Source organism: Mycolicibacterium sp. ND9-15 (assembly GCF_035918395.1).
In the GTDB taxonomy this organism is placed as follows: domain Bacteria; phylum Actinomycetota; class Actinomycetes; order Mycobacteriales; family Mycobacteriaceae; genus Mycobacterium.
Genome location: NZ_CP142362.1, coordinates 3801272 through 3857364, shown reverse-complemented (window position 1 = coordinate 3857364; position 56093 = coordinate 3801272). Strand labels below are relative to the sequence as shown.

Below are 56093 nucleotides of genomic sequence, written 5' to 3'. Positions count from 1 at the left end.
TCGTCAACGTCTCCAGCCTGTTCGGCATCTTCTCCGTGCCCGGCCAGGCGGCGTACAACTCGGCGAAGTTCGCGGTCCGCGGGTTCACCGAGGCGTTGCGTCAGGAGATGGAGGCCGCCGGACATCCGGTCAAGGTCACCACCATCCACCCCGGCGGGATCAAGACGGCGATCATGCGCAATTCGACGGCCGCCGAAGGCGTCGACCGGGAAGGCCTGACGAAAACCTTCGACACGAGGCTGACGCGGACCACCCCCGAGCAGGCGGCGAAGATCATCCTCGACGGCGTCCGCAAAAACCGGCCCAGGGTGCTCGTCGGCGCCGATGCCAAGATCCTCGACCTGATCGTGCGGCTCACCGGTTCGGGGTATCAGCGACTGTTCTCCACCGTGGTGAAGCGGCTGGTGCCCAACGCACACTGACGGACGCTCGGGCCCGCGTGCGCGTGCGCAAACCGTCGAAAAATCGCGGCGTGTCGTATTCAGACGCGCACACTCGCGGAGAGATCTCGCGGAGAGGTTTAGGAGTCGCCCAAGGGGTGCTCGGCGAGGAACACGTCGGCCACGTGTCCCGGGTCGGCACCGTCGGCCACCCGGGCGAACATCTCCGCCAACGCGGCGGTGTCCAGCACACCGGCCACCTCGTTGAGCGCAAGCACCTGCGACTCGTTGAGTTCGTTGCGGCGGTACAGCGGCACCAGGTTCTCCGCGCGGATCAGCGACGTGCGATCCGACAGCATCAGCAGCTCGGGCGGGATTCCCGGCGCCGCGGTGGTCGTCCACGCCGCGCGGAACCGGCCCAAGCGCACCGCCTCGAATACCGCCGCGCTGTCGCGGAATTCGGCCACCTTGGGCTTACATGCCCCGATCGTCGTTGGCCTGCGCGCATCGACGACCGCGGCGACGGTGAGTTGGTCGCAGTTGCGCACGGCCGCGGTGACATCGCGGCCGTCCCACCTCTGCGCCGTCGCGTCGGAGACGGCGAGCGCGGGCTTGTCCTCGGCCGACGTCGTGTAGTCACCCGCGGCGACGCCCTCGGGCAACGCAGACACCATCTCCCGATAGACCTGCGCCGGAGCGCGCGCGGCAGACTCGGGATTGAACCTGTACAGGAACCGCCCGGTCAGGCCGGGGACGACGCGCATCGCGGCCGAATCCAGTTCGGTAAGCGGATCTTCGGTGGTCTCGACATGGGCGGCGTTGCCGTAGGAGCGCAATGCCGCTGCGTACAGATGGGCGATCAACGTCGACTCGGGACTCGCCGTGGTGCCGACCGCGATCGACGGCGTCTCACTGTGCCCGCCGCATGCGGCGGTGCCCGCCACGATCACCGCGACGAGCGCCAGCGCCAGCCGCCGGCTCACTAGCGACCCTAGCCGCCGGACGCGCTGGCGACCGCCTGCGCCACCGCGGGCGACACCCGGGGATCCAACACGCTCGGCACGATGCGGTCGGCCGCCAGGTCGTCTTCGACCACCGAGAAGATCGCCTCGGCGGCGGCCACTTTCATCCGCTCGGTGATGCGGCGCGCGCCGGCGTCCAGCGCACCCCGGAACACGCCGGGGAAGGCGAGCACGTTGTTGATCTGGTTCGGGAAGTCGCTGCGCCCGGTGGCGACGACGGCCGCGTACCTGCCCGCCTCGTCCGGATCAATCTCCGGATCCGGATTCGACAATGCGAACACGATCGAGTCCGGCGCCATCGAGGCGATCAGGTCGGCCGGCACGACACCCGCCGACAGCCCGAGAAACACGTCGGCGCCCTCGAGCGCCTCGGCGATCCCACCCGTCAGCCCACGCGGGTTGCTGAGCTCGGCCATCTCGGTCTTGTAGGCGTTGAGGCTCTCGCGACCCTTGTGCACGATGCCGTGCGAATCGAGCAGTGTGATGTCGTTGACACCGGCGGCCATCAGGATTTTCGCGCACGCGACACCGGCCGCACCGGCGCCGGAGACCACCACCCGCAGCGAAGCCATCTCGCGCTTTACGACCTTGGCCGCCCCCATCAGCGCCGCCAGCACGACGATCGCGGTGCCGTGCTGGTCGTCGTGCATGACCGGGCAGTCCAGCGCCTCGATCAGGCGACGCTCGATCTCGAAGCACCGCGGTGCCGAGATGTCCTCGAGATTGACCGCCCCGAACGTCGGGCGCAGCCTGACCAAGGTCTCGACGATCTCGTCGGTGTCCTTGGTGTCGAGCACGATCGGGATCGAGTCGAGGTCGGCGAACGCCTTGAACAGCGCACTCTTGCCCTCCATCACCGGCAGCGACGCCGCGGGGCCGATGTCCCCGAGCCCGAGCACCGAGGTGCCGTCACTGACCACCGCCACCATCCGGCTCGCCCATGTGTAACGGGCGGCCAGCGTGTGGTCCGCGGCGATGGCCCGGCTGACCTGGGCCACGCCCGGCGTGTAAGCGATCGACAGTGCCCGTTCGGTGTCGAGTGCTGCGTTCAGTGCCACCGAGAGCTTGCCGCCCAGGTGGGCAGCGAAGATCTCCTCATCGCTGAGATCGATACGGGATCCGCTCAATGGAATGTCTCTCACCGCTTGCGACACGGCGACCAGGTTAACGACCGAACTGGTAGGTAACCTAATCGGCCGCCCGCTTCAGATCAGGCCCAAGTCCGTGACCGCTGTGCGTTCGTCGGCGAGTTCGGCCGTCGACTTGTCGATGCGGCTGCGGGAGAAGTCGTCGATCTCCAGCCCCTGCACGATCGACCAGTTGCCGTCCTTCGTCGTCACCGGGAACGACGAGATCAAACCCTCGGGCACGCCGTAGGACCCGTCGGAAACCACCGCCATCGACACCCAGTCGTCGGATGGGGAACCCAGCAGCCAGTCCCGGGCGGCGTCGACGGTCGCCGACGCGGCCGAAGCCGCCGACGAGGCGCCGCGGGCGTCGATGATCGCCGCGCCGCGCTTGGCCACGGTCGGGATGAAGTCGTTCGCGATCCAGTTCTGGTCGTTGACCACCTCGGCGGCGTTGCGGCCGCCGACCTCGGCGTGGAAGATGTCGGGATACTGCGTGGCCGAGTGGTTGCCCCAGATCGTCATCTTCTTGATGTCGGTGACCTTGGCGCCGGTCCTGCGGGCCAGTTGGCTGATCGCCCTGTTGTGGTCCAGGCGGGTCAGCGCCGAGAACCGCTCGCGGGGGATGTCCGGAGCGTTGGTCATCGCGATGAGCGCGTTGGTGTTGGCCGGGTTACCGGTCACCCCGATGCGCACATCGTCGGCGGCGACGTCGTTGAGCGCCTTGCCCTGGGCGGTGAAGATCGCGCCGTTGGCTTCGAGCAGGTCGCTGCGCTCCATGCCGGGGCCGCGGGGGCGGGCGCCGACGAGCAGCGCCAGGTTCACGCCGTTGAAGATCTTGTTCGCGTCGGCGCCGATCTCGACACCGGCGAGCAGCGGGAACGCGCAGTCGTCGAGCTCCATCACGACACCCTCGAGCGCTTTGAGCGCCGGCTCGATCTCGAGCAACCTCAGCTCGATCGGCCGGTCCGGCCCGAGCAGCGAACCGCTCGCGAGGCGGAAGAGCAGGCTATAGCCGATCTGGCCGGCGGCACCGGTGACGGCGACCTTGAGGGGAGTTGTGCTCACGTCAGATGCTCCTTGGACGGATGTGCGTTGCCCGCACCGCGGGCGGTTTGGGTTCGGGGCCAAACTAGCAGGCAGCCGATGCGCCCAACCGCGTAGCATCGACGCCGGCCCACTACCTGGGCCCCGACCGTCCGGGGGGAGCGACCCGATGCCGTCATTTCGCCCGACCGGCCACGCTCCCGCAACGCCGCATGCCCGGGCCGGCGGCCACGCACCGGTGACCAACGTCACCGTCGACTGCGGCATCTACTGCGAGGGAACTCGGATGCCGGGCACGTACTCCACCGCCGCGGCGCTGAGCGAGGTGCGCCAACTGGAGCGCAACGGTAAGAAGGCGTTCGTCTGGATCGGGCTGCACGAACCCGACGACGCACAGATGCAATCGGTGGCCGACGTGTTCGGCCTGCACGAACTGGCCGTCGAGGACGCCGTACACGCCCATCAGCGGCCCAAGCTGGACCGCTACGACGACACCTTGTTCCTGGTGCTCAAGACCGTCAACTACGTCGAACACGAGTCGGTGGCCAATGCGCGCGACATCGTGGAGACCGGCGAAATCATGATCTTCGCCGGGGCAGATTTCGTGGTGACCGTGCGCCATGGCGACCACAGCGGATTGGCGAGCGTGCGGAAGCGACTGGACGCCTCACCGGGGCTGGCCGAACTCGGCCCCTATGGCGTCATGCACGCGATCGCCGACCACGTCGTCGACGGCTACCTCGAGGTCACTGAACTCGTCGAAGCCGACGTCGATGCGATGCAGGAAGAGATCTTCTCGCCGAACAGTCAGACCAACGTCGAGTACATCTATCTACTCAAGCGTGAGGTGGTCGAGTTACGCCGAGCGGTCAGCCCGCTCACCACGGCGCTGCAGCGGATGGTGTCTGATCACGATGACCTCGTCTCGGTCGAAGTGCGCCGCTACATGGGCGACGTGTTCGACCACAACGCCAAGGCGTCGGATCGCATCGCCAGCTTCGACGAGATGTTGACGTCGCTGGTGCAGGCTGCGCTCGGCAAGGTGGCGATGCAACAGAACACCGACATGCGCAAGATCTCGGCGTGGGTGGCCATCGCGGCGGTGCCGACGGCGATCGCGGGCGTCTACGGCATGAACTTCGACCACATGCCGGAGTTGGACTGGTCGTGGGGTTACCCCGCGGTGCTGCTGCTGATGGCGTTGGTGTGCACGCTGCTGTATCGCACGTTCCGCCACAACAATTGGCTCTGATCCGCGAAACGGTATTCCAGCAGGCCCTCACTCGAAGTTCTTCTGCTGGAATACCGTTTCGCGGCCGCTTGCGCGGGCTCTAGCTCGGTTTCGCGGCCCGGCGGGAAGGGTCGAGCACGTCGACGCCGTCCTGCAGCCAGGCCTCGCGCATCGCATCGGCACCCTTGAGCCGGACCCACGCCGCTTCGGTGGCGGTGATCGGCGTCGCCGAGAGGATAGCCACCGGCTGCAGCGGCGGCGGGAGTGTGACGTCGTCGATAAGGCTGCGGCTCAACAGGAAAGCGCCGAACGGCGCACCTTCCCACAGAGGTGTCTCCAGGTCGATCAGCGCGTCAGGTTCGAGGATCAACCCTTCGACTGCCGGCGCAGCCGCGACTATCGCGATAGATCGGGACAGTCCGCGCGGCGCCGGGCCGCGCAGCGCGACTGTCACCTCCGCACGACCGTGCATCACATCGGTCACCATCTCGGCGGGGTCGAGCATCGGGTGTCGCGAACAGCCAAGCGACACATAGTGGTAAACGCCGTCGTTGTTGATGTCGGGGCCGAACCGAAGCACGTCGATCGTCTCGGTACCGAGAAACGTGACGCTGGCGGCGTCCGGTTCGGCGGTGATGCCGATTCCGGCGAAATGCTCCTCCAAGTGCGCGCGGACCTGCGCCAGGACGTCGATCACTCGGCCGGAGTGGGCACGTCGTCGGGCAGGGTCAGGTTCCTGCCCGACTCGGGGTCGAAGACGACCAGCTTCGAGGTGTCGAACGCCAGCTGGATCGTGTCGCCCCGCCTGGCCGTCGACTCGGCCGAAATCCGTGCCACGAATTCGTTTTCACCTATACCGGACTCGGCCGCCAACTCGGCGAGCTGCGCCGAACGGGCCCCGGCACCTTCGGTCTTGAAGTGCAGGTACTTGTCCGCGCCCAGTGACTCCACCATGTCGACCTTTACGTCGAAGGTCAGCGCACGAATCCGCGCGTATCCGTCGAGCACGGCGGCATCCTCGAAATGTTCGGGCCGGATGCCGGCTATCACGTTGGTCGGCGCGTTGCGCCGCGCCAGCAGGTCGTGCGTCTCCTGGGTGAGCGTGACCTCGCCGAACGGCAGCCGCACACCGATGTCGGTGATGGTCGCGGGGAAGAAATTCATCGCGGGCGAGCCGATGAAGCCGGCGACGAACAAATTTGCGGGGCGGTTGTAGAGATCTTCGGGCGTGCCGATCTGCTGGGCCACCCCGGCGAGCAGCACCACGACGCGGTCGCCCAGCGTCATCGCCTCGGTCTGGTCGTGGGTGACGTAGACGGTGGTTGTCCCCAACCGGTCTTGCAGTCGCGCGATCTCCGAGCGCATCTGCACGCGCAACTTGGCGTCGAGGTTCGACAGCGGTTCGTCCATCAAGAAGGCCCTGGGGTCCCGCACGATCGCCCGCCCCATCGCGACGCGCTGGCGTTGACCGCCGGAGAGCTGGGCCGGTTTGCGGTCCAGAAGTTCGCTCAGGTCAAGGGTTTTCGCGGCCTCGTCGACCTTGCGCGCGATTTCGTCCTTCTTGATCTTGGCGAGTGTGAGCGGAAACGCGATGTTCTGTCGAACGGTCATATGCGGATACAGCGCGTAGGACTGGAACACCATCGCGATGTCGCGATCCTTGGGCGCCTTCTCGTTGACCCGCTCGCCACCGATGCGCAGTTCGCCCGACGTGATGTCCTCCAGGCCCGCGATCATGTTGAGCGTCGTCGACTTTCCGCACCCGGACGGGCCGACGAGGATGATGAACTCGCCGTCGGCGATCGTCATCGACAGCTCGTGGACGGCCTCCCTGACTCCGCCCGCGCCGTTGGGGTAACTCTTGGTCACCCGGTCCAACACGATTTCGGCCATGAACTACCCCTTCACCGCGCCCGATGTCAGTCCGGCGACGATCCGCCGCTGGAAGATGAGAACAAAGACGACGATCGGGATGGTGATGACCATCGCACCCGCCGCGATCGATCCGGTCGGCTCCTCGAACTGCGAACTCCCGGTGAAGTTTGCGATGGCCACCGGAGCGGTGATCGCGCGTTCGGTCGCGGTCAGCGACAGCGCCAGCAGCAGGTCGTTCCACGCGAAGATGAACACCAGGATCGCGGCGGTGACGATTCCCGGCGCAGCCAACGGGGCGATCACCTTGCGAAAAGCCTGCGCGGGGGTGGCGCCGTCCATCTTGGCCGCCTTCTCCAGGTCCCATGGGATCTCCCGGAAGAACGCCGAGAGCGTGTAAATGGCCAGCGGGAGCGCGAACGTGATGTACGGGATGATCAGCCCGGGCCACGTATCGAAAAGCCCGATCGTCCGCTCGATGTTGAAAATCGGTGTGACGAGCGAAATGTGCGGAAACATCGCGATCAGCAATGCGACGCCGATCAAAAGCCGCTTGCCCGGGAAGTCCAGACGCGCGACCGCGTATGCGGCCATGCCTCCGAGCACCACCGCGATGACGGTGGTGATGAGGCCGATACCTATCGAGTTGATCAACGCCGAGGTGAAGACCCCGTTGCTGCCGCCCACGAATATCGCCTTGTAGTTGGCGAAGGTGATTTCCGCGGGAATCAGCTTGCCGTCCTTGACACTTGACGTCGGCTTCAGCGACAGGGACAGGATCCACAGCACCGGAAAAAGCGCATAGATGACGACCAGGACGTTGACGACCGTCCAACCGGTCGCACGTGCCGCACCCACCCGCTCAGCCATCAGCGATGCTCCTCCGCGGCCCCGGGCGCCGCCGCACCGAACACCTTGATGTAGATCAAGGCGATGATCGCCACGCACAGGAAGATCAGCACGCTGATCGCCGAGCCCAGACCCACGTTGAACGCTTTGAACAAGTTGTCGTAACCCAGGATTGACACCGAACCGGTGTTGTTCGCACCGCCGGTGAGTATGTAGATGTTGTCGAAGATCCGGAACGCGTCGAGCGTACGGAACAGCAGTGCCACCAGGATTGCCGGCTTGATCAGCGGCAGGATGACCTTGACGAGCCGCTTCCACGCGCCGGCGCCGTCGACCTGTGCGGCGTTGAGCAGATCCTGCGGCACCAGCGCCAACCCCGCCAGCAGCAGCAGCGCCATGAACGGCGTGGTCTTCCACACCTCGGCGAGCACGACGATCGCCAGCGACGGGATCTGTTCGGTCAACGGGGCGCTGCCCTCTGGCAACAGGTTCGCCAGATAGCCGGTGCCCGGTGTCCAGGCGTAGTACCAGCTGTACGACGCGGCGACGGTGACGATTCCGTACGGGATCAGGATCGCCGTTCGCACGACGCCCTTGCCGAAGATGGTGCGGTGCATGACCAGCGCCAGCGCCATGCCGAGCACGAATTCGAAGGCCACCGAGATGACGGTGATGGCCAGCGTGACGAAAAACGCTGTCCACCAGTACCGGTCGGTGAGGATGGTGACATAGTTGGTCAGCCCGATGAACTCGGTGTCCTCCGGCGCCGCCATGTTGTTGCGCTGCAAGCTCAGCCAGACCGCATAAACGATCGGATAGCCGGTGACCGCGAGCATCAGCAGGACCGCGGGTGCGATCAGAAGAAACGCCAGCTTCCGCTCCGAGCGGGTGTTGTCGCTGCCTGTCGCCGCGGGAGCGGCCGAAGTGGTCGCAGCCGCCGGTGGCGCGGTCACGGGATCAGCCCCTTACCCTCGATGGCCTTCTGCACCTGCTCGGCAAGTTCGTCGGCGGTGCGTTCCGGGTCGATGTCGGTGATCGGCGCCAGCGTGGCGGAGATGCGGGTGGACACCGCCTGGTAAACGGGAGTGGCCGGACGGACGGCGGCATTCGTGAGTTGCTCGCGGATGATCTCGTACTGAGGGTACTTCGCCTGGAACGCCGGATCGTCGTACAGCGAGACGCGAACCGCGGGCAGGCCACCCTCGACCGAGGTGTACCGCTGGTTCTCGACGTTGCGCAGGCATCGGATGGCCTCGAACGCCTCGGCTTTGTGCTGGGTCGTCCTCGCGACGGCGAGGTTCAACCCGCCGATGGTGACCCTGGCCCACTCGCCCGGTCGGATACCCGGATAGTGGGCGAACCCGAATACCTTCTTGCTCGCCTCGAACGCCGACTCGAACTGCTCGTCGCTCGGCGAGAAGGTTCCGACGTCGTTGATGCTGTCGGCGAGGGCAGGATCCTCGTTGAGCGGCAGGAACGACACACCGCCCTTGACCGCGTTTTCGAGCAGCGACGGCAGCACGTACGGCCAGTTCACCTCGAGCGCGGCCTTGCCTTGTTCGAGTGCCAGCCGCGCGGTGGTCTCGTCGGTCTGCGTCACCGACGGGTCGGCCCCCGGTGCGGTGGCGACGTCCTTGATGATCTGCAGCGCCTTGACGGTGGCGGCCCGGTGTTCGGGTGTGTCAGTGAGAGTGACGCGTTCACCGTCGTCCGAAAGCACCTGACCGCCCGCGCTTTCCAGCAGGGTGTTGAACCAGACGACCAGACCCTCGTACTGTTTCCCTTGTACTGCAATCCAGCTCGGTTCGCCCGCCGCGTGCAACCTGGTCGCCTCGGCCACCATGTCGTCCCACGTCGCCGGTGCCTCCGGCATCAGATCGGCGCGATACCAAAGTAGTTGGGTGTTGGTGGTGATTGGAGCGGCGTACAGCTTGCCCTGCCAGGTGGCGGTCTCCAACGGTCCGGGCAGGGTGTTGGCTCTCGCATCGGCCTCCGCTTGGCCCGCCGGATCGTCGGAGAGCGGCAGGGCCCAACCGGCTTCGGCGAACTCGGCGGTCCAGACCACGTCGAGCGCCATCACGTCGAGGGCTCGGTCATTGCCGGTAAGCCGCCGCGCGAGCTGAAGCCGCTGGTCGTCGGCGCCCTTCGGCAGGCTCATCTGCTGGATGGTGAACCGACCGCCGAGCTCTTCGTTGCACCGCTTGGCGACGGCCGTGAATGTCTGCGCCTCGTTAGCCGGTGTGTAGTAGTTGACGACGATGCCGCCGCTGTCCGAACCGCAAGCCGTCAACATCGACGCTGTCGTCAGCGCAGCGATCGCCGCACAACCTAGCCGCCGTGGGCACACGCGCAAACCGTATTGCCACAACGGTGTGGTTTGCAACACCTCGGATGCGCGCGTCGCGCACTGTTACGCAATTGCGAACGTGCGCAAACTCCGCGCTGGTGGCGGTGTGTCGTCGGCAAACACGCACGCTCGCGGGAAAAGACGGGCGGACGTCAGATGGTCAAGCGCGCCAGCAGATCCCGTCCATGTTCGGCGCTCTGCGGATCGCACAGTACGTCGTAGCGACCGGCGACGAGTTGCAGCGTCGAGCTGAAATCTCTTGTGCCACGCGCCATCGCGTACGGGATCGCCGACGTGATGAGGCCGAAGAACACGCCGGCAATCAGGCCGGTCGCAAGCGCCCCCCACGGGCTGGGGCTGAAAAATCCGAGGATCAGGCCGATGAACAAGCCCAGCCAGGCGCCGGTCAGCACACCGCCACCGAGCACCTTGAGCCACGTCAACCGGCCGGTGACGCGTTCGACCTGCATCAGGTCGACACCGACGATGGTTACCTGCTGTACCGGGAATTCCTGGTCCGACAGATAGTCCACGGCGCGTTGCGCCTCGGCGTAAGTCGGGTAAGAACCGATCGGCCAGCCCTTCGGCGGCGTCGGCAGGCCGGCGGGCCCACGCCTCGTGCTCGCGGTACCCGGCGCTGCCCCGGGACCCTGTCCAGGCTGAAACGGACTGGTCATCGCTGCTCCATCTCCTCTTCTTCGCGTCTTCTTCGCGTCCGATCGGGGTGTCGCTTCCAACTGATTCAACGCCGCGAGAGCCGCGATCGTGCCCGGCGCGTGCGCTAGGTTGACAGCATGACAAATCCCGGCGAGGACGCAGGACAAACGGCATCATCCGGAGCCACCAGCGGTGCGTCCGAGCCGACTTCGGGGGGCTCTGAAGCGCCACCGATCGAGCAGTCCACCCACCAGACGGGGACGCAGGCCGAGGGCGGGCAGACGTCGGCCCCCTTCGAGCCGCCTGACCAATCCGGGTACATATCTCCCGCCTATGGCGCACCGTATGAGGCTCCGTCCGGTTACGACCCATCGGCCGGCTATTCGCCGAGCTATTCCCCGCCGCCGAGTTACCCGCCACCGCCGTCAGGCGCCTACCCACCCCCGACTTACCCGCCTCCGTCGCCAAGCACCTATCCGCCGCCCTACTCCGACCCCTCCAACTTCGGGCAGAGCTATCCGCCCCCGCCCTATGGCGCATCGCCCTACGGCGCATCGTCGCCGTACGGGTCACCCGCCGGATATGGCGCGCCCGGCTATGCCGGCGGCTACGGCGTGGGGGCACCGAAGACGAATCCGCTGGCGATCGCGTCGTTGGTGTGCTCGATCGTCTCACTGTGCGGAATCGGTTCGCTGGCAGGCATAGTCCTGGGAATCGTTGCGCTCAACCAGATCAACGACAGAAACGAGGGTGGGCGCGGTCTCGCCATCGCCGGTATAGCCGTCGGCGCGGTCACTTTGGTGTTGAGCGGACTGTGGTTCGTCGGGATGGTGAGTAGTAGCTGAACATGGCGGGTCCCCACAAGCAGCCGTTCCAGGACGGCGACGAGGAGCGTGCATGGCAGAAGTCGCCGCCCGTCGATTACCCCGCCGATCCGGGTTTGCCGCCCGCCGTCTACCCACCTTCTTACGGACCGGCCGCCGGCTACGCGTATGCGCCGGTGCCGTACGACCCGTACCGCGGAATGAAACCGCAAGGGACCAATGGGATAGCCGTAGCGGCTCTTGTCATCTCGCTGGTGTCACTGGTGTTCTGCGGCTTGCCGTCGATAATCGGCCTGATTCTCGGGATCATCGCCATGCGCGACACGAGACGCAGCGGCCAGGACGGCTACGGACTTGCGCTCGCGGGCGTCATCATCAGCGGAATTCCGATCGTGCTGTGGGTGCTGTACTGGCTGTTCTTCGTGGTTCTGTTCGCGGGCAGTTTCACCTTCGCATAGGCCGCATCTAGGCCGGCGGGCGAAACGGCTCGCCCTGGCGCTGCATGCCTGCGGCGCGACCCTTCCCCGCGATCACCAAGGCCATCTTTCGGCTCGCCTCGTCGATCATCTCGTCGCCCAGCATCACCGCGCCCCTGGCACCGCCCGCCCGGGAGGTATGCCACTCGTATGCCTCGAGAATCAGCTCGGCGTGGTCGTAGTCCCTCTGCCGGGGACTGAAAATCTCATTGCCCGCCGCGATCTGGTCGGGATGCAGCACCCATTTGCCGTCGTAACCCAGCGCCGCGGACCGGCCCGCCACCCGGCGGAAGCCGTCGACATCGCGAATCTTCAGATACGGGCCGTCGATCGCCAGCACGCCGTGCGTTCGCGCCGCGACGAGAATCCGCATCAGCACGTGATGGTGCGCATCACCGACGTCGTAGCCCTCCGGCTGTTCGCCGACCTCCAGCGTGCGCATGTTGAGGCTGGCCGCCATGTCGGCGGGTCCGAGCACCAGCGCCTGCACCCGCGGTGCTGTCGCGATCGCGTCAATGTTGGTCAGCCCCTGCGCGTTCTCGATCTGCGCCTCGATCCCGATGCCGCCGACCGGCAGCCCGTGGGTGGTCTCGAGTTGGCTCAGCAACAAGTGCAGGGCGTAGATGTGGGTGGCGTCGGCGACCTTGGGCAGGACCACGATGTCCAGCGCCGCGGCCGGTGACGACGCCACCGTCGACACCACCTCGATGATGTCGGCGTAGGTCCACGGCGTCGTCCAGTCGTTGACCCGCACCCCGCGAAGCTGACCGGCCCACCCGGGCTCGGCGAGCGCGGTCGCCACCCGGGTGCGGGCCTCGGCCTTGGCTTCCGGTGCGACGGCGTCTTCGAGATCCAGGAACACCTCGTCGACGGACAGGGTCTTCGCCTTCTCGACCATCTTCGCGCTGCTCCCGGGAACGGAAAGCACCGTTCGGCGGGGTCGATACCGGTTTTCCACGACTACACTCTTTACCCTTTGAGTCATGGCGGCGGTGAACAGGGTCTATGCGGCCCGACTCGCGGGAATGGTGGTGCTGGGCCCCGACGGGGAGTCCATCGGCCGCGTCCGCGACGTGGTGGTCAGCATCAGTCTCGTGCGCCAGCAACCGCGCGTGCTCGGCTTGGTGGTCGAATTACTTACGCGGCGAAGGATTTTCGTGCCCATCCTGCGGGTGACGTCGATCGAGCCCGGCGCCGTGACGCTTGCCACCGGCAGTGTGTCGTTGCGCCGGTTCGCGCAACGCCCGGGTGAGGTGCTCGTCCTCGGACAGGTGATCGAAACACCGGTGCGCGTCGACGATCCCGACCTGCCGCAGCTGGCGAACGTCGACGTGATCGTGGTCGACCTCGGCATCGAGCAGACACGCACCCGCGACTGGACGGTCACCAAGGTCGCGGTCCGCCCACACCGACGGCTCGGCAGGCGCAGCAACGTGCACGTCGTGGACTGGCAGCACGTGCACGGGTTGACACCGTCCGGGCTCGCGATGCCCGACCAGGGCGTCGCGCAACTGCTCGATCAGTTCGCGGGCCAGCGCGCGGTCGAGGTGGCCGAGGCCATCCGGGAACTGCCGGCCAAGCGCCGATACGAGGTGGTCAACGCCCTCGACGACGAGCGACTGGCCGACGTGCTGCAGGAGTTGCCCGAGGACGATCAGCTTGACGTGCTGAGGCGGCTGCCGGCCGAGCGGGCCCCGGACGTCCTCGAGGCGATGGACCCCGACGACGCGGCCGACCTGCTGGGGTCGATGACGCCGACCGACGCCGAGCAGTTCCTGCGCCGCATGGACCCCGAGGATTCGGAGGACGTTCGCCGTCTGCTGTCGCACTCCCCCGACACCGCGGGCGGTCTGATGACGTCCGGACCCATCGTGGTGGCACCGGACACCACGGTCGCCGAGGCATTGGCACGGGTCCGCGACCCTGACCTCACCCCGGCGCTGGCCTCATTGGTGTTCGTCAGCCGGCCCCCGACAGCCACCCCCACCGGCCACTACCTGGGCTGTGTGCACCTGCAGCGGCTGCTGCGCGAGCCGCCCGCGGACCTGGTCAGCGGCATCGTGGACACCGACCTGCCGAACCTGTCGCCCGAGGACTCCCTGGGGGCGGTGACGCGATACTTCGCCGCCTACAACCTGGTTTGCGGGCCGGTCGTCGACGAGCAGAACCACCTGCTGGGCGCGGTCTCCGTCGACGACGTGCTCGACCACCTGCTGCCCCACGACTGGCGTGAGACCGGCGAGCCCGAGTTGACCGGCGTGGAAGGGACCTCATGACCGACCGCAGCCGACTCGACACGCCGCTGGCCTCTCGGCGGTTCTCCTTCAACGTCGATCCCGAAGCGGTCGGGAACTTCAGCGAGTCGATCGCCCGGTACCTGGGCACCGGGCGCTACCTGGCCTGGCAGACCATCATCGTGATCGTCTGGATCGCGCTGAACCTGTTCGCCGTCGGCCTGCGCTGGGACCCGTATCCGTTCATCCTGCTCAACCTCGCGTTCTCCACGCAGGCGGCGTATGCGGCGCCACTGATCCTGCTGGCGCAGAACCGTCAGGAGAACCGGGACCGGGTATCGCTCGACGAGGACCGCCGCCGCGCCCTGCAGACCAAGGCCGACACCGAATACCTGGCTCGCGAACTGGCGGCGCTGCGGTTGGCGATCGGTGAGGTCGTGACCCGCGACTACCTGCGTCGGGAGCTCGAGGAGATGCGCGAGATGCTGGCTCAGCTGCAGCAACCGCCGCCGGATCCGGGCGACGACGGCGCCGGTCGGGCCAATCCGGGTGAGCGCCGAACCAAAAAGTCGGGTGCAGGCAGCTAACGCATTGCTGCAACGCGGCGATTGCTTAGTAGGTATGGTGACTTGGTTCACAAAGTGATCGCAGACCCAAGGACGGTTGAGTGCACATAAGGGGAGGAGCCGCCCTGCGGGCCGTGCGGCGCCAAACGGGGCGCCTCATGCGTCTCCCGGGCCCTCGAGTCCAGGAGCTGGTTTCTGCCAACCGCATGCGCGCCGGCCTCGGTGTGGCGATCATCGCCCCGGTCATTCTGGCAGGCAGCGTCGGCGCATCTGCGCCTTCGCCACGCACGCCGGTCTCCGACGCTGCGGTGACGCCGCTGGCCGCGGTGGAACCGTCACCGGGCGCCCGGTCCGGCGCGTCGGTGGTCGCGGTCACCAAGACGCCGAGCGCGTTCCACATCGCCGCCTCGACGGCATCTTCTCCCCCACCTGCGGCCGTCGTCAATTCGCCTGGGGCACTGGGTATTCCGGCGATGGCCCTGTCGGCCTACCGCAACGCCGAACGCATGATGGCCGCGGCCTACCCCGGTTGCGGCATCAGCTGGAACCTATTGGCCGGTATCGGCCGTATCGAGTCGATGCACGCCAACGGAGGCGCGACCGATGCCAGCGGCACCGCGGTTCGCCCCATCTTCGGCCCGGCTCTGGACGGCACGCTGCCCGGCAACGAAGTCATCGTGCAGAGCCGCACCGCCAACCGGGTCACCTACGCCCGCGCGATGGGACCCATGCAGTTCCTTCCGGGCACCTGGTCGCGCTACGCCTCCGACGGTGACGGCGACGGCAAGGCCGAAGTGCAGAACTTGTTCGACTCGACCCTGGCCGCCGCGCGTTATCTGTGCAGCGGGAACATGAACCTGCGCGACCCGTCCCACGTGATGTCGGCGATCCTGCGTTACAACAACTCGGTGGCCTACGCCCGCAACGTGCTGGGCTGGGCGGCGGCCTACGCCACCGGCGTGGTGCCGATGGATCTGCCCCCGATCACCGGATCGGTTCCCACGCTCGATTCTGCTTCGACCGGCAACGTGCACCTCACCGACCTCACCGAGTACCAGGGGCTCGGACCGGGGCTGCCGATCAACGCGCTCGGCCTGCCCGCCAACGACCCACTGGCCCTGATGCCCTTGCTCGAGCGTGACGCCGTCGCCAGCCAGATCGGTAACATACCGGGCTTCGCCCCAGGTCAGCGGCTCGGACCGCTGCCGGGACCCGTTCCGCAAGCACCGGCGACGCCCCAGGCGCCACCGCAGCCACCGCCATGGACACCGCCGTGGATGCAGCCGCCGAAGCCCGAGTGCGCGGTGTTCTGCATCGAGGACAACCCGGCGCCGCCGCTGCAGCCCGCGCTCGGCGGGCCTGCGGTCGCCCAGCCGTTGCTCCCGCCCGGTCCGGCTCCGCTGGCACCGCCAGCTCCGATCGCACCGCCGCCCGGGCCCGCACCCGCACCGGCGCCCGCATCAGCGCAAGCACCGGGACCGGCGGAGGCACCCGGACCGGCATCCCAACCCGAACCCGCACCCGTCGGTTAGAGACCGCCGTCGCGTCGGCCTAGACTCGACGGTGATGTCTCAATCGCCCCCTGAGCTGGAAGCCGCGGTTCGCCGTGCGCTGGCCAAGGTCATCGACCCGGAGCTGCGGCGGCCGATCACCGAACTCGGCATGGTCAAGAACGTCACCGTCGAGCCCGACGGCGCAGTCCATGTCGAGGTGTACCTGACCACCGCCGCGTGCCCGAAGAAGACCGAGATCTCTGATCAGGTCAGTCGGGCCGTCGCCGACGTCCCCGGCACCGGAGCCGTCCGAGTCAGCCTCGACGTCATGAACGACGAACAACGCACCGAACTGCGCAAGCAACTGCGTGGCGACTCGCGCGAGCCGGTCATCCCCTTCGCTCAACCCGGCTCGCTGACCCGGGTTTACGCGGTGGCCTCCGGCAAAGGCGGTGTCGGCAAGTCCAGCATCACCGTGAACCTCGCGGCGGCGATGGCCGCGCGCGGGATGTCGGTCGGCGTGCTGGACGCCGACATCTACGGGCATTCCGTCCCGCGCATGATGGGCGTCACGGACCGGCCCACTCAGGTCGAGTCGATGATCCTGCCGCCCGTGGCCCACGATGTGCGCGTCATCTCGATCGCGATGTTCACCCAGGGCAACACGCCCGTGGTGTGGCGCGGCCCGATGCTGCACCGAGCATTGCAGCAGTTTCTCGCCGACGTCTACTGGGGCGACCTCGATGTGCTGCTGCTCGACCTGCCGCCGGGCACCGGCGATGTCGCGATCTCGGTGGCGCAGTTGATCCCGGGCGCGGAGATTCTGGTGGTGACGACGCCGCAACTGGCGGCCGCCGAAGTGGCCGAGCGGGCCGGCGCGATCGCCCTACAGACCCGACAGCGCATCGTCGGCGTGGTGGAGAACATGTCGGGGCTGCTGCTCCCCGACGGCACGACCATGCAGATCTTCGGCGAAGGCGGGGGCAAGCAGGTCGCGGAGCGGTTATCGCGCGCGATCGGCGCCGACGTGCCTTTGCTCGGCCAAGTGCCGCTCGACCCGGCTCTGGTGACAGCCGGCGACTCCGGCGTCCCGCTGGTGCTCTCGGCGCCGGATTCCGCTTCGGGCAAGGAGTTGCGCGGGGTAGCCGACGCCCTGGCCAGTCGCAAGCGGGGACTGGCGGGCATGTCGCTGGGACTGGACCCCGCCGGTCGATAACGGTCTCGTGTCCGACGGCGAAGTCCGTCACAGCCTGTTGGACAAGGCGATACAGTGCTGTTCGTGGGTAGGACGGTGTTAGCCAAGGGGCGGGGTCGGTTGTTGGCCTTGGTCGCCTCGATTGCGCTTTCGGCCGCCCTGTTCCAGGCCCAGACCGCCGAACAGCCCGCGCACAATCCGGTCGCGTCGGCCGCGGTGCCCCAAGCTGCGCCGACAGATGCGCCGTCGGTCAACAGTCCCACCGAAGCCGAGTTGCTCGCGGCCAGTGCACCCGTCGCCAGCGCGGCAATCCCGTTCGCGTTGCCCGCCGGGATCGCGCCCGAAAGCGGCTTACAAATCAACACCATTCGGGTGGCCCGCGCTATCAGCGTGTTGTTCCCCGAGGTCACGACGATCGGCGGGTATCGCCAGGATCCGCTGAAGTGGCATCCAAACGGCTTGGCCCTCGACGTGATGATCCCGAACCACGGCAGCGAAGAGGGCATCGCACTCGGAAACCAGATCGCCGGGTTCGCCCTGGCGAACGCAAAACGCTGGGGCGTGATCCACGTGATCTGGCGGCAGGGCTTCTATCCGGGCGTCGGCGCGCCGAGTTGGACGGCGGACTACGGCAACGAGACCGCCAATCACTTCGATCATGTCCACATCGCCACCAACGGCGGCGGATATCCGTCCGGAGACGAGCAGTACTTCATCTGAGCCCGGGCGTCGAGGCGCTAGGTCGCGTCGGTGTCGAACGGCGTCGTCGCGAGTGTATCCGGGGCCGTGGGCGTATCCGCGGCTTGCGGGGTCGGCGCCGGTGAGCTGAGCGGTTTGTCGGCCGGCCGGTCGAAATTCCCGGTGAACAGCGAGTCGTCCCCGTCGAGCAGGTGCTTGGTGAGGGCGGCGCGCGGCGTCATCCCCCGCAATTTGTTGAGTTCACTCAGCGGCTCGCGCAGGTCGTCGAACTCCGGCCCGAGGTCCTCGCGCAGTTGGCTGGTGGCCCCGCTGATGTAATCGCGAGCCTGCCGCAGCGCACCCGTCGTCCACCGGATCGCGCCGGGCAGACGCTCGGGCCCGAGGATCACCAGACCGGCGATCACCAGGATCAGCATCTCGCCCCAGCCGACGTTGGCGAACACGGCTACACGCTGTTGTCGGGACCCGGATTGACGGTCAGCGTCACCCGCCGCCCGTCGCGGACCACCTCGATCGGCGCGTCCTGACCGATCTTCAGCTGGCGCACCGCGACGACGAACTCGTCGGCGTCGGCCACGGTCCGATCGCCGACCTTGACCACGACGTCGTTCTCGAGGATCCCCGCCCTCTCCGCGGGGCTGCCGGCCTTCACGTTGGCCACTTGCGCACCGGATGCGACATTGTTGCTGACCGATCGGGCGGTCAGGCCCAGCGTCGGGTGGGCGATCTTGCCGTCGCGGATCAGCGACTCGACGACCGCTTTGACCTCGTTGACCGGGATCGCGAAGCCGAGTCCGCTGGCGCTCTCGGACAGCGACTTGCCCGCGGTGTTGATGCCGATCACGTTGCCCTCCATGTCGATCAGCGGGCCACCGGAATTGCCGTGGTTGATCGGCGCATCTGTCTGCAGACCGTCGATCACCGTGTCGGTGTCCGAGCCGTCGCCCGACAGGGGCACCGGGCGGTGCAGCGCGCTGATGATGCCCGCGGTGACGGTGCTGCGCAGGCCCAGCGGGGCGCCCGCGGCGATCACCTCGTCGCCGACACGCAGCTTGTCCGAGTCGCCCATCTGCGCGACGGTCAGGTTGTCCACGTTGTCGACCTTCAGCACCGCGAGGTCGGTCTTGGGATCACGACCGACGAGGTTGGCGGGCACTTCCTTGCCGTCGTTGAAGACGACCTTCATCTTGTACTTGCTGGGGTTGTTCGCGGCTTCGGAAATCACGTGGTTGTTGGTCACGATGTACCCGCGGCCGTCGATCACGACACCGGAGCCCTGCGAACCTTCCTGATCGCTGGTCGCCTCCACGGTGACCACCGAATCTGCAACCGCTGCAGCGACTTTCGCGATCCGACCTTCGGGTGGCGGGCCGTCGTCGGAGTTGTTGAGCGTGACCTTCGAGGTGGTGAACGCCTCCACCACCTCGGCGGTCTTGCGGCCGACCCAGCCGCCGGCAAAGCCGATCACCAACGCGACGATGGCCAGCACCGCCAGCGCGACATAAGACACCCTGCCGCCGAACAGCACGTCGCGCACCCCCAGCTTGCCCGTCGGCACGTCTGCCGCAGAGCGCGGCGGCTCGTGCACCGCCGGGGCGCCAAGGGCGGCCGGGGCGGCCGGATCGCGCCACGGATCGGCCGGCTCGTCGGACGCGTCACCCTCGGCCTCCAGCGCGCCGGCGTCGGCGGGATGACGTTGCAGCGAGTCGCCGCCGGCGTAGGGCCTGCCGAACGCCTCGGCCAACACCGGGTCGGGCGGCTGGTTCGTCGGGGTGTACTCGCCCTGGTCTCGGTACTTGTCGAGGCCGACGAACGAACCGTCGACGCCGTCGGGCCTGCCGAAGGCGCGCTGCGCCACCGGATCGACGGGCGGACGCGAGACGGGGCGCGGCTTTAGGCGTTCGCGCTCGTTCTGGTCGAGATTGGTCACGCGTTCATCACCCTCTGTGAAGGCGCCCGCCATCGCCGGCGCAGATCGCTGCTCGTTTTCGCATTTACCCTACCGGCGCTTACGCCGGAGACGCTCCGCGCTGTCAGCAAACTGTGACTGCTGCGTCTCGGCGGGCGGCTCCTGCGGAGCATGGTGCGGGATCTCGGACAACAAGCCCAGCAGCGAGCTCGGCATGACGACAGGGCGCGAGCCCCGCAACGCCTCGCGGGCCTGCCGCTGGGCGTCGACCTCGGCTGCACACTGCGGGCACAGCGACAAGTGATGGGCGGCGCGCAGATGTGGGGTCAGACGCAGTTCGCCGTCCACGAAGGCGGCGATGGCCTCGGTGGACAGGTGCTCGGTGGAGCCGAACTGCCGCGGACCGACCGGAGCGTCACTCTGGGACGCGAACTGGGTGGGCAACCAGGAGAAGGCCCGACGGAACACGTGTCCCGGGTCGACCATGGCCCAGCTCCTCTCGCTGCGTTTCTGCGGTGCTCACTCGAATGTAGCGCGGCGCGCTGTGCACAAGCCCGGAACCTCAGGCCGTCTTGGCGGCGGTGTCGCTGTGGTTGGCCAAGTACTCACGAAGGGCCTGCCTGCCCCGGTGAATGCGGCTGCGCACAGTGCCCAGCTTCACGTCGAGCGTGGCGCCGATCTCTTCGTAGGACAGTCCCTCGATGTCGCACAGCACGACCGCGGCGCGAAACTCCGGCGGCAGCGAATCCAGCGCCGCCTGCAGGTCGGGACCCAGCCGCGAGTCGTGATAGATCTGTTCGGGGTTCGGGTCGTCGGCGGGCACCCGGTCGTAGTCCTCGGGCAGCGCCTCCATGCGGATGCGGCCGCGCCTGCGCACCATGTCGAGGAACAGGTTCGTGGTGATGCGATGCAACCAGCCCTCGAACGTGCCCGGCTGGTAGTTCTGCAACGACCGGAACACCCGGATGAACGTCTCCTGGGTTAGGTCCTCGGCGTCGTGCTGGTTTCCCGCCAGGCGGTAGGCCAGCCGGTATACCCGGTCGGCGTGCTGGCGCACCAGCTCGTCCCAGGACGGCATCGTCGCCTGGTCGCCCGTGGCGTCGAACACCGCGGTGCCGGTCAGTTCGTCGGAAGGCTCGACCCAGTCACCGTCGGCCAACTGTTTGAGGTGGGACATGGAACTCGGGGCCATCTTGATGGTGGTCGTCAGATCCTCCTGATCACAGCCGCCATCACGGCGTGGCGGTTCGTCACCGGCCGCAACGCGGAAACGCGCCTCGGTATTCCCCGGTTCGTCCCCTGGGAGCCAGAGTTCGCCGTTTTCCATGGGACATACCGTCTCCGACCGTGCCGTGCCTGGCATATGAGCAAACTGAACTTTTCCTGAGAATGCTTTTCTACCCGTTTTCGACCTGCGCGAACCCCCCGAAATCCGCGTAATCCGGCGTTCGGGACCGGGCGTGTCGCGAGGCTGGCCGATACCGGTTGGCTACGCTGCGGGCATGGCCGGCAGCGACGATGTCATCGGACCGCACAGCCGTGCCGAATCGATAGTCTCGCACGCCGAGCAGTCCATCTCCGAGGACGCGATCGTCGCAGCGGCGAGGGAACGAGCGCTCGACATCGGCGCGGGTGCCGTCACCCCCGCCGTCGGCGCGCTGCTGTGCGTGTTCGCCAAGCTGACGGCTGCCAAGGCCGTGGTCGAGGTCGGCACCGGCGCCGGGGTCAGCGGCCTGTGGCTGCTGTCGGGCATGCGCGAGGACGGGGTTCTGACCACGATCGACGTCGAACCCGAACACCAGCGCATCGCCAAGCAGGCGTTCGTCGAGGCCGGGATCGGGCCAGGGCGAACCCGGTTGATCAGCGGCCGCGCGCAGGAGGTGCTGACCCGGCTCGCCGACGAGTCCTACGACTTGGTGTTCGTGGACGCCGACCCGTTGGACCAGCCGCAATTCGTCGCCGAGGCCATCCGGCTGCTGCGCCCCGGCGGGGCAATCGTCCTGCACCGCGCGGCGCTCGGCGGGCGGGCCGGTGACGCTTCGGCCAACGACGCGGAGGTCGCAGCCGTGCGCGAGGCCGCCCGGCTGATCGCGGAGGACGAGCGGCTCACCCCGGTTTTGATCCCGCTGGGCGACGGCCTGCTGGCCGCCGCCCGCGACTGACCGCCAGTAAGCCAGGCGAGCGCACACTCCCGTACGGTTTTGGCCCCTTGAGGCGTACCAGTGTGCGCGCTCGCGGCTACTGAGCAGCGGCGCGCCCTTGACCGTTGACTGAACGAGCGTTTAGTCTACTAAACATGCGTTCAGCATCGGCCGATCGGACCGCCGTCGCGCGGATCCGCGATGCCGCCATCGAGCAGTGGGGCGAACACGGATTCGGCGTTGGCCTGCGGGCCGTCGCGGACACCGCGGGGGTGTCGGCCGCGCTCGTCATCCACCACTTCGGCTCGAAGGAGGGCCTGCGCAAGGCGTGTGACGCCTACGTCGCCGAAGTGATCCGCGAAAGCAAGTCCGAGTCGCTGCAGACGCACGACCCGGCGACCTGGCTCGGGCAGATGGCCGAGATCGAGTCCTATGCGCCGCTGATGAAATATCTGGTGCGCAGCATGCAGTCCGGCGGTGAGCTCGCCAAGGCGTTCTGGCAGCAGATGACCGACAACGCCGAGCAGTACATCGAGGAAGGCGTGCGCTCCGGTCTGCTCAAGCCGAGCCGCGACCCCCACGGCAGAGCTCGGTTCCTGTCGCTGTCGAGCGGCGGAGGCTTCCTGCTGTATCTGCAATTGCACCCGTCCACCGATCTGCGCGAGGTGCTTCGCGATTACGGCGAGGAGATGGTGCTGCCCGCGCTCGAGCTCTACACCAAGGGGTTGATGAGCGACTCGACGATGTACGAGGCGTTCCTCAAGCAGCGCGAGAAGGGCATTCCGTTCAGCACACAGGAAGGAGACCGCGATGACGGCTCAGACAGCCAGGCCAATGCGGCGGGCTGACCAAAGCGTTGGCCGGGCCGCAGTCGAAATCCGCGGACTGTCCAAGGCATTCGGGCGCACCAAGGCGCTCGACGGGTTGGACCTGACCGTCGCGCCCGGCCAGATCGCCGGGTTTCTCGGCCCGAACGGCGCGGGCAAGTCGACCACGATCCGCGTGTTGCTCGGGCTGTTGCGGGCGGACAGCGGCAGCGTCCGACTGCTCGGCGGCGATCCGTGGCAGGACGCGGTGGCACTGCACCGCCGCATCGCCTACGTCCCGGGGGACGTGACGCTGTGGCCCAACCTGACCGGGCTGCAAGCGATCGACTTCCTGGCCCGGCTTCGCGGCAACGGCGTCGACACGACGCGCCGTGATCAGCTGATCGAACGGTTCGAACTCGACCCGCACAAGAAGGCCCGCGCCTACTCCAAGGGCAACCGACAGAAGGTCGCCATCGTCGCCGCCTTCTCGACCAATGCCGAGCTCTACATCCTCGACGAGCCGACATCCGGTCTGGATCCGTTGATGGAGAAGGTATTCCAGCAGTGCGTCGGCGAGGTCACCCAGCGCGGCGCAGCGGTACTGCTGTCCAGCCACATCCTGGCCGAAGTCGAGAAACTCTGCGACCACGTCACGATCATCCGGGCCGGCCGCACGGTGCGGTCCGGCGCGCTGGCCGAGTTGCGCCATCTGATGCGCACGACGGTGTCCGTGCGTACCCGCCAGGACGGCCGACGTCTTCACGACGCACCTTTCGTCCACGACTTCGCGATCACCGACGGCCACTACACGTTCTCGGTCGACCGCAACGAGCTCGACCACGCGATGGGCCATCTCAGCGAACTCGGGATCCTCGACCTAACCGTCACGCCGGCCTCGCTCGAAGACATGTTCCTGCGCGAGTACCAGGGGGCCGCGCGATGACGAGCGCCGCTGTTGCACGGCCTGTGGTACGACGCGGCTCGCCTACCTCCGCACTGACCGGGACCGCCCTGCTGCTGCGGCTCGCGCTGCGCCGCGACCGGCTCCGGCTGGGCATCTGGGTGGCGGTGCTGACGCTGCTGATGGCCTATGCGCCGGCTGCGATGAAACTGGCTTATCCCGAAGAGGCACAACGCGTCACGCGGGTGGACCTACTGAAGACGCCCGCCGGGATGATGATGGGCGGACCGATGTTCGGCCGCAACGAGACCGACCTCGGCGCAATGATGGCGAACGAGCTGATGTTGACGCTGATCGTTGCGACGTCGATCCTCGCGATTCTCACGGTGATCCGCCACACGCGCGCCGAAGAGGAAAGCGGCGCAGCGGAGTTGGTGTTGTCATCGGTCGTCGGTCGGTATGCCCGGACTGCGGCGGCACTGATCCTCGTCGGAGCGGTCAACGCGGTGCTCGCGGTGACGATGACGCTGGCGATGGCCGCCGGCGGCTTCGGCCTTCTCGACACGGCGGCAATGTGTCTCGGCGTCATCGGGGTGGCGATGGCGTTCGGTGCGGTGGCCGCCGTCACCGCGCAGCTGTGGCGGCAGGCGCGCACTGCAACCGGCGCCGCGATGGCCACGCTGGCGGTGGCGGCGCTGGTCCGCGGGATCGGCGACGTCATCGACAACTCGGGCAGTGCGCTGAGTTGGCTCTCACCGATCGCATGGGCTCAGCAGATGCGCGCGTTCGTCGACCTGCGGTGGTGGCCGTTCGCCCTCCTGGTCGCGCTGATCATGGGGTTGACGGCGCTGGCCGCGGTCTTCGAGGGCAGGCGTCAGTACGACGACGGCACGCTCCCGTCGACCGGCGAGCACCCCGACGCCCGTCCGATCAACGGTGTGCTGGGCCTGCATGTGACGCTGCAGCGCGGTCAGACCGTCGGCTGGACCATCGGGTTGTTCCTGGGCGGCCTCGCGTTCGGGTCGATGACGAAGTCCCTGCTCGACGCTGCCGAAAGCAACGAGGTGATCCGGCGGGTGATCGCGCAACATGGCACCGACAGCGTTTACACCACGATGACCCAGTTTCTGGCGGCCGCGGCCAGCGCATACGTCGTCGGCGCCGTGCTGCGGGTGTACACCGACGAGGAGCGCGGCCTGGGCGAGGTGGTGCTTGCCGGATCGGTGTCGCGGTGGCGCTGGCTTTCGACGGCGGTCGGGTCGGCGCTGCTCGGTTCGGTGGTACTGATGTTCTTCGCGGGTCTCGGCAACGGGCTGGGTGCGGGCATCGCCGTCGGCGAGCCCGCGACAGTGTTGCGGCTGACCCTGGCCGGCTTGGCTTTCCTGCCTGCCATGGCCGTGATGGCAGGGGTGGCGGCGCTCGCCGTCGCGGTGCGGCGGCCCTGGCTTGGGTGGTTGGCGGTGGCCTTCGTCGTCGCCTCGCTCTACCTCGGGGCGTTGCTGCGGTTGCCGCAGTGGCTGATCGACCTGTCACCGGTCAGCCGCACCACGGCGCCGAGCGGCTATCCGGTGGCCACGCTCGTCGTCATGGTCTTCGTCGCCGCGGCGTCGACGTGGCTCGCCGGAGCGCTCTATCGCCGCCGGGACGCGCTCTCATGAAGATTGCTCTGCAGACGCTGGCGTCCGCGGTCTTCGGATTCGTGTTCTTCGCCGCAGCGCTGTTCTTGCCGGCGGGAACGTTGGACTATTGGCACGCTTGGGTTTTCATCGGCGTCTTCCTCCTCGGCACGATGGGGCCAAGCATCTATCTCGCGGTCAACCGCCCGGAGGCGTTGCGTCGACGGATGAAGGTGGGGCCGTTCGCCGAGACTCGACCCGTGCAGAAGGTCGCCATCACCGGGACCGTCCTGGTGGTGGTAGCCGTGCTGGTGACCAGTGCACTCGACCATCGCTTCGGATGGTCGACGGTGCCGACTGCAGTAGTTCTGCTGGGTGACGTACTCGTGTGGACAGGTCTGACGGCGGCTCAGTTCGTCGTCATCCAGAACAGCTATGCGGCAGCGACTATCACCGTCGAGTCCGAGCAGCCACTGGTCTCGACGGGCCTGTACGGCGTGGTCCGCCACCCGATGTACGCCGGAACGCTGATGATGATGATCGGCACTCCGCTTGCGCTGGACTCGTACTGGGGCCTGGTCGCCGTTTTGCCCGCTCTGCTGATTCTCGCGGTGCGCATCGCCGACGAGGAGAAGATGCTGCGGCAGCAGTTGGCCGGCTACCGCGAGTACATGCAGAAGGTGCGGTTCCGGTTGGTGCCCTACGTCTGGTGACGGCGCGCCGATCGCCACACCGCGACGAACACCAGGACCACGGCGAAGCGTGCCACGGTGTTGGCGATCATCGTGCCGTTCAGCTGAGTCAATCCCAAGTAGACGAGGTTGAGCACACCGCTCGTCAGGTGCAGCACCACCAGCGCCGTGACGATGAGCCGCAACGCCGCCCAGTCCGTCAGCCGCGCCGCGCCGAAGGACAGCACCGCAACCGCCAGTTCGGCCGCACCGACGAGGTACGCAAGCAGATACTCCGGTCGTTCGAGCGTGATGCCCACGACGGCTGGGATAGCGGTCGGGAACACCATGAGCACGACGGCGCCGGCCAGCGTGATCAGCCCATGCACCATGAGTACTACCCGTAGCACTGTCATAGGTCCGCCTTTCTGTCATGCGCGGGCGTTGTCATCCGTCATAGATATGACGGCGCTGATGGACGCAGTATGACCTTGAGGAGGTACAGAGGTGAGCGCAGACGCGTTCGAGCAACACCGTGCGCATCTGCGGTCGGTGGCCTATCGGATGCTCGGCTCGGTCAGTGAGGCCGATGACGCAGTGCAGGACGCGTGGCTGCGGATGAATCGCGCCGACATCAGCGACGTGCGCAACCTGCGCGGCTGGTTGACCACCGTCGTCGCCAGGATCTGCTTGGACATGCTGCGCGCCCGCAACGTGCGAGCCGAAGAACCGCTCGACGACGTCGTCGACACTCCGGCCGCGCACGTCGCTCCCGCCGGCGCCACGACCGGCCCCGTCGATCCCGAGGCCGAAGCCGGGCTCGCCGATTCGGTCGGTGTCGCGCTGCTCGTCATCCTGCAGACCCTGTCTCCGGCTGAGCGGCTCGCATTCGTGCTCCACGACATGTTCGGGTTGCCGTTCGCCGAAATCGGTCCGATCATGGGGCGCTCGGAGAACGCGGCCGCCCAGCTGGCCGCCAGGGCCCGGCGCAGGGTGCGCGGCAAGACTGTCGAGGCCACAACGGATTTCGTGCGGCAACGACATCTTGTCAATGCCTTCCTCGCCGCGGCGCGCCACGGCGATTTCGACGCGCTGCTGGCGGTGCTGGACGACGACGTGGTCCTGCACGTCGACGCGACCGCCGCCGGTACGCCTATCACGATCCGCGGCGCGCGTGCGGTGGCCGCCAACGCGCGCATGTTCTCTGCCAACTCACGATTCGCCGAGACCGCTGTTGTCGACGGTGTGCCTGGGATCGTCGTCGCGCCCGCCGGCCGCCTCACGCTGGTGCTGCTCTTCAGGATCGCCGGCCACCGCATCGTCGAGCTCAATATCGCCGCGGATACCCAACGGCTTCGTCAGGTCGAACTGACCGTACTGCGCTGACGGGCGCGCATAATGCCGATGTGGAACTGCTGACCGGCCTCGGCCTGGCGACCGCCGCGGGACTCAACGCCTACATCCCGCTGCTGGCGCTCGGCCTGCTGTCCCGGTTCACCGACCTGATCACGCTGCCCGCCGGCTGGGCCTGGCTGGAGAACGGCTGGGTGATGGCGATCGTCGCGGTGCTGCTCGTCGTCGAGATCGTCGCCGACAAGGTGCCCGCGCTGGACAGCGTCAACGACGCTGTCCAGACGTTCATCCGGCCGACGGCGGGCGGCATCGTGTTCGGGTCGGGCACCGCGGCGCAGACGTCCGCGGTCACCGACCCCGGTGCGTTCGCCGAATCCGGGCAGTGGATCGCGGTGGTCATCGGTGTCGTCGTCGCACTGGTGGTGTCGCTGACCAAGTCGACGGTTCGGCCGGCCGCCAACGTCGCCACCGCGGGGGTGGCCGCACCGGTGCTGAGCACGGTCGAGGACGGCGTCAGCGTGAGCCTGGTCTTCATCGCGATCCTGGTGCCGGTCTTGGTGTTGGTGGCCCTTGTCGCGTTGATCTGGGCGGCGGTTCGGCTGGTGCGGCGACGACGCAACGCGGCAGCGAGTTGACCCCGCTTAGGTGAGCGTGGTGACGTAATGGCCGCCGGAGAAGATGTCGGTGTAGCTGTTGCCGCCGATGTCCTTGTACGCGCAGGTGGATACCGTCCCCCTGTTGGTGTAGGAGCCGCCGGCGGCCTTGCATTCGCTCTTGATCGTGTTCTCCGAGAGCTTCTCGGCGTGTGCGAGCGGGGCGGTCGTGGTCATCAGCGCGCCGACGACGATGGCGACGGCGGCCGTAATCCTGGTGCGCTTCATTGTGCTGTCTCCTGTGTTCGTGGCCTCGTTGGCCGTTGGTGATCGAACCAGCGTGAGACACAGACCACATCGCGCATAACGGGGCCGAGGCCCAAGGCCGTTGATGCGCCGTGGGGGCTGCCGGGCAGTCCGCGGTTAGGGAGTTAGGGAGTCAGATCCAAACGCCCTTGCCGACGGCGACCACTCCGCCGGCGCTGATCGCGAACCGTTCGCGGTCCTTGTCGAGGTCCACCCCGACCATTTCGCCCGGGCCGACGACGACGTTCTTGTCCAGGATCGCGTGGCGCACCACCGCGCCGCGGCCGATGCGGGCGCCAGGCATGATCACGCTGCCCTCGACGATCGCCCCGTCGTCGACGACGACGTTGGAGGACAACACTGAATTACGCACGGACGCCGCCGAAATGATGCTGCCCGCACCGACCACTGACTCTTGCGCCGAGCCGCCGTTGACAAACTTCGCCGGTGCCAGCATCTCCGACTCACCTCGGATCGGCCAGCGCTTGTTGTAGAGGTTGAACACCGGATGCACCGACACCAGATCCATGTGCGCGTCGTAGAACGCGTCCAGGGTCCCCACGTCGCGCCAGTAGCCGTGGTCGCGCTCGGTCGCCCCGGGGACTTCGTTGTTGCTGAAGTCGTACACCGCCGCCATGCCGTCGTCGACCAGACGCGGGATGATGTCGCCGCCCATGTCGTGGTCCGAGTGGTCGTCGTCGGCGTCGGCGCGGATCGCGTCGATGAGCACCTTGGTGGTGAAGATGTAGTTGCCCATCGATACGAACGCCTCGTCGGGATCGTCCGGGGTGCCGGGCGGGTCGGCCGGCTTCTCCACGAAGCTGCGGATGCGACCCGAGTCGTCGGCGTCGATGACCCCGAACGCGGTGGCCTCGCTGCGCGGCACCCGGATACCGGCAACCGTCGCGCCCGCGCCGCTCTCGATGTGGAACTGAACCATCTGCTCGGGGTCCATGCGGTACACGTGGTCGGCGCCGAACACGACGATGTAGTCCGGATCCTCGTCGTAGATGAGGTTCAGCGACTGATAGATCGCGTCGGCGGAGCCGGTGTACCACCGCGGCCCGAGCCGCTGCTGGGCCGGGACGGGCGTGATGTATTCACCGGCCAGGCCCGATAGGCGCCAGTTCTGCGAGATGTGACGGTCGAGCGAATGCGACTTGTATTGCGTCAGCACGCAGATCCGCAGATATCGCGCGTTGACCAGATTGGACAGCACGAAGTCGATCAGCCGGTAGGCGCCGCCGAAGGGAACAGCGGGCTTGGCCCGGTCCGCGGTCAGCGGGTAGAGCCGCTTGCCCTCCCCGCCGGCCAGGACGATGCCCAGCACGTGCGGCAGTTCCCTCATGCCTCAAACCTATCGGCCGGTCCTGTCCGCGGCTAGGCATTGGTGCCCTCGGTCAGCCACTGGATCCGCGTATGAATCAACTTCTCCCGGGCGGGAACGAGCCTGCGACGGCTTGCTCCCGTAACTATCGTCTACAACCATGCGGGTGGCGATGATGACTCGGGAGTATCCACCCGAGGTTTACGGCGGCGCGGGTGTTCACGTCACCGAACTCGTCGCTCAGCTACGCCACCTCTGCGAGGTGGAGGTGCACTGCATGGGCGCACCGCGGCTCGACGCGATCGTCGCACAACCCGATCCGGCGCTGCGCGGCGCCAACGCGGCACTGTCGATGCTGTCGGCGGACCTGAACATGGTGAACGCCGCGGCACAGGCCCACGTCGTGCATTCACACACCTGGTACACCGGGCTGGCCGGCCACCTCGCCGGGTTGCTCTACGGCATCCCGCATGTGCTCACCGCGCATTCGCTGGAGCCGATGCGGCCATGGAAGGCCGAACAGCTCGGCGGCGGCTACCGGGTGTCGTCGTGGGTGGAGAAGACGGCGGTGGAAGCCGCAGATGCGGTGATCGCGGTCAGCTCCGGTATGCGTGACGACGTGTTGCGCACCTATCCCGCGCTGGACCCGAGCCGGGTATATGTGGTGCGCAACGGGATCGACACCGACGTCTGGTATCCGGCCGCGCCGGAACCGGGCGAATCGGTGCTGGCGGAACTCGGCGTCGACCTCTCGCGTCCCATCGTGGCGTTCGTCGGGCGGATCACCAGGCAGAAGGGCGTCGCGCACCTGATTGCTGCGGCCCACGACTTCGCCCCCGATGTCCAGCTGGTACTGTGCGCAGGAGCGCCCGACACCCCGGAAATCGCCGCCGAGGTGACCGAGGCGGTTCAACAGTTGTCGCGTGCCCGCGCAGGTGTGTACTGGGTGCGTGAGATGCTTCCCATCGTCAAGATTCGTGAAATACTCACCGCAGCAACGGTTTTCGTATGCTCATCGGTGTACGAGCCGCTGGGCATCGTGAACCTGGAGGCGATGGCGTGCGCGACGGCGGTGGTCGCGTCGGACGTCGGCGGCATTCCCGAGGTGGTGGCCGACGGGCACACCGGGCGGCTGGTGCACTACGACCCGCAGGACACCGCGGGCTACGAAAGCCGGTTGGCCGCTACGGTCAACGAGCTGGTGGCCGACCCGAAGAAGGCTCGGCAGTACGGCCAAGCCGGGCGGCAACGCTGCATTCAGGAGTTCTCCTGGGCCCACATCGCCGAGCAGACCCTGCAGATCTACCGAAAAGTGGGGAGTTAGCTTGTGACGTTCTTGAGCTCTTCCCCGAGCGCGGCGGCTTCGTCAGGAGTGAGCTCGACAACCAGTCGCCCGCCGCCTTCCAGTGGTACCCGCATCACGATGCCGCGCCCCTCCTTGGTTGCTTCCAGTGGACCGTCGCCGGTCCGGGGCTTCATCGCCGCCATCGAGTGCTCCCTCCACATGAGCCGGCCCGCTCGCGGGCTCGGTCGGGGCCGGACTGCCCACCCGTTTGACAGTTCCCGGCACTGAACTGCTACTGAACTTCTCTATTGTTCCCTATCGGCGGCGTTCGGTGTGCAAAGACCCGGCTATGGCCGTCTTCCTGCCGCGGATCAGGTCGCCGGCACCCAGCAGTCGGCGGTGTGGTCGTCGACCATTCCGGTGGCCTGCATCAACGCGTACGCGGTTGTGGGCCCGACGAAGCGGAAGCCGCGACGCTTGAGTTCCTTGGCCATCGCGGTCGATTCCGGGCTGACGGCCGGGACGTCGGCGAAGCCGGCGGGCCGCGGTCGGGGCGGCGGCGCGAAGGACCACAACAACTCGGCGAGATCGGCCCCGCCGTCGGAGAGGTCGGCCGCCGCGCGCGCGTTGGCGATGGTGGCTTCGATCTTCGCGCGGTTGCGTACGATTCCGGGGTCGGCCATCAACCGGGCGATGTCGCGTTCGGCGTAGCGGGCGACGCGCTCGACATCGAAGCCGTGAAACGCGCGACGGAAGTTCTCCCGCTTGCGCAGGATCACCAGCCACGACAGCCCGCTCTGGAACGCTTCGAGGCTGATCCGTTCGAACAGTGCGGCCGAATCGCGCAGCGGCCGACCCCACTCGGTGTCGTGATAATCGCGGTAGAGGACGAAATCGGCAGGCGTCAAACGAGATTCGTCGATCCACGCGCAACGGACGCGACCATCGGCGGGGGTCACCGACGCGGTCATGATTCGTCGTCGCCGCCTTCCGACTGCAGCGCATGGGCGCCACTTTCGACCGGCTCGTCGTCGTCGAAGCCGAGTCTCGCGCGCAGCGTGGCCAGCTGGCCACGGAGCTGGTCGAGCTCCTGACCCAACCGGTCGAGCACCCAGTCCACCTCGCTGGTCTTGTAGCCGCGCAGCGTCTGGGTGAACTTGACCGCGTCGACGTCGGCACTCGTCACACCGGAGGCGGGCAGCACCGTAGGGGTGGTCTCGCGCGGTAGCGGCGGCAACGGTTCACCGCGGCCGAACACCACACTGCCCACGGCGAACAGCACCACCGCGATCAGGATCAGGACGACCAGATACAGCAGAACGAGGGTCACCCCCTCGATACTGCCTCAGCGGGCCGACACGCGACCATCAGCCACGCGGGCGCAGCGTCACCATCGGCGGGCGGTCGGCCAGCGACACCGACGACGTCCGCGGCGTGTAGCCGTCACCGTCGGCGAAGAACTGCGTCAGCCCGACGCCGGAGTCGGGCACCCCGCAACGCGACAGCAGCGTCGCGATGACCTGTCGGCTCATGGCGGCCAGCTCGGTCAGCGGCCGGTTCCGGTGCGTGCGCACACCGAGGTTGACCTGGGCGATCGCGTCCAGCCCCAGCCGGTCATAGGCATCGATGAGCAGGCCGATCTCCACCCCGTAACCCGGTGCGAACGGCACGGAGGTCAACAGCTCGCGGGTGCCTGCGTACTCGCCGCCCAAAGGCTGCAGAATGCAGCTGAGCTCGGGCCGCAGCGATGCGAGCAGCGGCCGGGCCACCAGCTCGGTGACGCGTCCGCCGCCGTTGGCGTCCTCGCTGCCGCTGACCTTCAGCGGCCTGCGGTAAAAGCCCTTGACCAGGTGGACGGCGTCGGTGGTGAGCAGGGGGCCGACCAGCTTGGGCACGAACATCGGGTCGGGGTCGATCAGGTCGGAGTCGACGAACACCACGATGTCGCCGGTGGTCGCGGCCAGCGAGCGCCACAGCACCTCGCCCTTGCCGGGTTGGGGGGCCACCTCGGGCAGCGCGATCTCGCGGCTGATCACCCTGGCGCCGGCGGCGACGGCGCGGATCTCGGTGTCGTCGGTCGAGCCGGAATCCAGCACGATCAGCTCGTCGACGAGACCGCCGAGCAGCGGGGCGATGGTCTCGACGACGCTGCCGACCGTTTCTTCCTCGTTGAGCGCGGGCAACACGACCGAGACGGTGCGAGCGCGTTTGGCGGCTTCGAGTTCGGCGACGGTCCACGTCGGCCGGTTCCAACTGTGGTCGGCCAGCCACCGTGCGGTGACGACGTCGGCTCCGGGCAGTTCGGGCGTGAGTGTCATGCCAGTCCCCTCACCGTGCGCGTGGGCGGCCGCCCGCCCTGGATCGACGCGACCATCTCCAGTACGCGTCGAGTCGGTCCGACCTCGTGCACCCGGAACATCGCTGCTCCCTCCGCGGCCGCCAAAGCGGTGGCCGCCAGGGTGCCCTCCAGGCGTTCGGTCAAACCCACCCCCAGAGTCTCCCCGACAAAATCCTTGTTGCTCAGCGCCATCAAGACCGGCCATCCAGTGTTTACAAGCTCTTTTACCTGGCGCAACAAAGTAAGACCGTGGTAAGTGTTCTTGCCGAAATCGTGCGTCGGGTCGATCAGCACCGCGTCGCGCGCCACGCCGGCCGCCACCGCCCGTTCGGCGGCCGCGGTCACCTCGGCGATCACGTCGTCGACAACGCCACGCTCGGATATCCCGTAGTTGACCCGAAACGGCCTCGTCCGCGGTTGCGCGCCCCCGGTGTGCGAACACACCAGGCCCGCACCGAACTCGGCGGCAACCTCGGGTAATGCCGGGTCGTGGCCGGCCCAGGTGTCGTTGATCAGGTCCGCGCCCGCCGCGCAGGCCTGCTTGGCGACCGCGGAGCGCCACGTGTCGACGCTGATCAACTGGTCGGGATAGGCACCGCGCAGCCACTCGATGAACGGGACGACGCGCGCGGTTTCCTCGTCCGCGTCGACTGTGTTGCCCGGGCCTGCTTTGACCCCGCCCACGTCGACGACGTCGGCACCCTCTTCGATCACCCGGTGCGCCGCCGCCTGGGCCGCCTCGTCGGTGAACGCGGCGCCGCGGTCGTAGAACGAGTCCGGCGTCCGGTTCACGATCGCCATGATCAGCGCTCGGTCACCGGCCACCGGCCGACCGCAGAAGGTTCTCACGATTTCCAGGCTACGGCCGTGCGATCTGTGGAGTCTTGGCGGCGCTCATCGCCGTGTGGCTCCACAAATCACTCAGTTGTTGGGGCGTTTGCCCTCGGCAACCTCTTTGGAGTAGTCGTCGTAGTACTCGACGTAGCCCTCGTCGCGACCCTTGAGGACGTACAGCGGGTCCTCGATGTGGTCGCCGTGGCCTTCCTTACGCAAATCGACCTTGACGCTCTTGAACGTCGACGTGTGCTCCAGTTCCCCCACGATCCGCACGAAAAGCGGGACCGCATACGTCGGCAACCGGTCGTAGAGCGTCGCCGCCAGCGACTTGCCGTCGAACTCACATCCCTCGTTCAGCCTGATCGCCGCCATCCCGGCTCGGCCGCCGGCCCCTTCTATCTCGACGCCGTAGACGGTGCATTCGTCGACAGTCGGGTCGATCGACAGCGCCGCCTCCACCTCGGTGGTAGCCACGTTCTCGCCCTTCCACCGGAAGGTGTCGCCGAGCCGGTCGACGAACTCGGCATGGCAGAAACCCTGGGAACGCATCAGGTCGCCGGTGTTGAACCACACGTCGCCCTTCTTGAAGGCGCCGCGCACCAGCTTCTTCTCCGACTCCTTGTCGTCGGTGTAGCCGTCAAAGGGCTGGAAACTGCTCACCTTGGACAGCAGCAGGCCCGGTTCCCCGTTGCGGACCTTCTTGACCCGGCCGCTGTCGTCGCGCAGCGGGTCACCGGTGTCGTGGTCGTACTCGACGAACGCGACCGGCGTCGGGCAGATGCCCGTGGTTTTGTCGAGGTTGAAGAAGTTGACGAACGCGGTGTTGCCCTCGCTTGCGGCGTAGAACTCGCAGACCCGGTCGATGCCGAACCGCTTGGTGAAGTCGTCCCAGATCGCTGGGCGCAGGCCGTTACCGCCGATCACCCGCACCCTGTGCTTGCGGTCGGTTTCCTTTTCGGGCTGGTTGAGCAGATATGCGCAGATCTCGCCGATGTAGACGAAGGCGGTCGCGTCGTATCCGATCACCTCGTCCCAGAACCTCGACGCCGAGAAGGACTTGCCCAGCGCCAGTGTGGCTCCGGAGTTCAGCACCGACGCCAGCGCGACCGTCAGCGCGTTGTTGTGGTACAGCGGCAGGCAGCAGTAGAGCGTGTCACCGCTGGACAACCGCATGCCCATCCCGCCGAAGCCGGCCAGCGCGCGTAGCCAGCGGTAGTGCGTCATCACGCTGGCCTTCGGCATGCCGGTGGTGCCGGACGTGAAGATGTAGAAAGCCTTGTCCTTGGCGAGCACCGCCGAGGTGGTCGCCGGGTTGCCGGTGGGCGCCGTTTCGGCCAGCCTCGTCAATTCGTCGACGGTGATCAGGCCGTCGGTGTCGGCGCCGGACTCGGTGATCGGCTCGACGAAGTCGGTGTCGGCGACAACGGCCTTGGCATTCAGCAACCCGAGGCTGTGCTTGAGGACCTCACCACGCTGATGGTGGTTGACCATGCCGGCGATCGCGCCACACTTGACCGACGCCAGCATCAGCGACACCGCTTCGGGTGAGTTGCGCAGCATGATGCCGACGACGTCGCCGTGCCCGACACCGCGGGCCGCCAGCACGGCGGCATAGCGGTTGACGGTCTCGTTGGCTTCGCGGTAGGTGATCTGTTCGTCGCCGAACCTGAGGAACACCTTGTCGCCGTAGCGTGCGGCCCGCTCTTGGAACACCTTGCCGATCGAAGTCTTGGCCGACGGCCGCGCGCTGAAGCCGGTGACCACGCCGCGCACGATGGTCGGCACGTCCGCGATCAGGCCGGGAACCCGGGCGGCGATGTCCAGCAACCCGACGCTGCTGCGGGTCCCCGACTTCTCGGTCATGTGCGTTCGTCCTCCGCTGTTCGTTTGTCGCACACCCTAGTGACCGCGGTTGGGTCGAGGCGCGCACGCCGCCAGAGCCGACTCGACATCGGTCACGACGACGAGTCGGTCCAGTGCCCCCTGGGGGACGTAGCCCCTGTCGCGCAACTCGTGCAGCCAGGTCAACAGGCCGGTGTAATGCCCCACAGGGTCGAGCATCACGACCGGTTTGTCATGCATACCCAAATAGCCCGCCGTCCAGGCTTCGAAGAACTCCTCGAGGGTGCCGATGCCGCCGGGCAGGGCGATGAACGCGTCCGCCCGCCCTTCCATGACCTCCTTGCGTTGACGCATCGTGTCGGTGACGACGAGCTCGTCGGCGTCGACGTCGGCAACCTCCCGATGCACCAGCGCTTTCGGAATGACCCCGACGGTGTGTCCGCCGCGTGACCTGGCAGCGCCGGCGACCGCACCCATCGCCGAGATGTTGCCGCCGCCGGAGATTAGGCTCCAGTTGCGCTCGGCGAGCGCCACTCCGACCTGTTCGGCCAGGGCGATGAGTTCGGGGTGCGTCGGTCCCGACGCGCAGTAGACGCATACCGCCCATTGGCGGCCAGTTTCGCCGGACACGAACACAACCTAACCGGACGACGATCAAGCGGCCCCCGGCCGCGTTGAGGAGTGCGGCGATCGATTCAGCCGGACGACGATCAAGCGGCCCCCGGCCGCGTTGAGGAGTGCGGCGATCGATTTAGCCATAGACTCCGGCGGTGCCGATTGAGTGGGTCACCTCGCCGCCTGGACCGGCATTGGATTCGATCGAAGCCGGTTTGCAGAAGCGTTCCGGCGCAGCATTGATCGGGCCTGCCGGCGTGGGCAAGAGCACGCTGGCGCGTGCGGCCGTGGACCGGCTCCGAGCGGCGTACACCCGCGTCGACTGGGTCACCGCCACCGCACCGATGGCCGCGGTGCCGTTCGCGGCCTTCGCCCGCCTCATCGATATCCCGGAAACCGGCAAGACCGCAGACGTCCTGCGCAGCGCGCGCGAGTCTCTCGGTGACGGACGCCTGCTGGTGATCGACGACGCGCATCTTCTGGACCCCTTGTCGGCCGCGCTGGTGTACCAGCTCGCGGTCAGTGCGGCGGCGACGCTGATCCTGACGGTGGCACCGCACGGCGTGATGGCCGACGGGGTACCGGCATTGTGGGACGACGGCCTCGTCGAGCGCATCGAGCTCGAGCCGGCCGGCCACGATGACCGCCGGCTGGCCGTCGCGGTCGACGAGTTCATCGCCGGCCTGCCCCGCGACGCCCATCGGGTGCTCGAGTACTTCGCGGTCGACGACCCGCTGGCGCTCGACGAGCTTGAAGCCCTGGCCGGCGGCGAGGCCGTCGATTCTGCGCTGGCTTCCGGCGCAGTCGTCGACGACGACGGCTGGTTGCGTCCGGCGCACCCGTTGTTCGCCGACGCGGTACGCGAGGCGTTAGGGGGTCCGGAGCTGCGCCGGTTGCGGGGTGAGCTGGTCGACCGGCTCGCCGCGCGACCGGGCCACGGTGCCATCGACCGGCTGCGCCGCGGGGTGCTGGCACTCGACAGCGACAGTCCGCAGGCGCCGGCCGAGGCGGCCGCGGCGGCCGGCGAGGCCTTGCGGCTCGGGGACCTGGTACTCAGCGAACGGCTTGCCCGTGCCGCGCTGGGGAGTGCACCGGAACTGTCGACCCGGCTGACGCTGGCCTACGCGCTGGCATGGCAGGGCCGGGGCCGGGACGCCGACGCGGCACTCGACGAGGTGGACAGCGCCGCGCTGTCCGAGACCGAGTTGATGGCCTGGGCACTGCCCCGGGCCGCGAACCAGTTCTGGATGCTGTCCGAGCCCGAGCGCGCCACCGCGTTCCTGCGCGCGACACGGAATCGGGTGTCGTCGCCGGTGGCCCGCACCACGCTGGACGCGTTGTCGGCGACGTTCGCGATGAACGCAGGCAGCGTGTCGCGGGCAATGAGGGTCGCGGCGGAGGTCCTGGCGTCACCGGCGGCCGATGACACCGCGGTCGGCTGGGCCGCGGCGGCCGCGGCGTTGAGCTCGGCGCGGACGGGCCGCTTCGCCGATGTCGACGCCCTGGCCGAGCGCGCGATGGCCGCCGGACACCCCGGGCTGCTGCGGTTCACCAGTGGCTTCGGTCAGACGACGGCGTTGGTGATGACGGGAGAGCTGGATCGGGCGCAGCGGCTTGCCCGGCGACTCACCGACTTCGCACAGCTGCAGCAACCGGGCCGGGCGATCGGCGAGGTGCTGGTGGCCGACGTGCTGATCGCCAAGGGTGAGCTTAATGAGGCCGCGCGCCTGCTACGCGGCGCGGCTGCCGCGCTGTCGCCGACCGGCTATTCGTGGGGTCCGTTGGCGTGGATGCTTCTGACCCAGGCCCTCGGCCAGCTCGGCGCGGGTGTCGAGGCCGGGAAAGCCTTGGCGCGCGCCGAGTCTCGACACGGGTTGAAGTCGATGCTGTTCGCTCCGGAGTTGGCTCTCGCGCGGGCGTGGACGATGTCGGCTCGGCGCGACGGGCACGGCGCGGTCACCGCTGCCCGCGAGGCGGTACGTAGCGCGGAGCGGGGTGGGCAGACGGCGGTCGCGTTGCGCGCGCTGCTGGACGCGGCGCGCCTTGGCGACATGCGTGCAGTCGATGCGATCGGGCGGATCAGCGCCCAATGTGACTGCGCGACGGGACGGTTGGTGTTGGCGCACGGCCGAGCGCTCGCCGCGCGGGACGGGGCCGCGCTGGCCGAGGTGTCTTCGAGCTACGCGGCGGCCGGGTGGCGTGGCGCCGCCGCCGATGCGGCCGCGCAGAGCGAGGCCCACCGCTGAATTGGTGTCGGGACGGGTTCTGCCGCGGCCCTAGGCTGGACTGTCATGAGCCAGTTGTTCGTGCAGACCGACGGGGTGCGGTCCTACGCCCAGACACACGATCGGATCGCGGCGGGTCTCTCGCAGCTGATCGGCGGCGGCGCCACGGAGGCGGCCGGCGTGCACAACAGCCACGGCACGATCGCCGCCGCGGTGGGCACCGCGCTGTCGAACGCGCTCGAGGCCCGGCTCGGCACCATGCAGACCACCGCCAGGTCGGGTGCGACGATCTCCGAGCTGTTGCGGAAGGCCGCTCAGATGTACGAACAGGGCGATCGCCAAGGTGCCGAGAAGTTGCGCGCCGCCGCCGAGGTGCTGCAGGGACAGCGGGACGGGCAGGACGCCGGCGCTCCGAGTGCTGCGGGCGCTCCGGGCGGTGCCAGCGTTGCGGGCGCCCCGACGACCGGCCCGGGCAGTGCTGCCGGCGGTCAGATGATCGGACAGATGCTCGGGCAAGTCGGCCAGCAGGTCGGACAGCTCGCCGGCTCGCTGACGGCGCCGTTGCTGGGCCTCGCACAAGGGCTGCAACAGGTTCCGCAGCAGGTCATGCAGGCCGTCCAAGGCACGCCCGGGTCCACGCGCGATGGTGAGACGGCGCTGCGCGCCGGGGAGAAAGCCGAACGCACCCGAGAGCCGTCCGACCCCGACGCCGACGAACCGCCTGAACGCACGCAGCGGGCCGAGTCCAGCACCGCTGGTGCCGCGTCGAGCGAATCGACGAGCGGACGAACTCCCGAGGCACCGGCAGATGCGCAGCGGCCCCGGCCCGCGCCGACGCGTCCGCAGTCCGGCTAGCGCAGCCGAATACTGCGCTGAGGGCGATCACGACCCCAGACGAGAAAACCAGCGCTACAGGTTGCGCGCGATCCCGTCGTCGTCGCGCCTCTCCGGAGGGTTCACCGGCACCGGACCGGCGCCCGATCCGCTCTGCTCGGCTCCGGACGCCCCGGCCCAAGTGCGGTCGTCGGCGCGGCGTAGCGGCTCGCGGTCTTCGTCGTCGCGCACTTCGGATTCGGATTCTCCTGGTGCGCTTGGTATTTCGACCTGCGACTGGGTATCGCCCCGCGGCTGCTGCCCGGGTGCCCCGGCTGGGCCACCCGCGGACTGACTGCCCGATTGGGCACCCTGCATGGCCTGCTGAATCAACGAACCGAACATCCCTGCCTGCCCGCCCAGCGCCTGGGTGGGCGCCCCCGCCATCTGCCCCATCTGACCGGCCTGCTGGCCGACCTGGCCGAGCATCCCCACGACTTGACCGACCGACTGAGAGCCGGCGTCGTCGGAGTTCTGGTACGCGACCTGCGCGGCACCCACCTTGCCGGAGAACGTGTTCTCCTTGGCCGACAGCGCCGCGACGTTGGCGGTCAACTCGGCGGCCAGCGTCGGCAGCACCGCCGAGATGGTGGCGCTCATCGCGTCCTGTCCAGCGGGAATCGTTGGGATCTGCGGCAATTCGACCGCCGCCGCATTCCAGGTGATGCCCTCGGGCTTTCTCAGCGGGCTACTCATTCGCGCTCCTCGTCACCAGTCGTCATCGAGGTCGCCTTCGTCGAGGTCGTGCTCGAGCGGCGCGGGCACCGCCAGGCCCGCCACGGTGCCTCCGCTCTCACCGCGCTGGCCCATCATCGGAGCCATCCCGCCCATGCCGCCACCCGCGGCCATCGGCGCGGCCCCGCCGACCGCAGCGGATCCGGCCATCGCGCCCTCCCGGGCGGGCGCGGTGCTGACGGGCTTGCTGCCCACCAGGTTCGCCATCTGCGGGGTCTGCAACGGCGCACCGCCGGAACCGGGTAGCGAAGCCGCCCGCACCATGCCCGAACCGCCGCCCGCACCCGAGCCGCCGGCCAGCGGATGGTTGGAGAACGACGAGAACGGCAGCCCGGCGGCGCCCAGTGAGTCGGCCTTGCCGCCCTGGCCGAACATCGACGTCAGCTGCTGCAGCGGCTGTGAAAGCTGCTGGAGCTGCTGACCCATCTGCTGGGGCAGCGCCATCAGCGACTGGCCGATCTGCATGGGCAGCTGCGCGGCCATCGACGCCATCTGGCTCGCCATCTGCGTCGCCTGTTGGGAGCCGTCGCCGGCCTGTTTCGCGGCTTCCTCCCCACGGTCCTGCGCCTCCTCACCGCCCGGCACGGTCGGCGCGCCGAAGAACGGGATGCTCGGCCGTACGCCGAGGGTGCCGGCGAGCTCGGTGGTGTTGGTCGTGACGTTTGCGACGTTCTGCGACAACCCCATCTTGATGCGGCTCTGCACCAGTTCCTGGGCGTTGCTGAACGGCATCGCCGCGATGGCCTCGCACTCGTGCTGGACTTCCTGCGCGATCGTGTTCGCCAGCGTCTTCGTCTTGACGACGGTGGCCTCCATCGCGCGCAGCTTGGCCGCGATCGCTGCCGCCTGCGCTGCGTTGGCCTCATGGCCGCCGATGATGGTGGTGGCCTCCCCCGCCGCCGCGAGCGAGCCGGTGCCCTCCCATGAGTCGGACAGCGCCATGAGCTGACCTTGCTGTCGAGGGACCACGCTGCCGTTGATCTTGGCGGCCAGCGCCTCATACGACGCTGCGGCCGCCGCCAGCATCTCCTCGTCGACATTCGGCCAGCCGGGTCCGGTCACCGTCTGCGACCCGTACGGGCTGGAATCGGGTGGGATTCCCATGACGCGACCCCCTCTCATGACGCGCTACGGGTCTCAAACTTACCTGCTCCCGGGTAGCTGTCGGTGCGCTGATTCGGACCTTGGGGCCGCCCGGCCAGGGCATCCGGGCTTCACTCGAGGCGGCCGGCGGATAGCCGGCGCCGACGTCGCACGCCGATGCCCGGCGCTGACGGGGTCAGGGTGGGCGCGCGGTCACGCGGATAAGTATCGGCGCAGCACGTCCGTCACCGCGGTGATCTTCTGCGTCTCGACGCGCTCGTCGACGCGGTGCGCGAGGTTGGGGTCCCCCGGCCCGTAGTTGACCGCCGGGATCCCGAGCGCGGCGAAGCGGGAGACGTCGGTCCACCCGTACTTGGCCCGCACCCGTCCGCCGGCGGCCTGCACCAGCGCTGCGGCGGCGGGTTCGGTCAACCCCGGCAGGGCACCGGCCGCCGCGTCGGTGAGTGCGATCTCCGCGTCGAGGCCGTCGAGCACGTCGCGCACGTGCAGCAGCGCCTGGTCGACGCTGCGGTCCGGGGCAAAACGGAAGTTGACGGTCACCGACGCGGCGTCGGGGATGACGTTGCCGGCGATGCCGCCGTCGATGCGCACGGCCGAGAGACTCTCGCGGTAGGTGCAGCCGTCGATCTCCACACTGCGAGCCTGATACGACGACAGCCGGTCCAGTACCGCGCCGAGCTTGTGAATCGCGTTGTCGCCCAACCAGGATCGTGCGGAGTGGGCGCGGGTTCCGGTCGCGCTGACCACGACGCGCAGGGTGCCCTGGCAGCCGGCCTCGATGTAACCGCCGGAGGGCTCGCCGAGGATCGCGACGTCGGCCTGCAGCCAGTCGGGGAGCTCGTTTTGGATGCGGTTCAGCCCGTTGGCGGACGCTTCGATCTCCTCGCAGTCGTACATCACCAGCGTGATGTCGTGCGTGGGCTCGGCGACGGTGGCGGCCAGATGCAGAAACACCGCATCGCCGGATTTCATGTCCGACGTGCCGCAGCCGTGCAGTTCGCCGTCGACGAGTCGGCTCGGCAGGTTCCCGGCGGCGGGCACCGTGTCGAGGTGGCCGGCAAGCAACACCCGCGACGGTAAGCCCAGGTTGGTGCGCGCCAGCACGGCGTCGGCGTTGCGGATCACTTCGAGGGCGGTCTGCTCGCGCAACGCGGCCTCGACCTCGTCGGCGATGCGCTTCTCCTGGCGTGACTCGCTGGGGATGTCCACCAGTGCAGCGGTCAGCGCGATCGGATCACCGTGCAAATCCAGGCCCACGCGGGTGAGGTTAGTCTTACCCGCGTGACTTCTGCTGCAGGCATCGGGCTGGCGACGATCGCCGCCGACGGATCGGTCCTCGACGTGTGGTTCCCGGCTCCCGAACTCGGTGGGGACGGCCCGTCGGGCACGGTCCGGCTGTCGGTGGCCGAGGTGCCCGAGGAGTTGGGGGTGCTGACCGGGCGTGACGACGATCGCGACGTCGACGTCGTGGCGGTCCGGACGGTGATCTCGTCTCTGGACGACAAGGCCGCCGACGCCTACGACGCCTATCTGCGGCTGCAGCTGCTGTCGCATCGGCTGGTGGCGCCGCACGGCCTGAACGCCGACGGCTTCTTCGGCGTGCTGACCAACGTCGTGTGGACCAACCATGGGCCGTGTGCGGTGGACGGCTTCGAGACTGTACGGGCGAGGCTGCGCAGGCGCGGCCCGGTGACCGTGTACGGCGTCGACAAGTTCCCGCGGATGGTGGATTACGTGCTGCCGACCGGTGTGCGGGTGGCCGACGCCGACCGCGTGCGGCTCGGAGCCCATCTGGCCGAGGGGACGACGGTCATGCACGAGGGCTTCGTCAACTTCAACGCGGGCACACTGGGCAGCTCGATGGTCGAGGGCCGGATCTCGGCGGGAGTTGTCGTCGACGACGGAACCGATCTCGGTGGCGGCGCGTCGATCATGGGCACCCTGTCGGGCGGCGGCAAGGAAGTGATCTCGGTGGGCAAGCGCTGCCTGCTGGGCGCGAATGCGGGACTTGGCATTTCGCTCGGCGACGACTGTGTGGTAGAGGCCGGCCTTTACGTGACGGCGGGGACCAAGGTGCAGACCGTCGACGGTCAGACGGTCAGGGCGCGGGAGCTGTCGGGGGCCAACAACCTGTTGTTCCGGCGCAATTCGCTGTCCGGCGCCGTCGAGGTGGTCAAGCGCGACGGTAGCGGCATCACGCTCAACGAGGCCCTACACCAGAACTGAGCCGCTTCGGCGCGAGCGTGCGTGTTTGCACACGGCACGCCGCGCATTTTCAGCAGTTTGCGCACGCCCGAGGGGTGGCGAGCGCTCAATCCGCCGCGGCGTTCGGTTTGAGCGGCGGACAGCGTCCGTCGATGGCGGCCAGTTCGAAGTGCCAGATCTCGTTGGCGTAGATCTGGCACAGGCCGAAATCGCGCCCGTTGGCGATGAGCCACTTGTCCGCTTCGACCGGACCGATGTCGACCGCTTCACCGGTGACGTGCTTGGACTTCTCCGGAGAGGCGACGAATTCCCTTGCCGCCTCGACGCTTCCGTATGTGATGACACCGTTGTCGAAGAGCCGTTCCTGAAATCCCTTCGAGCGCCACCCGGACGTGATGCGTATCTCGATTCCGTCGGCCTCGGCGCTGCGGGCTGCTTCTTGAACCGCCTCGCTCAGGGCGGGGTCCAGCCACTCCACGATGGGATCATCGGTGTCGAACGGGCTGAGCATCCGCCCGTCGGGCAGCCAGCCGCCGACGGTGTCCTGCGCGGCGGGTCCGATGCCGAGCGGCTCCTGGCCGACGGCGGGTGTCGGCGCCGGGGGCGGCGGGGGTGCGCCGCAAGCGACAATCACGCACACTGAAACCGCCGCGAGCGTGCGCAGAATGCTGAATTTCCGCGGCGTGCCGTGTGCAAACACGCACGCTCGCGCCAAGGGGGTCAAGCGGCCCAGATCTCGTCGAAGACCAATGTCACCCCGCCAACTCCTTCTTGAGCACCTTTCCCATCGCGTTGCGCGGCAGCGAGTCCACCAGCCGCACCTCACGCGGTCGCTTATGTATCGAAAGTTCTTGTGCCACATAGTCGATGAGCTCATCGGCGGAGGCATCGCCCACGACGAACGCGACGATGCGCTGTCCGAGGTCGTCGTCTGGGACACCGACGACGGCCACTTCCCGCACATCGGGGTGGCCGAGCAGCGCCGTCTCGATTTCACCCGCTCCCACTCGGAAGCCACCGGTTTTGATGAGATCGACGGACTCGCGACCGACGATGCGGTGTATGCCGTCGCCGTCGATCACCGCTACGTCACCCGTGCGGTACCACCCGTCGGCGTCGAACGCCTCGGCGGTGGCGTCGAGCCGGTTGAGGTAGCCGTCGAACAGCGTGTCACCGCGAACCTGCAGCCGCCCAATGGATTCCCCGTCGTGCGGAACCGCGGCGCCGCCCTCGTCGAGCAGGCGGGTTTCGACGCCGGCCAGCGGCAAGCCCACCCACCCCGGCCTGCGCTCACCGTCGGCGCGAGTGCTGATCGTGATCAGCGACTCCGTCGTGCCGTAGCGTTCGACGGGCCGGTGCCCGGTCGTCTCGGCCAGCTTCTCGAACACCGGGACCGGCAGCGGGGCACTGCCCGACACCAGCAGCCGTGCCGATGAAAGCGCCGTGGCCGACGCGCGGTCGTCGGCCACCCGCGACCACACCGTCGGGACGCCGAAGTACAACGAGCCGCCGGCCGCCGCATAGTTCTGCGGGGTCGGTTTCCTGGTGTGCACGAACCGATTCCCGATCCGCAGCGATCCCAGTAGGCCCAGGACCAGCCCGTGCACGTGATACAGCGGTAGTCCGTGCACCAGGACGTCATCGGACGTCCACTGCCAGGCCTCGGCGAGCGCGTCGAGGTCGGCGGCGATGGCGCGGCGGCTGACGACGACGCCCTTGGGCGGGCCCGTCGTGCCGGAGGTGTAGATGATCAGTGCGGTCGATTCGGCGGCCGGTTCGGCGTAGCGGTGCCACGACCGCGCGTGCAGGCGCACCGGAACGTGTTGCAGGCCGCCGGTCTCCGTCGGCTTCGGCCCCAACCACGCCCGCGCGCCGGAGTCGGTCAGGATGTGCCGGCGTTCGGCGGCGCCGACGTCAGCGGGCACCGGCACGACGGGCACCCCCGCGATCAGGCAGCCCGTCACCGCCAACACGGTCTCCACGGTCGGGGTGGCCAGCACCGCGACCCGGCGTGCACCCGCGACGCGCTCGGCGACCGACGTCGCGGCGCCCAGTAGCTCGCTGCGCGACAGCACTGCCTCGTCGACACGGACCGCGTCCGGTATGTCTGCGCCGCCGGTGACCGCGGCGGGGTTCAACGAAGCGAGCAACATAACCAGCGAGGTTACCCACGTCGACTCGGCGATACCGGGGCGCGTGTGTCTGTGGGCCAGTTGGACGTGGCTCCCGGAATGAGCAGCCAGCGCGGCTGGGTATTCCTGGCGACGGGCATCACCGAGGGCGGGGCCGACCGCGAGCACGAGGAGCAGGACATGCACCGCGAATGGTTCACCGGCGCCGAGGTCGAGCAGATGATTCGCGACGGCGTCATCACCGATGCGCAGTCCATCGCCGCGTGGGCGCTGCTGTTGCTGTCGGGGCGGTAGCCACTCCAGAAGCCTCGAACCGCGCGGCCGTCTGTTTCGTATAACGAGTAGGGGTGACACGATGACCGCGCTGTACGGGATGATGGCGATGATGCCGCTGATCTTCGGCGGCGCCGGTTACTTCCTCGTGTCCTCCGACGGCTGCAGCGGAGCCGCAACGGCCCGCCCCGGTAAGCCAACAGGCGGACGCGCCGATACCAATCCGTGATGGTCTCGTAGCCTTGGTCCAACCGTGTCGCGAGCGTACTCGGCGACCCCGCTCAGTACTGTTCATACCATGTCTGCCCACACGTTGACCGGCGCGATCTTGGGCATGACTTGCGCTGCGGCCGTGAACCTTTCGACGCCGCCGCCGGCCGCCGCAGCGAACCCGGCATGGAACGGGCGCTACGAGATCGTCACCTACGCCTCGGACAAGATGGGCACCAGCATCGCCGCCACGCAGGCCGAACCCGACTTCAGCGCGCAGTACGTCCTGGCGACGGACTGTCCGGCGGGGTTGTGCGTGGCCACTGTCGTGGAAGGTCCGGCGCCGACCAATCCGACCATCCCCCGGCCGGTTCGCTACACCTGGGATGGGTCGCGATGGCAGTACGCCTACAACTGGCAGTGGGAGTGCTTCCGTGGCGACGGGGTGCCCAGCCAGTACGCCCCCGCCCGGTCACGGGTGTTCTACGCCCCCGACATCGACGGACAGCTGTTCGGGACCTGGCACACCGAGATCCTCGCCGGGGCGTGTCGCGGCACGGTGTTGATGCCGGTCGCGGCCCGTCCCATCTAGGGCGCCCGGCGTTCGGCTAACGCCCGCAGGAAGAACGCCAAGTTGGCGGGACGCTCCGCGAGCCTGCGCACGAAGTAGCCGTACCACTGGGTGCCGAACGGAACGTACACCCGCACAGGGTGGCCCGCGTCGGCCAGCCTGCGCTGCTCGGCATCTCGGATGCCGTACAACATCTGGTACTCGAAATCGCCACTACTGCGGCGGTTCTCCCGGGCCAACGCGGGCACGGCCGCGATGATCACCGGATCATGTGAGGCGACCATCGGGTAGCCGCCACCGGCCATCAGCACGCGCAGGCACCGTAGATAGGAGTCGGTGACGTCGTCGCGGTCGCGGTAGGCCACCGACGACGGCTCGTCGTACGCCCCTTTGCACAGCCGGATTCGCGCACGGGAGGCGGCGAACTCTTCGCAGTCTGTGAGGGTGCGCTTCAGGTAGGCCTGCAGAGCCGTTCCCAGCCAATCGAACTCGGCCCGCAGCTCGCGCACGATCGACAGCGTCGAGTCGGTGGTGGTGTGATCCTCGGCGTCCACCGTCACCCACACTCCGGCCCGCCGCGCCCGCTCGCAGATGGTATGGGCGTTCTCCAGCGCGATCTTCTCGCCGTCGCGGTCCAACGCCTGTCCCAAGGCCGACAGCTTCACCGACACCTCGAGCGCTCGCACCGGCGCCACCCCCTCCTCGCGCCGCGCGAGACCGTCGAGCAGCGTCAGATACGCCTGTGCGTTCTCCTCAGCGGTGTCCGCGTCCGTCACGTCCTCGCCGAGGTGGTCGATCGACAGGAGGCGATGCGAATCACGTAGCCGCGCAACCGCGTCGAGTGCGTCGGCCACCGTCTCCCCCGGCACGAACCGGTGCACGACCTCGCGCGTCACCGGCAACCGCTCCGCGGTTCTTCGCAGGACGTCCCGTCGAGCGGCGGCCAGTATCGCGGGCCGCGCCACGCGTTCGAACACTCCCATTCACGCCCCCATGTGGGGGTAGTTGTGGTCGGTCGGCGGCACGAATGTCTCCTTGATCGAACGCGCCGATGTCCACCGCAGCAGGTTCAGTGCCGAGCCCGCCTTGTCGTTGGTGCCCGAGGCCCGCGAGCCGCCGAAAGGCTGCTGCCCCACCACCGCACCGGTCGGCTTGTCGTTGATGTAGAAGTTGCCCGCCGCGTGGCGCAGTCGCCGTTCGGCCCGCAGCACCGCCGCGCGGTCGTCGGCGATCACCGCACCCGTCAGCGCGTACTTGGCTCCGGAGTCGACGAGGTCGAGGACGCGGTCGTAGTCGTCGTCCGGGTAGACGTGGACGGCCAGGATCGGTCCGAAGTATTCGGTGCAGAACGCCTCGTCGGTGGGATCGTCGGACAGCACCACGGTCGGACGAACGAAATAGCCCTCGGTGTCGTCGTATTCGCCACCGACGGCGATCGTCATATGCCGCCCGCACTTCGCTCTCTCAATAGCCTTGACGTTCTTGGCGAACGCCCGGTTGTCGATCAACGCGCCGCCGAAGTTGCTCAGGTCGGCGACGTCGCCGTAGCGCAGTGCTTCGGCCGCCGACAGGAAGTCGTCGCCCATCTGCTGCCACACCGAGCGGGCGATGAAGGCCCGTGACGCCGCCGAGCACTTCTGCCCCTGATAGTCGAACGCGCCGCGAATCAGTGCGGTGCGCAGTGCATCGGGTGGTGCGCTGGAATGTGCGACGACGAAGTCCTTGCCGCCGGTCTCGCCGACCAGTCGCGGATAGCCGTGGTAGCGGTCGATGTTGTTGCCGACCTCGCGCCACAGGTGTTGGAACGTCGTGGTCGAACCGGTGAAGTGGATGCCTGCCAGCCGCGGATCCGACAGCGCGACATCCGAAACCGCCACCCCGTCGCCGGTCAGCAGGTTGACCACCCCGGGCGGCAGACCGGCCTCTTCGAGCAACTGCATGGTCAGGTAAGCGGCGAAGGTCTGGGTGGGCGAAGGCTTCCACACGACGGTGTTGCCCATCAAGGCCGGCGCCGTCGGCAAGTTGCCCGCGATCGCGGTGAAGTTGAACGGGGTGATCGCATAGACGAATCCGTCCAGCGGACGGTAGTCGGTCCGGTTCCAGGCACCGCGGACGCTGAGTGGTTGCTGCGCGAGGATCTGACGCGCGAACGCGACGTTGAACCGCCAGAAGTCGATCAACTCGCACGCCGCGTCGATCTCGGCCTGATACGCCGACTTGGACTGGCCGAGCATGGTCGCCGCGCAGAGCTTTTCGCGCCACGGACCGGCGAGCAGCTCGGCGGCGCGCAGAAAGACCGCCGCGCGGTCGTCGAACGGGGTGGCCTCCCACCGCGCTTTGGCCGTCATCGCGGCGTCGATGGCGGCGACGGCGTCGGCGTGGGTGGCGTTGGTCAGCGTCCCCAACCGTGCCGAGTGGCGGTGCGGCTGCACAACGTCGATGCGCTCACCGTCGCCCATGCGGTGCCGGCCGCCGATGACGTGCGGCAGGTCCACCGGATCGGCAGCGACGCAATTCAGCGCTGCCACGAGCCGGGTGCGTTCACCCGAGCCGGGCGCGTAGTCGTGGACCGGCTCGTTGACCGGAAGAGGCACGCCGGTGATCGCGTCCATGTCGAAAATGATGCTCGGACACGGCGCCCGAACCGATGGTCAATCCGACAATGCCGACCGCGATCTATAGTCGGATCAGACAAAGGGGTGTGCGATGGACCCACGGACCGGCGGGCTACGAACCGGCGGGCTCGGCCTCGGCCAACTACTGCTGGCGTTGGACCGCACGACGGTGGCACTCATCGACGCGCCGCGCGGCCTGGACATGCCGGTCGCATCGGTCGCCTTGGTCGACGCCGACGACGTCCGATTGGGACTGGCCGTCGGCCCCGGTTCGGCGGACCTGTTCTTTCTGCTCGGTGTCCCCGACCTGGATGCGGTGCACTGGCTCGAGCAGCAGTTCGCCGGCACCGGTCGAGCGCCCGCGGCGATCTTCGTCAAACAACCGTCTCGGGCCACGATCGAACGGGCGGTCGCGCTGGGCACCGCGGTGGTGGCCGTCGAACCGCAGGCCCGCTGGGAGTCGCTGTACAAGTTGATGAACCACGCCTTCGACCACCACGGCGATCGCGGCGACCCGCACCACGACCCGGGCACCGACCTGTTCGGTCTGGCGCAGTCGATGGCCGACCGCACTCGCGGCATGATCAGCATCGAAGACGAGGACTCCCACGTGCTGGCCTATTCGGCGTCCAGCGAGCAGGCCGACGAGTTACGCCGCTTGACCATCCTCGGTCGCGCCGGTCCGCCCGAGCACCTCGCCTGGATCGCGCAGTGGGGGATCTTCGACGCGCTGCGTTCGGGTCCCGACGTCGTGCGTGTCGCCGAACGACCGGAGCTCGGACTGCGACCGCGGCTGGCGGTCGGCATCCATCTGGCCGACCCCAACGCCCCCCGGTTCGCGGGAACCATTTGGCTGCAACAGGGTTCAGCACCGCTGGCCGACGACGTCGAGGACGTCCTGCGCGGCGGCGCCGTACTCGCCGCCAGAATCATGTCGAGACTTTCGGCCTCGCCCTCCACCCACACCAGGCAGGTGCAGGAACTGCTCGGTTTGTCCGGCGATAGCGCCGATATCGGCTCGCTCGCAGAGGAACTCGGTATCACAGCCGATAGCCGTGTCGCGGTGATCGGCTTCGTTGACCTGGACGGCACGGCACCGCCCGGCGTGATCGCGTTGAGCGCCGGCGCGTTCCGCCCCGATGCCCAGATCGCGTCGAGCAACGGCCGTACGTATGTACTGCTGCCCAAGATCGGCGCGCCGGCGTCGGTGATGTCCTGGGTGCGCGGTGCCGTGTCGACGCTCGACCGCGAACTCGGGCTTTCGCTGCGGGCGGTCGTCGCTGCTCCGCTGCGCGGGTTGGCGGCCGCCGCGAGTGCCCGCGCTGAAGTGGACCGGGTTTTCGACAGCGCTGCGCGTCACCCCGGCGCGTTCGGGAACGTCACCTCGCTCGACGACGCGCACACCACCGTGCTTCTCGACGAAATCGTGTTTCGGGTGGCCGCGCAGCCGCGCCTGATCGACCCGCGGATACGTCGACTGCGCGAGCAGGACCCGATTCTCGCCGAGACGCTCGGCGCCTATATCGACGGATTCGGCGACATCGCCGCGGTCGCACAGCGGTTGCATGTGCATCCGAACACGGTTCGCTACCGCGTCCGTCGCATCGAGAAGCTGTTGTCGACGTCGCTGGCCGACCCCGACGACCGGTTGGTGCTCGCGCTCGGCCTCCGCGCGACGGAACCCTAGGCCTGAGCAGAGGTTCAGGCCGTAAGGCGCTGCGCGGCAGCAGAGATCCGCTCGTCGGTCGCCGTCAGCGCCACCCGCACGTGCTTGGTGCCGCGGGCGCCGTAGAACTCACCGGGAGCGACCAGGATGCCGAACTGCGCGAGCCAGGCGACGGTTTCGCGGCAGGGCTCGCCGCGCGTCGCCCACAGATACAACCCGGCCTCGGAGTTTTCGACGGTCAGCCCTGCCGAACGCAATGCGGGAAGCAGGATCTCGCGCCGTCGCGCATAGCGGGCCCGCTGTTTGCGTTCGTGCTCGTCGTCGTCGAGCGCCGCGACCATCGCCGCCTGCACCGGCGTCGGCACCATCATGCCTGCGTGCTTGCGAACGGCCAACAGTTCCGAAACCACGTTCTGGTCGCCGGCGACGAAACCGGCTCGGTAACCCGCCAGCGATGACGTCTTCGACAACGAATGCACGGCCAGCAATCCGGTGTGGTCCCCGTCGGTGATTGACGGGTGCAGCACCGACAAGGGTTCGGCCTCCCAACCCAGGCCGAGGTAGCACTCGTCGGAGGCGACCAGCACGCCGCGCTCGCGCGCCCACCCGACGACCTTGCGCAGATGGTCGACTCCGAGCACCTTGCCGGTGGGATTGCTCGGCGAGTTCAGGTACACCAGTGCGGGCTTCTGCGGCCCGAGCTGGGTCAGCGAGTCGGCCCGGATGATCTGGGTCCCGGCCAGGCGCGCACCCACTTCATACGTCGGATAGGCCAGTTCGGGGACGACGACCACGTCGTCGGGACCCAGCCCCAACAACGTCGGCAACCAGGCGATGAGCTCCTTGGTGCCGATCACCGGGAGCACCGCGTCGGCAGCGACTCCCGAGACTCCGTAGCGCCGCGCCAGCGCGTTCACCGCGGCCTCCCGCAGTGCCGGGGTGCCCGCCGTGGTCGGGTAACCAGGTGACGAGCTCGCCGCCGCGAGCGCGTCGCGGATCACCGGCGCCACCGGGTCTACCGGGGTGCCCACCGACAGGTCGACGATGCCGCCCGGGTGCGCGCGGGCCAGGGCGGTCGCCTCGGCCAGGGTGTCCCAGGGGAATGCCGGCAGCGACGCGCTGCGAGGCTGTCGAAGCCCTCCGCGAGCCGTTATCAGTCCTCACCTTGCGGCGGCAGATTCTTGACGACCTCCGGGTCGTTGTCGGTCTGCCCCACCTTCGAGGCGCCGCCGGGCGATCCGAGCTCGGCGAAGAAGTCGGCGTTGATCTGGGTGTAGCTGCTCCACTGGTCGGGCACATCGTCTTCGTAGTAGATTGCCTCGACTGGGCACACCGGCTCGCAGGCGCCGCAGTCCACGCACTCATCCGGATGGATGTAGAGCATACGAGCGCCCTCGTAGATGCAGTCGACTGGGCATTCCTCGATACACGCCTTGTCTTTAACGTCGACACAAGGTTCGGCAATGACGTACGTCACCGTGTTCTCCTCAAGGTTTCTCGATCTCCTGTCCGGTGGGCCGCCGTACGAGGTAGGGCGTGCGAGCTCGGCTGCAAGTATCCGTGCTCGTTACCTGGACGGTCGTCTCAGTGTGCCCTAACTTCACGCGCAACCTGTTAGGGGTTGCGCGTGGTTACTGATACTAAACGTTGCACATACAGGTGCCTAGCAGCCACCCCTGTCTAGGCGCGACCGTGCGCGTCTGTCCACGACACGCGGCTGAATAACAGTACTTTGCGCACGCTCGCGGCAGCGCGACCTTGCTATACCTGCGTCATGGAACGTTGCGCCCCTCCGGTAGAGAAGACGGCCGTCCTGCATGTCCGCCAGTTGACCGCCGACGAACTCGACGCCGTACGCGCCGCGAAGCGGTTCTTCAAGGAAAGCGCGTGGGACGAGTGGCGAACCACGCAGCCTCTGGGGTTCGAAGGACCGAACCAACAGTTCGAGGTCTGCGTCGACTTTCCGACCGATCTGGTGTCGGCGCCAGGAATGGTCGCCTGGTTCGTCCCCCGCGCGGGCCGCTATGCGCGCGCCGCCGTCCTGCACGACTATCTCTGGCGTTACCCCGACCGCACTGGTTGCGATCGCCGGGCCGGCGACTACCGCTTCCGCCTGCAGATGCAGCGCGACGGTGTGAGCCTGCTGCGGCGGTGGATCATCTGGGCCGCCGTGCGACTGTCCGCGGTCCTGCAGGGTAAGGGCGGCGCCGGGTGGTGGAAGGACCTGCCGGCGGCGCTGCTGTTGGTGCTGCTGGTCGCCGCACCGATCGTCGTCCTGCCCGCAGTCACCATCCTCGTGTCGACAGTGGTGTTCTGGATTCTGGAGTTGGCCGTCGCGGTGCTGGTCCCCGACGAGGCGCCACCACCGCTTCAGTTGAAGACCTGAAGTCAGGCTTTAATGGCATGGATCTCGGGGGTGCGGGCGCGCGAGCGACCGCGAAATGTCACCGGATCGCGGCGTGTCGGCGTGCAGACGCGGTCGCTCGCGGCAAACGGAAAGGGGCCAGCGGCGCGTACGTCGTGGAGCGCTGGCGCGCCGGCCGGCCGATGCCCTCGGCGATCGCGACGAGTTCCTCGATGGTCTTGTACGAACCGAACTCCGAACCGGCCATCCGCGAGATCGTCTCCTCCATCAGCGTGCCGCCGAGGTCGTTCGCGCCGCCGCCCAGCATCACCTGCGTGCGCTCGACACCGAGCTTGACCCAGCTCGTCTGGATGTTGGAGATCCTGCCGTGCAACATGATTCGCGCCAACGCGTGCACGGCGCGGTTGTCGCGATGCGTCGGGCCCGGGCGCGCGCCACCGGACAGATACAGCGGCGAGCTCTGATGCACGAACGGCAGCGGAACGAACTCGGTGAAACCGCCTGTCCGGTCTTGAATTTCGCGTAGCACCCGCAAATGGCCGACCCAATGCCTCGGCTGGTCGACATGGCCGTACATCATCGTCGAACTGGACCGCAGCCCGACCTCGTGCGCGGCCGTCACGACCTCGATCCACATCGACGTCGGCAGCTTGCCCTTGGTCAGCACCCAGCGCACCTCGTCGTCCAGAATCTCGGCGGCGGTGCCCGGGATGGAACCCAAGCCGGCCTCACGCAACGACGTCAGCCATTCGCGGATCGACAGCCCGCTGCGGGTGACACCGTTGGCGATCTCCATCGGTGAGAAGGCGTGCACATGCATCGACGGCACGCGCTTCTTCACCGCGCGCACCAGATCCGCGTACCCGGTGACGGGGAGTTCGGGGTCGATGCCGCCCTGCATACACACCTCGGTCGCCCCTGCGACGTGTGCCTCCCATGCGCGGTCGGCGACCTCGTCGACCGACAGTGAGTACGCATCGGCGTCACCTTTTCGCTGCGCGAACGCGCAGAACCGGCAGCCGGTGTAGCAGATGTTGGTGAAGTTGATGTTGCGGTTGACGACGAAGGTCACGTCGTCGCCGACGACATCGCGGCGAAGCGAATCGGCAAGCGCACCAACGGCATCCAAGGCGGGGCCGTCGGCACATGCCAGCGCGAGGTACTCGTCGTCGGACAGTCCGGCCGGATCGCGTTCGGCCGCCCGCAGTGCGGCCAGCACGTCGGTGTCGATGCGTTCGGGCGTCCTGGACGCCAGTTCGGAGACCTTCTCGCGGATGGACTCCCAGTCGCCGAACGCGCTGTCGAGGTCGCTGCGGGTCTCGGTCAGTCGGCCCGCCGCGTCGATGGCCGTATGAAGATCCGTCCGGCCCAACGACTCCGATGCTTCGTCGGGCTCCTGCCACGGCCGGCCCGTCGGGTTGACGTCCAACGCAAACCCGGTGTCGGGGTCGGCCAGCGCGTCGACGTGGCCCCGCACCCGCGGATCGATCCACGCCGCCCCCGCCTGCACATACTGCGGTTGCGCGGTGAGCCGCTGCACCAGGTCGTAACCCGACTCGGCAGTGACAGCCGCCAACTCCTCCAAAGCCGGCCACGGCCGCTCCGGGTTGACGTGGTCGGGAGTCAGCGGCGAGACACCGCCCCAGTCGTCGACCCCGGCGCCGACGAGGGCCAGACACTCGTTGCGCGACACCAGGTTCGGCGGCGCCTGGATGCGCATCTTGGGTCCCATCACCAGCCGGGTGACCGCCACCGTCGCCAGGAAGTCGTCAAGACCCGCGTCGGGCGCCGAGGCCATCGCGGTGTGATCCTTGGCGCGGAAGTTCTGCACGATCACTTCCTGCACGTGGCCGAACTCCTTGTGCGACCGGCGAATCGCGTGGATGGTCTCGGCACGCTCGCCAACCGTCTCGCCGATCCCCACGAGCAGGCCCGTGGTGAACGGGATCGACAGCCGGCCCGCGTCGGCCAACGTCCGCAGCCGCACGTCGGGGTCCTTGTCGGGGCTGCCATAGTGAGCTGCGCCACGCGTCTCGAACAGCCGCCGCGAGGTCGTCTCGAGCATCATGCCCATCGACGGCGCGGCCGGCTTCAGTCGCGACAGTTCCGACCAACTCATCACGCCCGGGTTCAGATGCGGCAGCAGGCCCGTTTCCTCGAGCACGCGGATCGCCGTCGCGCGCACATAGTTCAGCGTCGAGTCGTAACCACGTTCGTCGAGCCATTGACGGGCCTCGTCCCAGCGCGCCTCGGGCCGGTCGCCGAGCGTGAACAACGCTTCCTTGCAACCGAGTTCGGCCCCGCGGCGCGCCACGTCGAGAATTTCGTCGGGCTCCATGAACATGCCCTTGCCTTGGGCCCGTAGCCGGCCTGGCACCGTGACGAACGTGCAGTAGTGGCAGGTGTCGCGGCACAGATGCGTGACGGGAATGAACACCTTGCGCGAGTAGCTGACCGGAAGCCGCCCGGCCGGTCCGCGCCGCCCCGCGGCCTCCAGGCCTGCATCGCGTACGCGCGCGGCACTCGCACACAGATCAGCGAGGTCCTCGCCGCGGGC

Annotated in this window: 58 protein-coding genes and 1 pseudogene (2 of these 59 running past the window's edge); 25 read left to right on the top strand and 34 right to left on the bottom strand. The window is 68.0% G+C overall.

Annotated elements, in window-relative coordinates; translation table 11 throughout:
* On the top strand, positions 1-422 hold the 3' portion of the coding sequence (locus QGN32_RS18435; protein ID WP_326545739.1) for an SDR family NAD(P)-dependent oxidoreductase. It extends 409 nt beyond the left edge of the window; the window shows 422 of its 831 coding nt (coding positions 410-831); the start codon falls outside the window, past its left edge; it ends in the stop codon at positions 420-422.
* Between the two features lie 98 nt (positions 423-520).
* Here the strand turns inward: QGN32_RS18435 and QGN32_RS18430 are convergent, their stop codons facing one another.
* From QGN32_RS18430 to QGN32_RS18420, 3 genes are read right to left on the bottom strand one after another with little or no spacing between them, the layout of a single operon-like run.
* On the bottom strand, positions 521-1363 hold the full coding sequence (locus QGN32_RS18430; protein WP_326545738.1) for a type 2 periplasmic-binding domain-containing protein: 843 nt from the start codon (positions 1361-1363) through the stop codon (positions 521-523).
* A gap of 8 nt (positions 1364-1371) precedes the next feature.
* Positions 1372-2556 carry an NAD(P)-dependent malic enzyme gene (locus tag QGN32_RS18425; protein WP_326545737.1) on the bottom strand — a complete coding sequence of 395 codons (1185 nt, stop codon included), beginning with the start codon at positions 2554-2556 and terminating at the stop codon, positions 1372-1374.
* A gap of 51 nt (positions 2557-2607) precedes the next feature.
* The gene (locus QGN32_RS18420; protein WP_326545736.1) at positions 2608-3597 is read right to left on the bottom strand and encodes a malate dehydrogenase; all 990 of its coding nucleotides are present in this window, start codon (positions 3595-3597) and stop codon (positions 2608-2610) included.
* Between the two features lie 148 nt (positions 3598-3745).
* On the opposite strand from QGN32_RS18420, the gene corA reads away from it, so the two are divergent.
* Positions 3746-4828 (top strand): magnesium/cobalt transporter CorA, encoded by a 1083-nt coding sequence (gene corA, locus QGN32_RS18415; protein ID WP_326545735.1) that lies wholly within the window; start codon positions 3746-3748, stop codon positions 4826-4828.
* A gap of 79 nt (positions 4829-4907) precedes the next feature.
* On the opposite strand, the gene QGN32_RS18410 is transcribed toward corA, so the two are convergent.
* From QGN32_RS18410 to QGN32_RS18385, 6 genes are all read right to left on the bottom strand, one after another.
* Positions 4908-5504, bottom strand: a complete 597-nt coding sequence (locus QGN32_RS18410) for a suppressor of fused domain protein (protein WP_326545734.1) — start codon at positions 5502-5504, stop codon at positions 4908-4910.
* A complete protein-coding gene (locus QGN32_RS18405; RefSeq protein WP_326545733.1) occupies positions 5501-6700 on the bottom strand; it encodes an ABC transporter ATP-binding protein in 1200 nt (399 codons plus the stop codon). Before QGN32_RS18405 ends, QGN32_RS18410 begins: the two co-directional genes overlap by 4 nt.
* 3 nt (positions 6701-6703) lie before the next feature.
* Positions 6704-7537, bottom strand: a complete 834-nt coding sequence (locus QGN32_RS18400) for a carbohydrate ABC transporter permease (RefSeq protein ID WP_326549140.1) — start codon at positions 7535-7537, stop codon at positions 6704-6706.
* A gap of 11 nt (positions 7538-7548) precedes the next feature.
* On the bottom strand, positions 7549-8481 hold the full coding sequence (locus QGN32_RS18395) for a carbohydrate ABC transporter permease (protein WP_326545732.1): 933 nt from the start codon (positions 8479-8481) through the stop codon (positions 7549-7551).
* Positions 8478-9875, bottom strand: coding sequence for an ABC transporter substrate-binding protein (locus QGN32_RS18390; RefSeq protein ID WP_326545731.1), 1398 nt, complete (start codon positions 9873-9875; stop codon positions 8478-8480). The genes QGN32_RS18395 and QGN32_RS18390 overlap by 4 nt, the downstream gene beginning before the upstream one ends.
* A 152-nt stretch (positions 9876-10027) precedes the next feature.
* Complete coding sequence (locus tag QGN32_RS18385) at positions 10028-10552, bottom strand: YflT domain-containing protein (RefSeq protein WP_326545730.1); 525 nt, start codon at positions 10550-10552, stop codon at positions 10028-10030.
* 645 nt (positions 10553-11197) lie between these two features.
* Between QGN32_RS18385 and QGN32_RS18380 the strand changes: the two genes are divergently transcribed.
* Together QGN32_RS18380 and QGN32_RS18375 are read left to right on the top strand one after the other, a co-directional pair.
* On the top strand, positions 11198-11377 hold the full coding sequence (locus tag QGN32_RS18380) for a DUF4190 domain-containing protein (RefSeq protein WP_326549139.1): 180 nt from the start codon (positions 11198-11200) through the stop codon (positions 11375-11377).
* A gap of 2 nt (positions 11378-11379) precedes the next feature.
* Entirely contained in the window at positions 11380-11814 is a 435-nt protein-coding gene (locus QGN32_RS18375) for a DUF4190 domain-containing protein (protein WP_326545729.1), read from the top strand.
* A 7-nt stretch (positions 11815-11821) separates the two neighbouring features.
* On the opposite strand, the gene QGN32_RS18370 is transcribed toward QGN32_RS18375, so the two are convergent.
* The gene (locus tag QGN32_RS18370) at positions 11822-12790 is read right to left on the bottom strand and encodes an HpcH/HpaI aldolase/citrate lyase family protein (RefSeq protein WP_326545728.1); all 969 of its coding nucleotides are present in this window, start codon (positions 12788-12790) and stop codon (positions 11822-11824) included.
* 25 nt (positions 12791-12815) lie between these two features.
* Between QGN32_RS18370 and QGN32_RS18365 the strand changes: the two genes are divergently transcribed.
* The 5 genes from QGN32_RS18365 (at position 12816) to QGN32_RS18345 (ending at position 18040) form a co-directional block, all read left to right on the top strand.
* Entirely contained in the window at positions 12816-14108 is a 1293-nt protein-coding gene (locus QGN32_RS18365; RefSeq protein ID WP_326545727.1) for a magnesium transporter MgtE N-terminal domain-containing protein, read from the top strand.
* Positions 14105-14653 (top strand): DUF1003 domain-containing protein, encoded by a 549-nt coding sequence (locus QGN32_RS18360; protein WP_326545726.1) that lies wholly within the window; start codon positions 14105-14107, stop codon positions 14651-14653. The genes QGN32_RS18365 and QGN32_RS18360 overlap by 4 nt, the downstream gene beginning before the upstream one ends.
* A 137-nt stretch (positions 14654-14790) precedes the next feature.
* Positions 14791-16164 carry a lytic transglycosylase domain-containing protein gene (locus QGN32_RS18355; protein WP_326545725.1) on the top strand — a complete coding sequence of 458 codons (1374 nt, stop codon included), beginning with the start codon at positions 14791-14793 and terminating at the stop codon, positions 16162-16164.
* 34 nt (positions 16165-16198) lie between these two features.
* On the top strand, positions 16199-17341 hold the full coding sequence (locus QGN32_RS18350) for an Mrp/NBP35 family ATP-binding protein (RefSeq protein WP_326545724.1): 1143 nt from the start codon (positions 16199-16201) through the stop codon (positions 17339-17341).
* 54 nt (positions 17342-17395) lie between these two features.
* A complete protein-coding gene (locus QGN32_RS18345) occupies positions 17396-18040 on the top strand; it encodes a VldE C-terminal domain-containing protein (protein ID WP_326545723.1) in 645 nt (214 codons plus the stop codon).
* Between the two features lie 17 nt (positions 18041-18057).
* Here the strand turns inward: QGN32_RS18345 and tatB are convergent, their stop codons facing one another.
* The 4 genes from tatB to sigE all read right to left on the bottom strand — a co-directional run bounded on the left by tatB (position 18058) and on the right by sigE (position 21255).
* A complete protein-coding gene (gene tatB / locus QGN32_RS18340; RefSeq protein WP_326545722.1) occupies positions 18058-18462 on the bottom strand; it encodes a Sec-independent protein translocase protein TatB in 405 nt (134 codons plus the stop codon).
* A gap of 2 nt (positions 18463-18464) precedes the next feature.
* Positions 18465-19949 (bottom strand): serine protease HtrA, encoded by a 1485-nt coding sequence (gene htrA, locus QGN32_RS18335; protein ID WP_326545721.1) that lies wholly within the window; start codon positions 19947-19949, stop codon positions 18465-18467.
* A 69-nt stretch (positions 19950-20018) separates the two neighbouring features.
* Positions 20019-20414 carry an anti-sigma E factor RseA gene (gene rseA / locus QGN32_RS18330; RefSeq protein WP_326545720.1) on the bottom strand — a complete coding sequence of 132 codons (396 nt, stop codon included), beginning with the start codon at positions 20412-20414 and terminating at the stop codon, positions 20019-20021.
* Positions 20415-20490: 76 nt separating this feature from the next.
* Entirely contained in the window at positions 20491-21255 is a 765-nt protein-coding gene (gene sigE, locus QGN32_RS18325; RefSeq protein ID WP_326545719.1) for an RNA polymerase sigma factor SigE, read from the bottom strand.
* 175 nt (positions 21256-21430) lie between these two features.
* Here sigE and QGN32_RS18320 point away from each other — a divergent pair, with 175 nt between their 5' ends.
* From QGN32_RS18320 to QGN32_RS18300, 5 genes are all read left to right on the top strand, one after another.
* The gene (locus QGN32_RS18320; protein WP_326545718.1) at positions 21431-22090 is read left to right on the top strand and encodes an O-methyltransferase; all 660 of its coding nucleotides are present in this window, start codon (positions 21431-21433) and stop codon (positions 22088-22090) included.
* Between the two features lie 134 nt (positions 22091-22224).
* Complete coding sequence (locus QGN32_RS18315) at positions 22225-22917, top strand: TetR/AcrR family transcriptional regulator (protein WP_326545717.1); 693 nt, start codon at positions 22225-22227, stop codon at positions 22915-22917.
* Positions 22880-23821, top strand: coding sequence for an ABC transporter ATP-binding protein (locus QGN32_RS18310; RefSeq protein WP_326545716.1), 942 nt, complete (start codon positions 22880-22882; stop codon positions 23819-23821). Before QGN32_RS18315 ends, QGN32_RS18310 begins: the two co-directional genes overlap by 38 nt.
* Positions 23818-25437, top strand: coding sequence for an ABC transporter permease (locus tag QGN32_RS18305; RefSeq protein ID WP_326545715.1), 1620 nt, complete (start codon positions 23818-23820; stop codon positions 25435-25437). Before QGN32_RS18310 ends, QGN32_RS18305 begins: the two co-directional genes overlap by 4 nt.
* Positions 25434-26108, top strand: a complete 675-nt coding sequence (locus tag QGN32_RS18300; RefSeq protein ID WP_326545714.1) for a methyltransferase family protein — start codon at positions 25434-25436, stop codon at positions 26106-26108. The genes QGN32_RS18305 and QGN32_RS18300 overlap by 4 nt, the downstream gene beginning before the upstream one ends.
* Here the strand turns inward: QGN32_RS18300 and QGN32_RS18295 are convergent.
* Positions 26096-26482, bottom strand: a complete 387-nt coding sequence (locus QGN32_RS18295) for a hypothetical protein (RefSeq protein WP_326545713.1) — start codon at positions 26480-26482, stop codon at positions 26096-26098. The genes QGN32_RS18300 and QGN32_RS18295 overlap by 13 nt on opposite strands.
* 148 nt (positions 26483-26630) lie before the next feature.
* On the opposite strand from QGN32_RS18295, the gene QGN32_RS18290 reads away from it, so the two are divergent.
* On the top strand, positions 26631-27452 hold the full coding sequence (locus QGN32_RS18290; protein ID WP_326549138.1) for a sigma-70 family RNA polymerase sigma factor: 822 nt from the start codon (positions 26631-26633) through the stop codon (positions 27450-27452).
* 20 nt (positions 27453-27472) lie between these two features.
* Positions 27473-28054 carry a DUF4126 domain-containing protein gene (locus tag QGN32_RS18285; protein WP_326545712.1) on the top strand — a complete coding sequence of 194 codons (582 nt, stop codon included), beginning with the start codon at positions 27473-27475 and terminating at the stop codon, positions 28052-28054.
* A 6-nt stretch (positions 28055-28060) separates the two neighbouring features.
* Here the strand turns inward: QGN32_RS18285 and QGN32_RS18280 are convergent, their stop codons facing one another.
* Positions 28061-28300, bottom strand: a complete 240-nt coding sequence (locus tag QGN32_RS18280; protein ID WP_326545711.1) for a hypothetical protein — start codon at positions 28298-28300, stop codon at positions 28061-28063.
* Between the two features lie 151 nt (positions 28301-28451).
* The gene (glgC, locus tag QGN32_RS18275) at positions 28452-29666 is read right to left on the bottom strand and encodes a glucose-1-phosphate adenylyltransferase (RefSeq protein ID WP_326545710.1); all 1215 of its coding nucleotides are present in this window, start codon (positions 29664-29666) and stop codon (positions 28452-28454) included.
* A 139-nt stretch (positions 29667-29805) separates the two neighbouring features.
* Between glgC and glgA the strand changes: the two genes are divergently transcribed.
* Positions 29806-30969, top strand: coding sequence for a glycogen synthase (glgA, locus tag QGN32_RS18270; protein WP_326545709.1), 1164 nt, complete (start codon positions 29806-29808; stop codon positions 30967-30969).
* On the opposite strand, the gene QGN32_RS18265 is transcribed toward glgA, so the two are convergent.
* From QGN32_RS18265 to log, 7 genes are all read right to left on the bottom strand, one after another.
* Positions 30966-31133 (bottom strand): DUF3117 domain-containing protein, encoded by a 168-nt coding sequence (locus QGN32_RS18265; RefSeq protein ID WP_066857137.1) that lies wholly within the window; start codon positions 31131-31133, stop codon positions 30966-30968. The two genes, glgA and QGN32_RS18265, sit on opposite strands and share 4 nt — an antisense overlap.
* Positions 31134-31301: 168 nt before the next feature.
* Positions 31302-31901, bottom strand: coding sequence for a DNA-3-methyladenine glycosylase I (locus QGN32_RS18260; protein ID WP_326545708.1), 600 nt, complete (start codon positions 31899-31901; stop codon positions 31302-31304).
* Positions 31898-32260, bottom strand: a complete 363-nt coding sequence (locus tag QGN32_RS18255; protein ID WP_326545707.1) for a DivIVA domain-containing protein — start codon at positions 32258-32260, stop codon at positions 31898-31900. The genes QGN32_RS18260 and QGN32_RS18255 overlap by 4 nt, the downstream gene beginning before the upstream one ends.
* A 37-nt stretch (positions 32261-32297) precedes the next feature.
* Positions 32298-33248 carry a glucosyl-3-phosphoglycerate synthase gene (locus tag QGN32_RS18250; RefSeq protein ID WP_326545706.1) on the bottom strand — a complete coding sequence of 317 codons (951 nt, stop codon included), beginning with the start codon at positions 33246-33248 and terminating at the stop codon, positions 32298-32300.
* Positions 33245-34120: a dihydropteroate synthase gene (folP, locus tag QGN32_RS18245; protein WP_326549137.1), complete on the bottom strand. Its 876-nt coding sequence runs from the start codon at positions 34118-34120 to the stop codon at positions 33245-33247. The genes QGN32_RS18250 and folP overlap by 4 nt, the downstream gene beginning before the upstream one ends.
* 69 nt (positions 34121-34189) lie before the next feature.
* Entirely contained in the window at positions 34190-35968 is a 1779-nt protein-coding gene (fadD6, locus tag QGN32_RS18240; RefSeq protein WP_326545705.1) for a long-chain-acyl-CoA synthetase FadD6, read from the bottom strand.
* Positions 35969-36004: 36 nt separating this feature from the next.
* Positions 36005-36577 (bottom strand): cytokinin riboside 5'-monophosphate phosphoribohydrolase, encoded by a 573-nt coding sequence (gene log / locus QGN32_RS18235; protein ID WP_326545704.1) that lies wholly within the window; start codon positions 36575-36577, stop codon positions 36005-36007.
* A gap of 140 nt (positions 36578-36717) precedes the next feature.
* On the opposite strand from log, the gene QGN32_RS18230 reads away from it, so the two are divergent.
* Together QGN32_RS18230 and QGN32_RS18225 are read left to right on the top strand one after the other, a co-directional pair.
* Positions 36718-38808, top strand: a complete 2091-nt coding sequence (locus QGN32_RS18230) for an AAA family ATPase (protein WP_326545703.1) — start codon at positions 36718-36720, stop codon at positions 38806-38808.
* A gap of 45 nt (positions 38809-38853) precedes the next feature.
* The gene (locus QGN32_RS18225; protein ID WP_326545702.1) at positions 38854-39642 is read left to right on the top strand and encodes an ESX-1 secretion-associated protein; all 789 of its coding nucleotides are present in this window, start codon (positions 38854-38856) and stop codon (positions 39640-39642) included.
* Positions 39643-39696: 54 nt separating this feature from the next.
* Here the strand turns inward: QGN32_RS18225 and QGN32_RS18220 are convergent, their stop codons facing one another.
* The 3 genes from QGN32_RS18220 to dapE all read right to left on the bottom strand — a co-directional run bounded on the left by QGN32_RS18220 (position 39697) and on the right by dapE (position 42756).
* Positions 39697-40356, bottom strand: coding sequence for a hypothetical protein (locus QGN32_RS18220; protein WP_326545701.1), 660 nt, complete (start codon positions 40354-40356; stop codon positions 39697-39699).
* A gap of 12 nt (positions 40357-40368) precedes the next feature.
* Positions 40369-41499, bottom strand: a complete 1131-nt coding sequence (locus QGN32_RS18215) for a hypothetical protein (protein ID WP_326545700.1) — start codon at positions 41497-41499, stop codon at positions 40369-40371.
* 192 nt (positions 41500-41691) lie between these two features.
* Positions 41692-42756, bottom strand: a complete 1065-nt coding sequence (gene dapE, locus QGN32_RS18210; protein ID WP_326545699.1) for a succinyl-diaminopimelate desuccinylase — start codon at positions 42754-42756, stop codon at positions 41692-41694.
* Positions 42757-42780: 24 nt separating this feature from the next.
* Between dapE and dapD the strand changes: the two genes are divergently transcribed.
* Entirely contained in the window at positions 42781-43725 is a 945-nt protein-coding gene (gene dapD / locus QGN32_RS18205; RefSeq protein ID WP_326545698.1) for a 2,3,4,5-tetrahydropyridine-2,6-dicarboxylate N-succinyltransferase, read from the top strand.
* A gap of 85 nt (positions 43726-43810) precedes the next feature.
* On the opposite strand, the gene QGN32_RS18200 is transcribed toward dapD, so the two are convergent.
* Positions 43811-44338, bottom strand: a complete 528-nt coding sequence (locus tag QGN32_RS18200) for a M15 family metallopeptidase (RefSeq protein ID WP_442791724.1) — start codon at positions 44336-44338, stop codon at positions 43811-43813.
* A 118-nt stretch (positions 44339-44456) separates the two neighbouring features.
* Complete coding sequence (locus QGN32_RS18195) at positions 44457-45857, bottom strand: acyl-CoA synthetase (protein WP_326545697.1); 1401 nt, start codon at positions 45855-45857, stop codon at positions 44457-44459.
* A gap of 51 nt (positions 45858-45908) precedes the next feature.
* Here QGN32_RS18195 and QGN32_RS18190 point away from each other — a divergent pair.
* From QGN32_RS18190 to QGN32_RS18180, 3 genes and pseudogenes are all read left to right on the top strand, one after another.
* Positions 45909-46130: pseudogene (locus tag QGN32_RS18190) on the top strand (NUDIX hydrolase); the annotation flags it as partial.
* A 61-nt stretch (positions 46131-46191) separates the two neighbouring features.
* Positions 46192-46338, top strand: coding sequence for a hypothetical protein (locus tag QGN32_RS18185; protein ID WP_326545696.1), 147 nt, complete (start codon positions 46192-46194; stop codon positions 46336-46338).
* 69 nt (positions 46339-46407) lie between these two features.
* Positions 46408-46911, top strand: a complete 504-nt coding sequence (locus QGN32_RS18180; RefSeq protein ID WP_442791723.1) for an Rv2253 family sensor-like surface protein — start codon at positions 46408-46410, stop codon at positions 46909-46911.
* Here QGN32_RS18180 and QGN32_RS18175 read toward each other — a convergent pair.
* Positions 46908-47873 (bottom strand): proline dehydrogenase family protein, encoded by a 966-nt coding sequence (locus QGN32_RS18175; protein WP_326545695.1) that lies wholly within the window; start codon positions 47871-47873, stop codon positions 46908-46910. The genes QGN32_RS18180 and QGN32_RS18175 overlap by 4 nt on opposite strands.
* Positions 47874-49502: an L-glutamate gamma-semialdehyde dehydrogenase gene (gene pruA, locus QGN32_RS18170; RefSeq protein WP_326545694.1), complete on the bottom strand. Its 1629-nt coding sequence runs from the start codon at positions 49500-49502 to the stop codon at positions 47874-47876.
* 94 nt (positions 49503-49596) lie between these two features.
* Between pruA and QGN32_RS18165 the strand changes: the two genes are divergently transcribed.
* Positions 49597-51192, top strand: coding sequence for a PucR family transcriptional regulator (locus QGN32_RS18165; protein WP_326545693.1), 1596 nt, complete (start codon positions 49597-49599; stop codon positions 51190-51192).
* A gap of 14 nt (positions 51193-51206) precedes the next feature.
* On the opposite strand, the gene dapC is transcribed toward QGN32_RS18165, so the two are convergent.
* Both dapC and fdxA read right to left on the bottom strand, forming a co-directional pair.
* On the bottom strand, positions 51207-52325 hold the full coding sequence (dapC, locus tag QGN32_RS18160) for a succinyldiaminopimelate transaminase (protein ID WP_326549134.1): 1119 nt from the start codon (positions 52323-52325) through the stop codon (positions 51207-51209).
* Positions 52325-52648: a ferredoxin gene (gene fdxA / locus QGN32_RS18155; protein WP_326545692.1), complete on the bottom strand. Its 324-nt coding sequence runs from the start codon at positions 52646-52648 to the stop codon at positions 52325-52327. The genes dapC and fdxA overlap by 1 nt, the downstream gene beginning before the upstream one ends.
* 297 nt (positions 52649-52945) lie before the next feature.
* On the opposite strand from fdxA, the gene QGN32_RS18150 reads away from it, so the two are divergent.
* Positions 52946-53557 carry a DUF1353 domain-containing protein gene (locus tag QGN32_RS18150; RefSeq protein ID WP_326545691.1) on the top strand — a complete coding sequence of 204 codons (612 nt, stop codon included), beginning with the start codon at positions 52946-52948 and terminating at the stop codon, positions 53555-53557.
* A gap of 58 nt (positions 53558-53615) precedes the next feature.
* Here QGN32_RS18150 and QGN32_RS18145 read toward each other — a convergent pair whose 3' ends face one another.
* A protein-coding gene (locus QGN32_RS18145; RefSeq protein ID WP_326545690.1) for a bifunctional FO biosynthesis protein CofGH crosses the window boundary here: on the bottom strand, positions 53616-56093 show its 3' portion. 153 nt of this gene lie beyond the right edge of the window; only the last 2478 of its 2631 coding nucleotides appear in the window; its start codon lies off the right edge, out of view — the gene reads right to left on this strand; it ends in the stop codon at positions 53616-53618.

Bases quoted from the DNA above. Each gene is read 5' to 3' on its own strand.
- corA (WP_326545735.1), top strand. From the start codon at position 3,746: ATGCCGTCATTTCGCCCGACCGGCCACGCTCCCGCAACGCCGCATGCC.
- QGN32_RS18405 (WP_326545733.1), bottom strand. From the start codon at position 6,700: ATGGCCGAAATCGTGTTGGACCGGGTGACCAAGAGTTACCCCAACGGC.
- QGN32_RS18385 (WP_326545730.1), bottom strand. From the start codon at position 10,552: ATGACCAGTCCGTTTCAGCCTGGACAGGGTCCCGGGGCAGCGCCGGGT.
- QGN32_RS18375 (WP_326545729.1), top strand. From the start codon at position 11,380: ATGGCGGGTCCCCACAAGCAGCCGTTCCAGGACGGCGACGAGGAGCGT.
- QGN32_RS18365 (WP_326545727.1), top strand. From the start codon at position 12,816: ATGGCGGCGGTGAACAGGGTCTATGCGGCCCGACTCGCGGGAATGGTG.
- QGN32_RS18360 (WP_326545726.1), top strand. From the start codon at position 14,105: ATGACCGACCGCAGCCGACTCGACACGCCGCTGGCCTCTCGGCGGTTC.
- QGN32_RS18355 (WP_326545725.1), top strand. From the start codon at position 14,791: ATGCGTCTCCCGGGCCCTCGAGTCCAGGAGCTGGTTTCTGCCAACCGC.
- QGN32_RS18350 (WP_326545724.1), top strand. From the start codon at position 16,199: ATGTCTCAATCGCCCCCTGAGCTGGAAGCCGCGGTTCGCCGTGCGCTG.
- rseA (WP_326545720.1), bottom strand. From the start codon at position 20,414: ATGGTCGACCCGGGACACGTGTTCCGTCGGGCCTTCTCCTGGTTGCCC.
- sigE (WP_326545719.1), bottom strand. From the start codon at position 21,255: ATGGAAAACGGCGAACTCTGGCTCCCAGGGGACGAACCGGGGAATACC.
- QGN32_RS18320 (WP_326545718.1), top strand. From the start codon at position 21,431: ATGGCCGGCAGCGACGATGTCATCGGACCGCACAGCCGTGCCGAATCG.
- QGN32_RS18315 (WP_326545717.1), top strand. From the start codon at position 22,225: ATGCGTTCAGCATCGGCCGATCGGACCGCCGTCGCGCGGATCCGCGAT.
- QGN32_RS18310 (WP_326545716.1), top strand. From the start codon at position 22,880: ATGACGGCTCAGACAGCCAGGCCAATGCGGCGGGCTGACCAAAGCGTT.
- QGN32_RS18305 (WP_326545715.1), top strand. From the start codon at position 23,818: ATGACGAGCGCCGCTGTTGCACGGCCTGTGGTACGACGCGGCTCGCCT.
- QGN32_RS18300 (WP_326545714.1), top strand. From the start codon at position 25,434: ATGAAGATTGCTCTGCAGACGCTGGCGTCCGCGGTCTTCGGATTCGTG.
- QGN32_RS18295 (WP_326545713.1), bottom strand. From the start codon at position 26,482: ATGACAGTGCTACGGGTAGTACTCATGGTGCATGGGCTGATCACGCTG.
- QGN32_RS18290 (WP_326549138.1), top strand. From the start codon at position 26,631: ATGCTCGGCTCGGTCAGTGAGGCCGATGACGCAGTGCAGGACGCGTGG.
- QGN32_RS18280 (WP_326545711.1), bottom strand. From the start codon at position 28,300: ATGAAGCGCACCAGGATTACGGCCGCCGTCGCCATCGTCGTCGGCGCG.
- glgC (WP_326545710.1), bottom strand. From the start codon at position 29,666: ATGAGGGAACTGCCGCACGTGCTGGGCATCGTCCTGGCCGGCGGGGAG.
- glgA (WP_326545709.1), top strand. From the start codon at position 29,806: ATGCGGGTGGCGATGATGACTCGGGAGTATCCACCCGAGGTTTACGGC.
- QGN32_RS18265 (WP_066857137.1), bottom strand. From the start codon at position 31,133: ATGGCGGCGATGAAGCCCCGGACCGGCGACGGTCCACTGGAAGCAACC.
- QGN32_RS18260 (WP_326545708.1), bottom strand. From the start codon at position 31,901: ATGACCGCGTCGGTGACCCCCGCCGATGGTCGCGTCCGTTGCGCGTGG.
- QGN32_RS18250 (WP_326545706.1), bottom strand. From the start codon at position 33,248: ATGACACTCACGCCCGAACTGCCCGGAGCCGACGTCGTCACCGCACGG.
- fadD6 (WP_326545705.1), bottom strand. From the start codon at position 35,968: ATGACCGAGAAGTCGGGGACCCGCAGCAGCGTCGGGTTGCTGGACATC.
- QGN32_RS18225 (WP_326545702.1), top strand. From the start codon at position 38,854: ATGAGCCAGTTGTTCGTGCAGACCGACGGGGTGCGGTCCTACGCCCAG.
- QGN32_RS18220 (WP_326545701.1), bottom strand. From the start codon at position 40,356: ATGAGTAGCCCGCTGAGAAAGCCCGAGGGCATCACCTGGAATGCGGCG.
- QGN32_RS18215 (WP_326545700.1), bottom strand. From the start codon at position 41,499: ATGGGAATCCCACCCGATTCCAGCCCGTACGGGTCGCAGACGGTGACC.
- QGN32_RS18195 (WP_326545697.1), bottom strand. From the start codon at position 45,857: ATGTTGCTCGCTTCGTTGAACCCCGCCGCGGTCACCGGCGGCGCAGAC.
- QGN32_RS18185 (WP_326545696.1), top strand. From the start codon at position 46,192: ATGACCGCGCTGTACGGGATGATGGCGATGATGCCGCTGATCTTCGGC.
- QGN32_RS18180 (WP_442791723.1), top strand. From the start codon at position 46,408: ATGTCTGCCCACACGTTGACCGGCGCGATCTTGGGCATGACTTGCGCT.
- QGN32_RS18175 (WP_326545695.1), bottom strand. From the start codon at position 47,873: ATGGGAGTGTTCGAACGCGTGGCGCGGCCCGCGATACTGGCCGCCGCT.
- pruA (WP_326545694.1), bottom strand. From the start codon at position 49,502: ATGGACGCGATCACCGGCGTGCCTCTTCCGGTCAACGAGCCGGTCCAC.
- QGN32_RS18165 (WP_326545693.1), top strand. From the start codon at position 49,597: ATGGACCCACGGACCGGCGGGCTACGAACCGGCGGGCTCGGCCTCGGC.
- QGN32_RS18150 (WP_326545691.1), top strand. From the start codon at position 52,946: ATGGAACGTTGCGCCCCTCCGGTAGAGAAGACGGCCGTCCTGCATGTC.